Genomic DNA, 51,100 nt, shown 5'->3' on the forward strand with positions numbered 1-51,100 from the left:
CGGTCGTGGTGGCGGAGCCGCTGGTGCCGTAGGTGCCGGAGCCGTCGGGCCTCGGGGTGCCGGCCGCGTTGTCGAAGACGATGACGGTGTCGCGCGGGTCCTCGGAGGCGCCGAGCCAGGTCGCCTCGGTGCGGTCGGCGTCGACGGAGACCGTCTCGCGGTAGGTGCCGGGGGCGAGGACCAGTGTCCAGCCGCTGCCCTCGGCCGCGGTCACGGCGGCCTGGACGGAGGTGAAGTCGCCGCGGCCGTGCGGGTCCACGTACAGGGTCTTCGGGGTGCGGCGGGCGGCCGGTGAGCCGTACCGGCCGAAGGGGCGCGGGCGCGGGCGGGTACCGGCGGCGGCGGGGCCGGCCGCGAGGCCGAGGGCGGCGCCCGCGCCGGCGGTCGTCAGGAGGAACCCTCTGCGGGACGGGGCGGGTCGGTGCATGCCGGTGCTCCTTCGGGTGCGCGTACGTGGCGGGGTGCGGGAGGGCCGGGGCGGTGCGGGCGCCCCGGCCCTCGGTATGGGGGCGTCAGCGCAGGCGGCCGGCGCCCGCGCCGTGGTCGACGACGAGGGGGACCGCCCAGGCCGGGAGGACCTTGGTGCGCAGGGTGGGCGTCCAGCCCGCGCCGGACCGCAGCGGCGTGTCCGGGTTCTCCGCGTTGTGCGCGGCGATCAGGTCGGCGGAGCGGCCGTTGACGCGGTTGTGCGCGGCGGTGAGCGGCGAGTCGTTCCACCGCTTCAGCACCTTCGCGGGACTGACGCCGTCCGGCAGGGTGAAGGCGTTGTGCTCGGCGACGAGCTGGGACTCCTTGCCGACGCCGAAGCTGTAGCCGTAGTCGTCGCGTGCCACGAAGTGGTTGTTGTAGACGTCGACCTGTCCGAAGCGCACCCGGGGCGCGCGCTCGACGAGGTCCTTGAAGAGGTTGTGGTGGAAGGTCGTCCTCAGGTGCCCGCGGTCGCCGGCCGCGGTGGACTCGCCGTCGCTGTTGCCGATCAGGATCGTCTTGTCGTGCTCGGTGAAGACGTTCCAGGAGGCGGTGACGTAGTCGGCGCCGCGCACGATGTCGAGCTGGCCGTCGTGCTGCTGGTACAGCATGCCGAAGTAGGTGGGCGCCGCGCTGTCGGGGTGCTCGCCGTCGGTGAAGGTGTTGTGGTCCAGCCACACGTGCGTCGAGCCGTACACGACCGCGCTGTCGTACTCGGAGTTCCAGTTGCCCTTGTCGCCGTCGGTGGGGTCCCACTGCGGGAAGCAGTCCACGGGGCTCTCGAAGGTCAGGTTGCGGACGATGACGTTGTCGACGCCCTTGATCTGGAGACTGGCGCCCTTGATACCGGCGTTCCGCCCGACGCCGATGATCGTGGTGTCGGCGGGGACGTTCGCCTTGATCGCCTGGTCCTGCCGGGCGGCTGAGGCACGGCGCAGCCCTTCGGGACTGTCGTCGGGCTCGGTGCTCAGGTCGGTCTCCCGGCCCCAGTTCTCCGGGGAGTACTTCTCCAGGTAGGCGCCGAAGTCGTAGCCGGGCGCGGCGAAGGCGTCGCAGCCCTCGGAGACGGCGTCGATCGTGCCCTTCACCTTGATGATCCTGGGCGCGCTGCCGCCGGCGGTGAGGGCCGCCTTGAACTCGGCCCAGGTGGAGACGGTGTACACGTGCTCCGCGTCGGCGGCGGCACCGCCGGTGGTGCCGGTGCCGTGGGAGGCCCAGCCGTCGTTGGCCGGCAGGGTCTGCCGGGCGGTGTCGCGGGGGTGGTGGTGGCCGGGGCGGGCCTGCGCGGTGGTGGCGCCCAGGGTCAGTACGAGGGCGGTGCAGCCGACCAGCGCGGCTGCTCTTCCCATGGCATGCGCATGCCATCCGTGTGTGTTCATGGTGCGGCTCTCCCTTTTCCGTGGTTCGGGGGTGCTACGTGCTACGCGGTGGCCGACGCCGGCCAGTCGATCCAGGACTGCGGGATCTCCTCGTCCAGCCTGCGCACGTCCCGGCGCGCCAGGACCCGCGTGCGCGGCAGCTCCCGCGCGACGAGCCGGGCGACCTCGATCGCGCCGGGCGGGTTGAAGTGGGTGTTGTCCTGCTCGGTGGCGGTCCAGTTGAAGTACGCCTTGGTCCCCTCCACGCCGAGCCGCTGCCACAGCGCGAGCGACAGCGCCTGTACGTCGAGCAGCGCCACGCCCTCCTGCCGCGCGAGCGCCCGCATCGCCGCCGGGTACTCCCCGTGGCTGGGCCGCGCGTCGCCCGCCGCGTCGAACCGCCGCCGCTCGACGGGCGTGGCCAGCACCGGCCGCGCCCCGCGGGCCCGTGCGCCGTCGACGTACAGCCGCAGGTGGTCCTGGTACGTCGTCCAGGGCTCGGTGTAGCGGGTGGGGTCCTCCTTCTTCTCGTCGTTGTGGGCGAACTGGACGAGCAGGAGGTCGCCGGGCCGGACCGCGTCCAGGACGGCGTCCAGCCGCCCCTCGTCGACGAAGCTCTTGGAACTGCGGCCGTTCACGGCGTGGTTGGCGACGCCGAGCCCCTTGCGGAGGAAGAAGGGCAGCGCCATCCCCCACCCGGTCTCGGGCGCGGCGTCGGCGTACTTCTGCGCGGCGGTGGAGTCGCCTGCGATGTGGAGGGTGCGGGGGCGGTGTCCGCCGGCCCGGGCGGTGCCGGTGGCGGCGAACGCCAGGGGCAGAGCGGCGACGGCGGACGCGGTGACTTGTCTTCGGGTGAGTGACACGCCGGAGTGCCTTTCGAGAGGGGGAGGAGTGACAGTTCCCCGCCGGGGACGGCCCGCGGCCCGCGAACCACGGACCGCCCCACGGCGGGACCCGGGACCTACTGGCCCATCTGCTCGTTCCACTCGGCCTGCGCCTCGTTGAGCTGCTCGGCCATCGTGTCCAGGAACGCCTTCGCACTCATCTTCCCGAGCATCACCTTCTGGAGGTTCGGCTCGTTGTCCGCCTTGGAGATCGTGTTCCAGTCCGGCAGGTAGTACGGCAGCTGGACGATGGTCGTGGAGCCGTCGTTCAGCGCCTCGGCCGCCAGCTTCGTCGGCTCCGCCTTCTGGATCCACGCGTCCTTCGCGGCTTCGGTGTTGGACGGCACCTGACCCGCGGACTCGTTGAACTTCGAGTTCTGCGCGTGCGAGGTGGCGAACTCGACGAACTTCCAGGCGGCGTCCTTGTTCTTGGAGCTCTTGAACAGGCCGAGCCCGTCGACCGGGTTGGACACCTGGACCCGCTTGCCGGAGGCGCCGACCGGCTGCGGGATACCGCGGAACTTCTCGACGCCGAGCGCCTTCACATGGTCCTGGTAGGAGCCCAGATTATGGTTGAGCATGCCGATCGTGCCGGAGTCCCACTGGGCGACCATCTTGGCGAAGTCGTTGTTGACGTCGGCGGCCGGCGTGGCCTTCTTGTAGAGGGCCGCGTACTTCTCCAGCGCCTCGACGTTCTTCGGGTCGTTGACGGTGGCCTTCTCCTTGCCGGCGTCCCAGAACGAGGTGATGCCGGACTGCCCGTACATCGCGTCGAGCGCCTGGGCGATGGAGCCGGAACCGCCGCGGATGGTGTAGCCGAACTCGTTCTCACCCGTGTTCGTGAGCTTCTCGGCGGCCGTGTAGAAGGCGTCCCAGCTCGTGGGCGCCTCCAGGCCCGCCTTGTCGAACAGGTCGGTGCGGTAGTAGAGGACGCCGTTGTTGGCCGAGGTCGGCACCGAATACAGCCGGCCGTCGCCGCCGCCCGCGGCCCGCAGCGACTCGATCATGTCCTTGTTGACCCTGCCGTTCAGGGACGACCCGGTCAGCCGGTTGTCCAGCGGCTCCAGCGCGTCCTGGGCCGAGAAGCCCGCGAGCATCGCCGCGCCGACCCCGCCGACGTCCGGCAGGCCGCCGCCCTGGATGGCGGTGTCGACCTTGGACTGGTACTCGGTGGCGGCGATCCCGACGTACTCCACGTCGATGTCCGGGTTCGCCTTCTCGAAGTCGGCGATGATCTCCTTCCAGACGGCCGTACGGATACCGCCGTTGTTGTCCCAGAAGACGATCTTTCCCTTGCCGCTGCCATCGGCACCCTTGTCACCGCCCGCTCCGCTGCCGTCGTCACCGCAGGCGGTGGCGGTCAGCGCGAGCACGGCCCCCAGGGCTACGGCGGCGGAGGTCCGGCGCCCGCCTGTCCTTCTGCTGTTGCGATTGCTGGTCTTCATTGATCGGCTCTCTTCTTCTGGATCCGACGGAGCGGTGAACGTGCTGACACGTGGGGGGGGTCAGTGGGTGGTGCGGTAGGTGGTTCAGTGGGTGCCGAGCTGCTTCCGCGGCCCGGAGAAGCGCTCGACCAGGGCCGGGACGGCGGCCGCCGGGTCGAGCCGGTAGTCGTAGAGGTCGCGCGGCTCGAAGGCGTCGCCCCACGCGTCGTGCCGGCCGGTCGTGTCCTTCAGGACCGACCCGCGCTGCACCAGTTCCGCGGTGGCGTCCGCCTGGTAGGGGTGCTGGACCCCGTCGTAGTAGCTGTTCTCGATGACCATCCGCGTCGCGCCGCGCGCCCAGTTCCCGTACGTCCACAGCGGGTCGCCGTCGGACACCTGCGCGGAGAGGTAGTTGTTGTACAGGTGCGCGTAGGCGCAGTTGTCGGCGGACGGATTGCGCTGTTTCGTGCCGGCGAACCAGTTGTGATCGATGGTGATCTGAGTGCGGACGTTGTCCGTCCAGCCGATACCGAGCGCCTTGTTGTGGTTCTCGAACCGGTTGTAGGAGACGGTGATGTACTCGCTGTCCTTTCGGATGTCGAGCAGTCCGTCGCCCATGCGCGTGAGGCGGTTGTGGTCGATCCAGACGTGGTGGACGGAGTCCATCTGGATCGCGTCGAAGTCGCTGGTCTTGCCGTCCCAGTCGCCCTCGACGTAGCTGTCGCGGATGGTGAGATTGCGGATGATCACGTTGTGGGTTCCGGGGTTCAGGTGCAGCTCGCCGTGGACGATCTCGCCCGTGTCGCCGACGCCGACGATCGTCTTGTCGGAGCCGACCACGATGTCCGAGCCGAAGGGCGCGACGGCGATCGAGCCCGCCACCCGGATGACGTACGGCTCCTCGGCCGCCGCGTACTTCGCCAGCGCGGCCTGGTCGGTGACGGTGACGACCTCGCCGCCCGCACCGCCGGTCGTGCCGCCGGCGAGGGAGGCGAAGCCGTGCGCCCTGTCGGCGAGGCGGGGTGAGCCCGTCCCGTGGGCCGGGCCGGCCTGTGCCTCCCCGGCCGTCCCGAGGGCCAGGGCGGCGACCAGGCCGAGGACGGCGGCCAGGGTCCTGCCGGTTCCCGGCAAGCGCTTGCTACGGAGGTGCGTCATTGCGGCTCCCAACAGGCGTACGAGTGGGGTGGGTCAGCGGGCTTCGATCCGGAACTGCGTGAAGGTGGCCGCGCCGGCGTCCTCCTGGCCGGCGGGCGCGAGCGCGAACAGGCCGAGCAGGGCGCCGACCCAGCGCCACGGGGTGGCGGCGAAGACCTGGCCGGTGGGGCGCGGCCCGTCGCCGAGGTCGTAGGAGAAGCGGCAGCGTGCGCCGGGGCCGGCCTCGATCCGCAGCCGTGCCCGGCCCCCGGGCACGGGGCGGGGGTGGTCGGCGTCCCGGTCGGCCTCCGCCACCGACTCGGCGAACCGGTGCACCAGGTGCACGGTCCCGTCCACGCCCCGCTGGAGCCCGATCCAGCGGTAGGCGTCGCCGAGCACCGCGAGCCCGGCCCGCGCGCCCGGCTCCTCGCTGTCCAGGCGCAGCTCCACCTCGATCACGGCGGGGTGGCCGGGCAGCCGCTGCGTGAGCACGTTCGGCACTTTGCGCAGGTCGTGCGCGTCGGCCGAGCGGACGCACGCCAGCCGCAGCCCGTCCCCGGAGTGCTGGGTGGCCCAGCCGTCGCGGGGGTTGGCCGTCCACGACCACTGGCGGCCGAACCGTCCGCCGGGGAAGTCGTCGTCGGTCGCGGGCGCGGCGGGCGGCTGCGGTGGCAGCGCGGGGCGTGTGTGCTCGGCGACCGGGGCGCCGTCGTCGCCCAGGACCGGCCAGCCGTCCGTGCCCCACGTCATCGGCTGGAGGTGGACCACCCGGCCGTACGCGCCGCGCTGCTGGAAGTGCAGGAACCAGTCCTCGCCGGCCCCGGTGCGCACCCAGCCGCCCTGGTGGGGGCCGTTGACGTCGGTGTCCTTCTGCTCCAGGACGACCTTCTCCTCGTACGGCCCGAAGAAGCCGCGGGAGCGGAAGGCGCCCTGCCAGCCGGTCCCCACTCCCCCGGCGGGGGCCAGGATCCAGAACCAGCCGTCGTGCTTGTAGAGCTTGGGGCCCTCCAGGGTGAACCAGCCGGGGAGGCGGTCGCCGTCGACGATCACCTTGCCCTCGTCGAGGAGCCCGGTCCCGTCGGGACGCATACGGTGGCCGGTGAGGCGGTTCTTGATCCCGGAGCGGGATTTGGCCCAGGCGTGCACGAGGTAGGCCTCGCCGGTCTCGTCGTCCCACAGGGGGCAGGCGTCGATCAGGCCCTGGCCGGCCTTGACCAGGTGGGGCGCGGTCCACGGGCCCCGGATGTCGGGGGCGTTGACCTGGAAGATCCCGTGGTCGGGGTCGCCCCAGAAGATCCAGAAGCGGCCCGCGTGGTGGCGCAGGGACGGGGCCCAGACCCCGCAGTCGTGCCGGGGCGTCGCGAAGGCCTCCGCCGGCTTTAGGCGGGTCAGGGCGTGCCCGACCAGGGTCCAGCCGACCAGGTCGCGGGAGTGCAGGAGCGGCAGGCCGGGCACGCGGCCGAAGCTGGACGCGGTCAGGTAGAAGTCGTCGCCGACGCGGAGGACGTCGGGGTCGGACCAGTCGGCGTTCAGGACGGGGTTGGTGTACGTCACCGGGGTCGCGGGAGTGGTCTCGGGGATCACGGGGGCGGTCTCGGGGGTCACGGGGATGGTCTCGGGGGTCACGGGGATGGTCTCGGGGGTCACGGGCTCACCGCCTTCCGTACGAGGGTGGCGGCGCCGTCGGCGTCGAGCCGGCCGTCGGCGACGACGGTGACGATCCGGCGGACGACGGTGTCGCCGGGGGCGACCGTCAGCCGTTCGTCGTCCGCGAGGGAGGAGCCGACGCCCGGGTACTCCTCGGTGCGCACGAACCACGGGTCGCGCCGGGTCCGCTCCGTGGCCCCGGCGAACACCAGCGACCAGGTGTCGCCGGTCAGGGCGAGCCAGTCGGCGCGGGTCCCGTGGATCTCCCGCTCGCCCTCGCGGTCGGCGGTGAACACCCGGGGGGCCGCGCTCTCCTTGCGGGCGCGCCAGAAGAAGCCGCCGTAGGCGGCGCCGGGGCGCCCGTTGGTGGCGGGGCTGCCGATGGTGAGCGGGTCCGGGGTGACGTTGGTGAGGGAGAAGGTGAAGTCCAGCGCCCAGGCCGTGGCGGCGAGGCCGGTGGCGGTGAGGTCGGTGGCCGCGACGGTGCGGCGCTCGCGCAGCAGCTCGGTGCCGGCGGCGACCCAGCGCAGTTCCTCGACGAGGCCGTCGGGGTCGCGGAGCTGGAAGGCGATGTGCCGCTGGGTGCCGTGGTTGTCCAGCTCGGTCGGGCCCCGGTCGCGGACGTAGGTGCGCCCGCCCCAGAAGTTGTGCCCCTCGACGTCGGGAACGGCGACACCGACGCCGAGGTGATGGAGGTGGTCGGCAGGGCTGAACTCGGTGACAGCGGTGCCGGCCAGGGTGGTGACGGGGTGCAGGTAGGGGCGCGGGGAGAGCCGGGGCGGCAGTTCGGGCCGGGTGACGTACCGGGCGACGGGGCGGCCCGCCACCCGCAGCACCGGGGCGTCGTTGCCGGTCATCGGGTACTCACCTCGTATCGCGGGTGCTCCGTGCGCGGCGCCCAGGGCGCGCCCAGTTCGGAGTAGAGGGAGAGGGTGTCGGCGGCGGCGGCCACGAAGGAGTCGACGCCGGGGACCACGCGACGGCCCTCGCCGGGGACGCGGCGCCAGGCGGCGTCGGGCAGCGGCTCCGGGTCGGGGGCCAGGCGGATCGCCTCCACGACCCGCATGAAGGCGCCCGTCTCGTCGGGCGGGACCAGCAGTGCGGCGCCGGTGGTGAGGTGTTCGACCAGGTTCTCCAGCAGGTCGGTGCGGCCGTGGTGGTACTCCTCGGGGCCGTGGCCGCCGCGCTGCAGCAGGACGCGGTCCTGCTTGTACCAGAAGGTGATGCGCCCGCTGCTGCCGTGCACCAGGACGTACGGCTCGCCGGGCCGCTCCGCGCACAGGGTCGCGGCGACGGTGACGCGATGGCCTTGCGCGGTGGTGACGCGTACGCAGGAGGTGTCGTCGGCCTCGATGTCGTTGGCGTGCGCGAGCTCCGTCTCGATGCCGGTGACGTCCTCGGCGCGGGTGGAACCGCCGAGCGCCAGGGCGGTGGCGACGGCGTGTGCGAGGGGGTTGGTCAGCGCGCCGTCGATCACGTCGGCGCCGTCCAGCCGCCGCCGGCCCGACCAGGACGCCCGGCGGAAGTAGGCCTCGTCGCGCACCCACGCCCCGGCCCCGCCGACGCCCACCACCTCGCCGACAACCCCCTGGGCGATCAGCTCGCGGACGGCCGGCACGGCGTGCGAGCCCAGCGACTGGAACCCGACCTGGCAGGCGACGCCGGCCTCGGCGACCCCGTCGGCCATCCGGCGGAACTCGGCGTACGAGGGTGCCGGGGGCTTCTCGAGGAGCAGGTGCACGCCTTTGCGGGCGGCGGTCAGCGCGAGGTCGGTGTGGGTGGGGATCGGCGTGCAGATCACGGCGATCCGGGCGCCGGTGGAGTCGAGCAGGGCACCGAAGTCGGCGGACTGCTCGGGGAGTTCTCCGCCGGCCTCGTGTTCGGTCAGCGGGTTCAGTTCGCAGATGCCGGCCAGCCGGACCAGTCCGGCCCGCTCCAGGCGGCGGATGTTGGCGATGTGCCAGCGGCCGTGGCCGCGGGCGCCGGCGAGGACGACGGGAACCGGACTCATCCCTTCACCGCCCCCGCGCTGAAGCCGGTGATCAGCCACTTCTGGATGAAGGCGAACACCAGCACCACGGGCACGGCCGCGATGATGCCGCCGGCGGCGAGCGCGCCGAGGTCGACGCTGTCCGCGCTCATCAGGGTGTTGAGGCCGACCGGGATGGTCTGCTTGTCCTGGTTGTTGAGGAACATCAGGGCGAACAGGAAGTGGTTCCAGGAGTGCACGAAGGCGAAGGAGCCGACGGCGATCAGGCCCGGCCGCAGCAGCGGGAGGACGACGACCAGGAAGGCCCGCATCCGGCCGCAGCCGTCGACCCAGGCGGCCTCCTCCAGGGAGTACGGCACGTTCTTGATGAAGTTGCTGATCAGGATCATCGACAGCGGAAGCTGGAAGACCGTCTCGGCGAGGATGACGCTGCCGAGCGAGTTGATCAACTGGAGTTCGGCGAAGATCTCGAAGAGCGGGACCAGCAGCAGTGCGCCGGGCACGAACTGGGAGCAGAGCAGGGCGAGCATGAAGGCCCGCTTGACCTTGAAGTCGAACCGGGCGAGGGCGTAGCCGCCGGCCAGGGCGACGAGCGTGGTCATCACCAGGGTCGCGAGCCCGACGTACACGCTGTTCTCGAAGAAGGTGCCGAAGCTCCGGTCGGTCCACACCTTCTCGAAGTGGTCGAAGGTCATCGGCCAGGGCACGAGCGAGGTCGAGCCCGCCGGGCGCAGCGCGAAGAGCAGGATCCAGTAGAACGGGATCAGGGTGAAGACCAGGTAGACGCCGAGCGGGAGATAGATCTGCCAGCGGGGGACCTCGTCCCAGGCGGGGCGGCGCTTCTTCGCCTGCCGCGGCGGCTCGTGGTCGGCCCGCGCGGGGGCGGGGGCGGGCGCGGTGGCCTCCTTGGTGATCATTTGTTCTCGCCTCCGAACTTGCTCAGCCGCAGATAGACGATCGAGCAGAAGAGCAGGATCACGAACGCGACCGTGGTGAGGGCCGACGCGTAACCGAAGTCGTGGGCGTCGACGCTGGTGTTGGCGATGTACAGCGGCAGTGTCGTGGTCACTCCCGCGGGTCCGCCGCCGGTCAGGGTGTAGAGCAGGTCGACGTTGTTGAACTCCCACACCGCGCGCAGCAGCGTGGACAGGATGATGGCGTCCTTCAGGTGCGGCAGTGTGATGTGCCAGAACTGCTTGAACCGGCTCGCCCCGTCGACCTCGGCGGCCTCGTACAGGTCCTTCGAGACGGACTGGAGGTCGGCGAGGATGAGGATCGCGAAGAAGGGGACGCCGCGCCAGAGGTCGGCGACGACCGCCGCGGAGAACACCGTCGAGGTGTCCGACAGCCAGCTGGTGCCGTAGTCGCCGATGCCCATGTCGGCGAGGTAACGGGTGATGCCGGTCTGGGAGTTGTAGAGCAGCACCCAGATCGCGGAGGTCAGCACACCGGAGACGGCCCACGGGGAGAAGACCAGGGCGCGACCGATGCCCCGGCCCACGAAGGTCTGGTTGACGATGAGCGCCAGTGCCAGACCGAAGAGCAGTTGCAGTCCGACCTCGACGAAGACCCACTTGGCGCTGAAGACGAGGGTGTCCCAGAACATCGGGTCGTCGGTGAAGATCGTGACGAAGTTGTCGAAGCCCGCGAAGCCGTTCCGCCACGGCTTGGTGGGGTTGTACTCCTGCAGGCTGTAGTAGAAGACGCTGATGACCGGGTAGGCGATGAAGCCCAGCATCAGCAGGGCGGCCGGTGCGATCAACAGGTACGGGAGCCTGCGCGGTGTGGCGGAGGCACGGCGCCGCCGGGGTGGCGCGGGCGGTTTCGCCACGGCTGCGGCTTGGGCCATGACAGTTCTCCGTTCTGGTACGTCATGCTCGGGTCGTGCGGGAAGCGCTTTCTCCACGGGCAGGGGGGTGCGCGGTTCTGGCGTGCGGTTCAGCCGGCGTACGGGTCCTGCACCTTGCCCGGGCGGGCCAGGAACTCGAAGTCGCAGCCGGTGTCGGCCTGGGTGATCTGTTCGCTGTAGAGCGCGCCGTAGCCCCGCTCGTAGCGGGCGGGCGGTGGTGTCCACGCGGCCCTGCGGCGCTCCAGCTCCTCGTCCTCCACGTGGAGCCGCAGGGAGCGGGCCGCGACATCGAGGGTGATCGGGTCGCCGGTGCGCACCAGGGCGAGCGGACCGCCGACGTACGACTCGGGGGCCACGTGCAGGACGCACGCGCCGTAGCTGGTGCCGCTCATCCGGGCGTCGGAGATCCGGACCATGTCCCGCACGCCCTGTTTGAGCAGGTGGTCGGGGATGGGCAGCATCCCGTACTCGGGCATGCCCGGACCGCCCTTGGGGCCGGCGCCCCGCAGCACGAGCACGCTGTCGGCGGTGATGTTCAGCGACGGGTCGTTGATGGTGCGCTGCATGGTCCGGTAGTCGTCGAAGACGACCGCGGGGCCGGTGTGCTTGAGCAGGTGCGGCTCGGCGGAGATGTGCTTGATGACGGCGCCGTCGGGGCAGAGGTTGCCGCGCAGGACGGCGACCCCGCCCTCGGCCGCGACGGGGTTGTCGCGGGGGCGGATCACGTCTTCGTGGTGGACACGGGCGCCATCGAGCTGTTCGCGCATCGTGTCGTGCGCGACGGTGGGCCGGTCCAGGTGGAGCAGGTCCGGGATGCGGGAGAGGAAGCCGGGCAGGCCGCCGGCGAAGTGGAAGTCCTCCATCAGGTACGTCTGTCCGCCGGGGCGGACGTTGGCCAGCACCGGGACGGTGCGGGCGATGCGGTCGAAGTCGTCGAGGGTGAGGGTGACTCCCGCGCGGCCCGCCATGGCGATCAGGTGGATCACGGCGTTGGTGGAGCCGCCGAGGCCGAGGACCGTGGTGACGGCGTCCTCGAAGGCGTCGGCCGTGAGGATGTCGCTCAGCTTGCGGTCCCGGTGCACCAGTTCGACGACGCGCAGTCCGGCCGCCGCCGCCATCCGGTCGTGTCCGGAGTCGACGGCCGGGATGCTGGAGGCGCCCGGGACCGTGACGCCGAGGGCCTCGGCGGCGGCGGTCAGCGTGGACGCCGTACCCATCGTCATGCAGTGGCCGGGCGAGCGTGCCAGGCCGCTCTCCAGCTCCTGCATCTCGCAGTCGCCGATGAGGCCGGCCCGCTTGTCGTCCCAGTACTTCCACATGTCGGTGCCGGAGCCGAGGGTCTCGCCGCGCCAGTGTCCGGGGAGCATGGGCCCGGCGGGCACGAAGACGGCGGGCAGGTCGACGCTGGCGGCGCCCATGAGCAGCGCGGGCGTGGACTTGTCGCAGCCGCCCATCAGCACGGCGCCGTCGACCGGGTAGGAGCGCAGCAGTTCCTCGGTCTCCATCGCGAGCAGGTTGCGGTAGAGCATCGGGGTCGGCTTCTGGAAGGTCTCGCTGAGCGTGGAGACCGGGAATTCGAGGGGGAAGCCGCCCGCCTGCCAGACACCCCGCTTGACCGCCTGGGCACGGTCGCGCAGATGGACGTGGCAGGGGTTGATGTCGGACCAGGTGTTGAGGATCGCGATGACCGGCTTGCCGAGGTGCTCCTCGGGGAGGTAGCCGAGCTGGCGGGTGCGGGCGCGGTGGCTGAAGGAACGCAGGCCGTCCGTGCCGTACCACTGGTGGCTGCGGAGATCCTCGGGGCGCTTGCGGCCGGTCTCGCCCGGTGTGCCTGTCATATCGACCACCCAGCGGCGATGGCGGCGACCTCGGCGCGCTCGCTCTCGGGCAGCGGCTTGCTCGGCGGGCGGACCTCCCTGTGGCACAGGCCGAGGGAGGCGAGGGCCTCCTTGACCACGGTGACGTTGTTGGCGGAGCCGTTGGCGGCGCGCAGTTCCTCGAAGCGGCGGATCTGCTCCCAGACCTTCATCGCCGTCGCGTAGTCACCGGACCGAAGCGCTTCGATCATGTTCAGCGAGACGGCCGGGGCGACGTTCACCAGGCCCGAGGTGAAGCCGGTGGCGCCCGCGGAGAAGTACGAGGGCGCGTACGGCTCGGCCAGCCCCGCGACCCACACGAAGCGGTCGAGGCCGGCGTCGCGGGCGAAGGCGGCGAACCTGGCGGCGTCCGGGACCGCGTACTTCACGCCGATGACGTTGGGGCAGGCGTCGGCGAGTTCGGCGAGCCGGGCGCCGGTGAGCTGGGGGTTGCGGATGTAGGGGACGACGCCCAGCGCGGGCACGGCCTCGGCGATGGCGCGGTGGTAGTCGACCCAGCCGCCCTGGGAGACGTAGGGGTGGACGGGCTGGTGGACCATCACCATCGAGGCGCCCAGGTCGCGGGCGTGCCGCGCGGAGGCGACCGCGGTCGGCACGTCGTGGCCGACGCCGACCAGGATCTCCGCGCGGTCGCCGGCCTCCTCGACCGTCAGCTCGGTGACGAGGCGGCGCTCGGCCGGGGTGAGGGCGTAGAACTCGCCGGTGTTGCCGTTCGGGGTGAGGGTCGTGATGCCACCGTCGAGAAGACGACGCAGCAGGGACCGGTAGGTGGCGGGGTCGACGGTGCCGTCCTCGGCGAACGGGGTCACCGGGATCGCCACCACGTCGGCCAGGGCCGTCCGCTGGGTCTCGAACGTCGCTGTCATGCCTGACCGTCCTCTTCCTGGGCCGCCGTCCCCGCCTCGGGGAAGGCCCGCTCGACGAACGACGCGATGTGCGCGTGCAGGGCGCGGGCGGCGCCGTCCGCGTCACCGGCGAGGGCGAGGCGCAGGATCTCCTGGTGCTCGCCGGCCTCCCGCTCCCAGGAGGGGTCGGCGGCCCAGGCGACGGCGGAGACGAGGGCCGCCTGGTCGCGGACCTCGTCGAGCATCCGGCCGAGCAGCGGGTTGCCGCACGGCACGTACAGGGCGCGGTGGAACTCCCGGTTGGCGAGGGACCGTTCGGCCGTGTCCGTGGCCTGGTCGGCCTGGGTCAGCGCATCGCGGGCGGCGTCCAGGGAGGCCCCTCGGCGCACGGCGCGCTTGAGGGCCTCGGGCTCCAGGAGCAGCCGGACGTCGTAGACCTCGCGCGCCATGTCCGCGTCCACCATGCGAACGGTGACGCCCTTGTACTGGCTGTTCACGACCAGTCCGGTGCCGGCCAGCGTCTTGAGCGCCTCGCGCACCGGTGTCTTGGACACCCCGAACTGTGCGGCGAGGTCGGTCTCGACCAGGGCCTGGCCGGGCGTCAGCCGGCCGGTGAGGATGCGGCGTTTGATCTCCTCCAGCACGTACTGCGTGCGGGAGGGGATCGGCGTGGGCACAGAGGTCATGCGCGCCTCTCGGAATCTCGCGTCGGATGCGCGGGCCGGATGCCGCGTGCCGGATCCGGTGGGATCCCTCGCGTATCTGATCTCGCGTATCGCGTCTCATATATGACGTACGGAGTACGACGCGTTGACGGTAAGAGGGACGCGCGGCCACGTCAATGCTTCTGACAGAAGAAGTTGAGGTTGCGGTGCTGTCACTGGGCGGGCCGCGTCCAGCCCGGGTCGCGTCCGCTCAGTCCCACCGCCCGGTCCAGCAGCGGGGCGTCGTCGGGGACGGGGACGACGGGGCCGAACATGCCGGCGTCCCGGTCGGGCTCCTCGGCGGACGCGGCGAGCAGGCCGTACGCCACCTGGAGAGCCGCCGGGTCGGGCTCGTACTCCTGGCCGGTCGCGCGGGCCAGGTCCCAGCCGTGGATCACCAGCTCGTCGGCGACCACGGCACCGGCGACCTCGCCCGGCAGGTCAACGCCGCCGGCCCGGGTCATGCCGCTCCAGGCCTGCGGTGCGCGCCACGCCTCGGCCAGCTCACCGAGCACCTTCGGCAGCTCCTCCCGCCAGCCGGGCCCGATGTCCGGCACGGTCGCCTCGGGGCTGGTGTCGGTGGTGGCGCCCAGGTCCTTGCGCGCGGCGTCGCGGAAGGCGATGGACAGGCCGGTCAGATGGCCGAGCAGGTTGCGGACCGCCATGTCCGGGCAGGGTGTCGGGTCCGCGAGCCGGGCGTCGTCCACGCCTTCGGCGAGGCGTGCCAGGACCCTGGCCTGCGGGCCGAGGTCGAGGGTGGTGGTGTCGTGGGTCATCGGTTGCTCCTCGGGACGCGTGGCCTGCTTTGTCGGAAGGCAGACCGGTCACGCCCGCGAAACTCATCGGCCGCCGGGCCCGCTTCCGGGGCATCTGCCCGATGCCGGCCCGGCATGACTCGGCCGGGGACCCGGTCTGCGTCCGCCACCGGCCCTGAGTCGGCCACCGGCCCCGTCAGCGCATGAGATGCCCGGATCCCACCGCGCTCACCCCACCTCGCCTCGCCTCACCTGGGCGCACTGACCACCCCTCGGCACCCTCACCGCACCGCACTCACCGCTCCGCAAGCCCCGACCGCACCGCCTCCAGGTCACCGTCCGACGCCAGCCCGGCGTGGTAGAGCCGCAGTTCCGTCGCGCCGAGCTCACGGGCGCGTGCCGCGTCCTCGGCGAGCGCGTCCGGTCTGCCGCCCATGCCGGAGACCACGGTGAGGTTGGCGGCGAGCACGGCCCCGGCGCGGTCCTGCTCGGCGAACGGCGTCAGCAGGCCCGCGCCGCCCGTGCAGGGCACGACCACGCCGTCCGCGACGGACAGGATGTGCGCGGGGTCGACGCCGGCGTTGGCGCCGCAGTGGTACGAGACGGGATCGGCGTGCAGCAGGACCCGGAAGCCGCCGGGCGCGGCGTCGCGTACGGCCGCGACCGCCGCCTCCTGGAGCGTGCGGGCGGTCTCGTCCCGCCACGCGCGTGTGGCGTTCGCCGGCGCCTCGCCGAGCAGCTTCTCCACGCCGGCCCAGCCCCCGTCCGACGGCGCCGCTCCCCGCCACACCGGTTCGAGCGCGGCGCGTACGGCGGCGGCCAGTCCGTCGGGGTCGAGGCCCTGCCCGCCGTAGCCCGCCCGGCAGTCCGGGCAGAAGCACAGCGACATCAGGTACTGCCCGGCGTCCCCGAGGCCGACTCCGCCGGTCTTGTCGTGGGCGTGCAGGTGGGCGAGCCCGTACCAGCCGAGGGACTCCAGCTCCGTGCCGCGCGCCCCTGGCCGCACCGCCGCCTCGGCGGCCAGGCCGGTGAGGTACGCGCGCGTGGCGGGCTGCGCGATGCAGGGCGCCCATGGGTAGCGGTCGCCGTAGGCGTTGACGACGGACGTATGCGGACGCTCGGCGCCGAGACGGGAGTTGTGGGCGAGGACGACCCAGGTGTGCACGTCCAGGCCCGCGTCCGCGAGGGCGGCGGCGGCCTCGCCCCAGGCGTCGCCGGGCGCCCAGTCACCGGCCTCGTACGGGCGCAGGTCCCGTCCCTCCCAGCGGGCGTCCGGCGGGTAGAGGACTGCGGCGTACTCGGCGGTGACGACGCGGTGGCGCGGGTGGCGGGGGGTGAGGGCGCGGGTGGAGTGGTAGGCGGCGGCGAGCGTCACCTGCTCGACGCCGGTCCCGGCGATGAGATCCGGCGCCGCCGGGTCCCCGTTGACGTCCCAGGGGTAGACGAACGCCGACGCCCTCACTTGGGGCCCTCCCCGTCCAGCAGCGCGTGACCCCGCTCGATCACCTGGGCGAGTTGCTTCAGATGGTCCTCGGTCGGCTCCTGCAACGGCGGGCGCACCTCCCCCACGTCCAGCCCGCGCAGCCGTACGCCCGCCTTGACCAGGGCGACCGCGTACCCGCGGCCCTGTGCGCGCAGTTCGACGAACGGCCGGTAGAAGCCGTCCAGCAGACGGTGCGCAACGGCGTCGTCGCCCGAGCGGAGCGCCCGGTGGAAGGCGAGGGCGATCTCGGGGGCGAAGCAGAACACGGCGGACGAGTAGAGGGTGACGCCGAGCGCGCGGTAGGCGAGCTGCGTCTGTTCGGCGGTCGGCAGCCCGTTGAAGTAGAGGAAGCCGTCGTCTCCGGGCCCCTCCCCGCCGCCGGACGCCTCGGTGCGCACGGCGCTGACGACCCGCTGCATGAGGTCGAGGTCGCCGAGCCCGTCCTTGAGGCCCACGATTCCGTCCGTGCGGGCGAGTTCGACCACGCTCTCCGGTGTGAACACGGCGTTGTCGCGCTGGTAGACGATCACCGGCAGGGAGGTCGCGGCGGCCACCTCCCGGTAGTGCCGCAGCAGCCCCTCCTGCCCGGCGATCACCAGGTACGGCGGCATGGCGAGCAGCCCGTCGGCCCCGGCCTCCTCGGCGAGGCGGGCGTAGCGCACGGCGAGGGCGGTGCCGTAGCCCGCGCCGGCCAGGACGGGCACCCGGCCCTCGGTCTCCTCGACGGCCGCCCGGACGCAGGCCTGGAACTCCTCCGGGGTGAGCGCGTGGAACTCGCCGGTGCCGCAGCAGGCGAACACGGCGGCGGCTCCGGCCTCGATCCCGCGGCGCACGTGCGTGCGGTAGACGTCGAGGTCGACCTCGCCACCGGGGCCGTAGGCCGTGACGGGGAAGAACAGCGGACCGCTGGGGGTGGTGAGCCGGGCGGCGAGAGGGGCTGAGGTCACGGGCGCTCCCCATTCCATAGGTAAGGTCTGCGTCATACGCATGCGTCATACTCGTGATCTGCGTCCACATTTCTGAACGCGACCACGCTAAGCCGCCCCGCGAACACCGTCAAGCAGGCCGCCTCTTGACGGGTCACCACCGGTTCTTTAGCGTGTCCACGCATATGAACGCCAGGCGCCCATACGCACAGCTGCGCACGACTGGCGATTCAGGAGACCACAGGAGACCTAGGAGTCCCGAGGATGCCCGCTCCCCGCACCGTTCTGCTCACCGGCGCCGCCGGCGGCCTCGGCACCCTGATGCGAGACCTGCTCCCCGATCACGGCTACGAGCTGCGCCTGCTCGACCTGCGCCCGATCGAGGGCGAGCCGGACGCCGTGGTCGCCGACCTCGCCGACCGGGCGGCCGCGCGCGAGGCGGTTCGGGGCGTCGACGCGATCATCCACCTCGCGGGCATCTCCCTGGAAGCCCCGTTCGAGAAGATCCTGAAGGCCAACATCGAGGGGACGTACAACCTCTACGAGGCCGCCCGCGAGGAAGGCATCGGACGTATCGTCTTCGCCTCCTCCAACCACGCCGTCGGCTACACCCCGCGCCCCCAGGGCGACGACCCCCTCATCCCGGTCGACACCCCGCGCCGCCCGGACACCTTCTACGGCCTCTCCAAGTCCTTCGGTGAGGACCTCGCCCAGTTCTACTGGGACAAGCACGGCATGGAGACCGTCTCCGTCCGCATCGGCTCCTGCTTCCCCGAGCCGACCAGCGTGCGCATGCTCTCGGTGTGGATGAGCCCAGCCGACGGCGCCCGCCTCTTCCACGCCGCCCTGACCGCGGAGAACGTCGGGCACACCGTCGTCCACGGCTCCTCCGCCAACACCCGCCTGTGGTGGGACCTGACCTCCGCGCGGGCGCTCGGTTACGAACCGCGGGACGACTCCGAGCCGTACGCCGAGAAGCTCGTCGCCGAGCAGGGCGACCTCGACCCGGACAACCCGGCGCACGCCCGCCTCGGCGGCCACTTCGTGACCGACCCCCCGATCTGGCCGTACTGACCGGAACCGATCGATCACGAGGCGGGCGGGCACCGAACGGGCCCGCCCGCCTCCGCATACGGGCATCCGCACTGCCCGTTCTCACGCCCCGTCCCGCCGCGTGCCAGGTCCGCGACGGGCACCCGGCGACCGGAACGGGCACAAGCGGGCAGTATCGGGTCCGCAACAGGCATGGTCAGTGCCGCACGGCCGCTGTAGAAACTTCCCCATGGCCCCCACGGGCCCGAACGGGCAAGGACACGGCGACGAGGCGGTGAGGCAGGTGTTCGGCATGGACACGAGGACGGCGGAGGAACGCCGGCACGAGATCGTGCGGCTCGCCCGCACCACCGGCTCGGTCGACGTCACCGCGCTCGCGGCCGACCTGGGCGTGGCCAAGGAGACCGTACGACGGGACCTGCGCGCCCTGGAGGACCACGGCCTGGTCCGCCGCACCCACGGAGGCGCCTGTCCCGTGGAGAGCGCCGGGTTCGAGACCACGCTCGCCTTCCGCGCCACCAGCCACGTGCCCGAGAAGCGCCGGGTCGCCGCCGCGGCGGCCGAACTGCTCGGCGACGCGGAGACCGTCTTCGTCGACGAGGGCTTCACCCCCCGGCTCATCGCCGAGGCCCTGCGCAGGGACCGGCCGCTGACCGTGGTCACCGCGTCCCTGCCGGTGGCCGGCGCGCTCGCCGAGGCCGGTGACACCTCCGTCCTGCTGCTCGGCGGCCGGGTCCGCTCGGGCACGCTCGCCACCGTCGACCACTGGACGACGAAGATGCTGGCCGGCTTCGTCATCGACCTGGCGTACATCGGCGCCAACGGCATCTCCCGCGAGCACGGCCTCACCACCCCCGACCCGGCGGTCAGCGAGGTCAAGACCCAGGCGATCCGCGCCGCCCGCCGCACCGTCTTCGCGGGCACGCACACCAAGTTCGGGGCGGTCAGCTTCTGCCGGTTCGCGGAGGTCGGCGCCCTGGAGGCCATCGTCACCAGCACACTGCTCCCCACGGCCGAGGCCCACCGCTACTCGCTGCTCGGGCCGCAGGTCATCCGCGTCTGAGAAGCCGACTCCCTCCCCGCAAGCCCCGACTCCCACCCCTGGAGGGCAGGCACACGCCCTCCTATGCCCCATACCTCCCCATATGTTCAGGAGCGATCCATGCGAACCCAGAGCCGACGGAGGCCGCGAGCCACGCTCGCCATGGCCGCCGCAGGGACGCTGCTCGCCCCGCTGCTCTCCGGCTGCTGGGTCGGGGCGGGCGGCGCCGGATCCGGCGGCAGCGCCATCAACGTCCTGATGGTCAACAACCCGCAGATGGCCGAGCTGCAGAAACTCACCGCCGACCACTTCACCGAAGAGACCGGCATCAAGGTGAACTTCACCGTCCTGCCGGAGAACGACGTCCGCGACAAGATCAGTCAGGACTTCGCCAACCAGGCCGGCCAGTACGACGTCGCCACCCTCTCCAACTACGAGATACCGATCTACGCCCGCAACGAGTGGCTGCGACCGATGGACTCCTACGTGGCCGAGGACCCGGCGTACGACGAGAAGGACATCCTGGGGCCGATGCGCGAGTCCCTCAGCGGCGACGACGGCAAGCTCTACGGCCAGCCCTTCTACGGCGAGTCGTCCTTCCTGATGTACCGCAAGGACGTGTTCGAAAAAGAGGGCCTGACGATGCCCGAGCACCCCACCTGGACCCAGGTGGCCGAGCTGGCCGCCGAACTCGACGGGGCCGAGCCGGACATGAAGGGCATCTGCCTGCGCGGCCTGCCCGGCTGGGGCGAGCTGATGGCACCCCTGACGACGGTCGTGAACACCTCCGGCGGCACCTGGTTCGACCAGGACTGGCAGGCGCGGCTGGACTCCCCCGAGTGGGAGAAGGCGACCGAGTTCTACGTCGGCCTCGTCCGCGAGCACGGCCAGTCCGGCGCCGCCCAGTCCGGTTTCGCCGAGTGCCTGAACAACATGACCCAGGGCAACGTCGCCATGTGGTACGACGCCACCTCCGCCGCCGGATCGCTGGAGTCGGCGAACTCCCCCGTCAAGGGCAAGATGGGCTACGCGCCCGCCCCCGTGGAGAAGACCGAGTCCTCCGGCTGGCTCTACACCTGGGCCTGGGGCATCCAGGATGCCTCCCGCAACGCCGACAAGGCGTGGAAGTTCGTCTCCTGGGCGTCCAGCAAGGAGTACGAGCAGCTGGTCGGCGACGAGATCGGCTGGTCGAACGTCCCGGCCGGCAAGCGCGCCTCGACGTACGAGAACCCGGACTACGCCAAGGAGGCCGCCGCCTTCCAGGAGATGACCCGGGAGGCCATCGAGGGCGCCAAGCCGAACGACCCCGGAGTGCAGCCGCGCCCCGCACCCGGGATCCAGTTCGTCGGCATCCCCGAGTTCACCGACCTCGGCACCAAGGTCTCCCAGGAGATCAGCGCGGCCATCGCCGGACGCCAGTCCGTCGAGCAGGCCCTGAAGAAGTCCCAGCAGCTCGCCGAGAAGATCTCCGAGGAGTACGAGGGACGATGACCGCCACGACAACGGCCCCCTCGGCCGCACCCGACCACGCACGACCCACCGTCCGCCCGCCGTCCTCCCGACTGCGGGCCTGGGCCACCCGGGCCCCCCTCCTCCCCGCCCTGATCTTCATGATCGTGGTCACCCAGCTGCCCTTCGTGGCAACCCTGGTGATCTCCTTCTTCGACTGGAACTCCCTCTACCCGGACGCCCGCACCTTCACCGGCTTCGGCAACTACGGCGACGTCCTCGGCGACCCGGACCTGCGCCGGTCGGTGTGGACGACGATCCTGCTGACGGTGGCGGTGGTCCTGGCCAGCCTGGTCCTCGGCCTGGCACTCGCCCTGCTGCTGGACCGCCGGTTCAAGGGCCGGGGCGTGGTCCGCACCCTCTTGATCGCCCCGTTCCTGGTGGTCCCGGTGGCGGCCGCCCTGCTCTGGAAGCACGTCCTCTACAACCCCGAATACGGCCTGCTCAACGGCCTGTTGCACTACGTCGGCGGCCCGCAGCCGGACTGGATCTCGAACACCCCGCTGCTCGCGGTCGAGGCCTCACTGGTGTGGCAGTGGACGCCCTTCATGATGCTCATCCTGCTGGCCGGGCTGCAGAGCCGGGACCAGCAGCAGATCGAGGCCGCCCGGGTGGACGGCGCGAGCGACTGGCAGATCTTCGTCCACCTCACCCTCCCGCACCTGCGCCGCTACCTGGAACTCGGCGCCCTGCTCGGCTCGATCTACATCGTCCAGAACTTCGACGCCGTCTTCACGATCACATCCGGCGGCCTGGGCACGGCCAACCTGCCCTACACCGTCTACCAGAGCTTCTACCAGGCCCACGAGAACGGCCTCGCCTCGGCCGCGGGCGTCCTGGTCGTCATCGGCTCGATCATCATCGCCACCTTCGCGCTGCGTGTGGTGTCGTCCCTGTTCCGCGAGGAGGTCGGCCGCGCATGAGCGCCACCGCCGTACGACCCGCCGCCACCGGCACCACCGGCACCAAGCCCGTACGAGCCCGCCGAAAGGCGGGTGCGGGTCTGGGCCTGGTGGCCTGGCTGGCCGGGATCGTCTTCTTCCTGCCGATCGCCTGGATGGCGCTCACCTCCTTCCACTCGGAGGAGGACGCGGCCACCAACCCACCGTCCTTCGCGGCGTCCCTCACCCTGGACGGCTACCGGGAGTTCTTCGGCGCGGGCGGCGGCGCCAGCCCCTGGCCCGCGCTGATCAACTCGGCCGTGGCATCGGTCGCCTCCACCCTCCTCGTCCTGCTCCTGGCCCTGCCCGCCGCGTACGCCCTCTCCATCCGTCCGGTGAAGAAGTGGACGGACGTCCTGTTCTTCTTCCTCTCCACCAAGATGCTGCCGGTGGTGGCCGGCCTGCTGCCGATCTACCTGTTCGCCAAGAACACGGACATGCTGGACAACATCTGGCTGCTGGTCATCCTCTACACCTCCATGAACCTGCCGATCGCGGTCTGGATGATGCAGTCCTTCCTGGCCGAGGTCCCGGTCGCGATCATCGAGGCGGCCCGGGTGGACGGCGCGAATCTGCCGACGATCCTGGCGAGGATCGTCGCCCCGATCGCCCTCCCCGGGATCGCCGCGACCTCGCTCATCTGCTTCATCTTCAGCTGGAACGAACTGCTCTTCGCCCGGGTGCTGACGGGCGTGGTCGCCGAGACCGCACCCGTCTTCCTGACCGGCTTCATCACCAGCCAGGGCCTCTTCCTGGCCAAGGTGTGCGCCGCGTCGCTCGTCATCTCCCTGCCGGTGCTCGCCGCGGGGTTCGCCGCCCAGGACAAACTGGTCCAGGGCCTGTCGTTGGGAGCCGTGAAATGAAGGCCGCCGTCATCGAGTCCGTGGGCCGTGCCGTCGTCACCGAGGTCCCCGACCCGACGCCAGGGCCGCGCGAGGTCGTCGTGGAGGTCGCCGCCTGCGGCCTGTGCGGCACCGACCTGCACATCCTCCAGGGCGAGTTCGCGCCCAAGCTCCCCATCGTGCCGGGCCACGAGTTCGCCGGCGAGGTGGTCGGCGTCGGCGCCCAGGTCACGGAGGTGTCCGTCGGCGACCGGGTCGCGGTGGACCCGTCCCTCTACTGCTACGAGTGCCGCTACTGCCGCACCGGCCACAACAACCTGTGCGAACGCTGGGCGGCCATCGGCGTGACGACGGCGGGCGGCGCGGCGAAGTACGCGGTGGCCCCCGTGGCCAACTGCGTGAAGCTCCCCGAGCACGTCCGCACCCAGGACGCGGCCCTGATCGAACCGCTCTCCTGCGCGGTCCGCGGCTACGACGTCCTCCAGTCCCGCCTCGGCGCCCACGTCCTGATCTACGGTTCCGGCACGATGGGCCTGATGATGCTGGAGCTGGCCAAGCGCACCGGCGCGGCCAGCGTCGACATGGTCGACCTCAACCCGGCCCGCCTGGAGACGGCCCGCGGCCTCGGCGTCTCGGCCTCGGCCGCGACCCCGGACGAACTGGACCGCCCCCAGGGCTGGGACCTCGTCATCGACGCCACGGGCAACGCGGCGGCCATCCAGGACGGTCTGGACCGGGTCGCCAAGGCGGGCACCTTCCTCCAGTTCGGCGTGGCCGACTACGCGACGCGGGTGCAGATCGACCCGTACCGCGTCTACAACCAGGAGATCACCATCACCGGCTCGATGGCGGTCCTGCACAGCTACGAACGCGCGGCGGAACTGTTCGCGAACGGCGTCCTCGACCCGGACGTCTTCATCAGCGACCGCATCCCGCTGGACCGCTACCCGGAGGCACTGGAGCAGTTCGCGGCGGGGGCGGGCAGGAAGATCGTGGTCGTGCCGTGAAGGTATAGCCCGTCCGGCGTTCGGGGACGAGACCGTCCGGGCCGAGCGCGGGGGTCTGGGGGCGCAGCCCCCAGGGACGGGAACGGGAGGGGGCGGCGGGGCCGAAAACCCCTGGGCGCGCCGCCCCCACCCCACCTGCGATCCCCGCATGCCCAGACCCCACGGCTTCGCCTACACCGCCACCGGCAACGGCACCGGCAACGGCACCGTCCGCATCACCCACCACCACAACCACGCAACCGCCCTGAACGGCTCCCGCGCCGCCCGCTTCCTCGAAGAGATCACGGCAGGCGACCCCCGACTGGTGATGGCCCGCTGGACCGGCAACTACAAACACGGCAACGAACGCACCGCCCGCAACCACCCCCGAAACCGCCGCTGAGCGCCCCCCCACCAGCTCCTGACCCGATTGGCCCCCGGGTAAGGGAACGGTAAAACGCCCTCGCTCGTTCACCCGGCATGACAGCTATGACCCCCGGCTCGAACATCCCCCTCTCCGCCGCCCGCGTGACGGTGGACGTCGCCGCGCCCGTGCGGCTCGACGTATCGGGCCTGCTGCTCACCGCCGACGGCAAGGTGCGCTCCGACGACGACTTCATCTTCTACAACCAGCCCACCGGCCAGGGCGTGGCCTACCGCTCCGGCGGCGGCGCCGCCCCGGACGCGATCGTGGTCGACACCTCCGCCGTCCCGCCGGGCATCGAGAAGATCGTCGTCACCGCCAGCCCGGACGCCGCCGGGCAGTCCTTCCAGGGCATCGAACCGACCGCCACCATCCGCAACGCGGACGACAACTCCGTCCTCGCCACCTTCACGCCCCCGCAGCTCGGCACCGAGACCGCGCTGGTGATCGTGGAGGTCTACCTGCGCAACGGCGCCTGGAAGGCTCGCGCGGTCGGCCAGGGCTACTCCAACGGCCTCGCCGGCATCGCGACGGACTTCGGCGTCTCGGTGGAGGAACCCGCCCCGGCCGCCCAGCCGGCCACCCCGCCGGCCCCGCAGCGGTCCCAGGCAGCCACCCAGCCGCCCCCGCCCGCCGCCGCGCCGACGATGCCCTCCGCTCCCCCCGCGGCACCGGCCGCACCGCCGGCCCCCGCCCCGGGCGCCGGCAAGATCAACCTCGACAAGGGCCGGGTCAGCCTCCAGAAGAACCAGACCGTCTCCCTCGTCAAGGGCGGCCGGCCGATGCTCTCCCAGGTCAAGATGGGCCTCGGCTGGGAGCCGGCATACCGCGGCAAGGACATCGACCTGGACGCGTCGGTCATCGCGTACGGCCCGCAGCGCAACCACATCGACAGCTGCTACTTCGGCAAACTGTCCATCGTCGGCGGCGCCATCAAGCACTCCGGGGACAACCTCACCGGCGAGGGCGGCGGCGACGACGAGGTCATCACCGTCGACCTCGGCCGGCTCCCGCAGGAGGTCAGCGGCCTGGTCTTCACGGTCAACTCCTTCTCCGGCCAGAAGTTCACGGAGGTCGCCAAGGCCTACTGCCGCCTCCTCGACGCCGCGACCGGCGAGGAACTGGTCCGCTTCGACCTCACCAGCGCCGAGCCGCAGACCGGTGTGATGATGGCGAAGCTGATCCGGCAGTACTCCGGCGAGTGGGAGATGACCGCCATGGGCGACTTCGTCAAGTCCCGCACGGTCCGGGGCATGGTGAAGCCCTCGGCCCAGGCCCTGTAGGCAACCGGCAGGTGGGGCGCCCCCGGCACCGCCGGCGCCCCACCACCGCCGCCTACGTCCGCAACCCACCCCACACCAGGGACAGATACCGCCGGACGGACTCCCCGGCGTCCCCGCCTCCCCCGTCGGTCGACTCGGACGCGGTCACCACCCCGTGCACCAGCCGCAGCACCTCGATCGGCTCGACGTCCCCCCGCAGCGTCCCCTCGTCCCGCGCCGCGCGCACCAGCCGCCCGGCCGCGCCCCGCACACAGTCGCCGCACGCCGTGTCCACGGCCGAGCCACCGGCCGTGACGGCGGTGCCCAGCAACGCCTTCATCCCGCGGACCTGAAGCATCCCCACAGCGAGCTCGTTCAGCCACTCCAGCAACGCCTCGCCCGGCGCCCGCTCGGCCGCGATCAGGTCGGCGCGCGCCGCGATCGCCTCGATCCGGTCGAGATAGGCGGCCTCCAGCAGCGCCCGTCGCGTCGGGAAATGCCGGTACAGCGTACCGGTCCCGACCCCCGCGCGCTTGGCGATGTCGTCCAGGGAGGCGCCTTCGCCATGCTCGGCGAAAGCCGCCGCCGCGACCTCCAGCAGCCGCTCACGGTTGCGGCGGGCATCCGCGCGCATGGCTTTGACCTGCGCCATCTCACTACTCCCTGCACCCGGGGCTTCTCGCCGAACCCTACCGCGCGTCGGTCCGCGGTCTCACTGGAACAGCGCGCTGTACGCGTTCAGCGCCGGCTGCCCGCCCAGGTGGGCGTAGAGCACCGTGGCGTCGCGGCCGATCTCGCCACGGGCGACCAGGTCGACCAGCCCCGCCATCGACTTCCCCTCGTACACCGGGTCGGTGACCATGCCCTCCGTCCGGGCGGCGAGCCGCATCGCGGCGAGCGTGGTGTCGTCGGGGATGCCGTACGTGCCCGCGTGGTACCGCTCGTCCAGTTCGACGTCCGCCTCCGTCAGCTCCTGCGTCACGCCGATGAGCTGCCCCGTGCGGTGGCTGCGCGATCCGGCGATCTGCTCCCGGGTGCGGGCGGGTGCCGCGGATGCGTCGACGCCGATCACCCGCCGGGGCCCGACCCCCGCCTCCGGCGAAGACAGGACGTGTGCCATTGTCAATCCAACGCTCGGGGCGGACGGTAACCAGGTTCCCGACCGTATGGTCCCGCGGTGGGTAGGGGCGCCCGAGCCTGGCCTCTCGAAGGTCCCACTCCTTGTCGAACGCGAGTACCGCGAGTTCTTCGGTAATGACGCGCTCCAGAGGTGCGACCGTGCCATTCGGAAGCCAGACCAGGGTTCCCTCAGCGAGACCCTCGAAGCTGGACATGCCCAGACGGTATGTCCAGCGACGTCGACCGTCCGAGGAATCGGACAAGGCCTTCCGTCCGTGTGACCCTCAATGCGAACGTCGCTGCCGCTTCCACGGCCCGGTGATCGCCAGCATGATGCCGGGGTCCTGGATGTTGGCGTAGAGGGTCTTCCCGTCGGGCGAGAAGGTGACTCCGGTGAACTCGCTGTACTCCGGCTCCTCTTCGGACCCGACGTTCAGGTCGTTGCGGGCGATGGGGTACGTGCGCCCGCTGTCGGTGGCGCCGAACAGGTGCTGGACGCCGTCGCCGTCCTCTGCGATGACGAGGCCGCCGTACGGGGAGACGGTGATGTTGTCGGGGCCGTCGAAGGCGCCGTCCGCCGACGGGTCGGGGTTGACGCCGAGGAGGACCTTGAGGGTGAGGGTGCGGCGCTTGGGGTCGTAGAACCAGACCTGGCCGTCGTGCGGCCGGCCGGGGCTCTCGTCGCGGGCGAAGGAGGAGACGATGTACGCGCCGCCGTCGGCCCACCACATGCCCTCCAGCTTGCGGGCGCGGGTGACCTGGCCGGCGCTGAACTGCTTGCGCACCGAGGTGCTCTTCGCGTCGCGGTCGGGGACGTCGATCCAGTCGACGCCGTAGACGGTGCCGGTCTTCGTCGCGCGGGAGAGGTCGTCGACGAACTTGCCGCCGGAGTCGAAGCACTTGAACGCCTGGAGGTCCCCGGCGTCGTCGGCGAGGGTGCGCAGCCTGTTGCGGCCGTGCCGGAAGCCCTCCGGCGGGGTCCAGCGGTAGAAGAGGCCGTTGGGGCCGGAGGCGTCCTCGGTGAGGTAGAGGTGGCCGCGCCTGGGGTCGACGACGACGGCCTCGTGGGCGTAGCGGCCGAGCGCCTTGATCGGCTTGGGGTCGCGGTTGGCGCGGCGGTCCTCGGGGTCGACCTCGAAGACGTAGCCGTGGTCCTTGGTCATCCCCTCCTCGCCCGCCTTGTCCTCGGTCTCCTCGCAGGTCAGCCAGGTGCCCCACGGGGTGCTGCCGCCCGCGCAGTTGGTGGCGGTGCCGGCGATGCCGACCCACTCGGCGACGTGGCCGCCGCGGCGGACCTCGACGACCGTGCAGCCGCCGGCCGCGGCGGGGTCGTAGACGAGGCCCTCGGTGAGCGGGACGGGGTGGGGCCAGTCGTCGCGGTGGCCGCCGAGTTCGTGGTTGTTGACGAGGAGGGTGGTGCCGCGCGGACCGTCGAAGGTGGCGGTGCCGTCGTGGTCGGACGGGGTGTACTCACCCGACTCCAGCTTGGTCCGGCCGCAGTAGGTGATGATCTCGTACCGGAACCCGGCGGGCAGGGCGAGGATGCCGTCGGGGTCGGGGATCAGCGGCCCGTAGCCGACCCCGCCGTGGTCGTGTCCGTGTCCGTGGCCTCTGCCGTGCTCCTCCCCCGCGCTCTCGGTGTCCGTGGAAGCGAGGGCGTTCGGGGCGGTGGCGAGGGCGCCGACGCTGCCCGCCAGCACGACTCCGGCGCCGGTGAGCGCGGAGCGACTGGCGAAGTCCCTGCGGGTGAGCGACATGGTGACTCCTGTGACGGTGAACGTGCCGGACGTGCCGTGGAGGGTGGCGGACCTCGGTCCGGCGACACGGTTCCGTCCGCGTCTGAACGGCGGTTGAACTACGCACGGCGCCCGCGCGGCAGCCCGCACAACCACGAACACGCCCCCGCAACCGCGGGCAGGCCCCGCGCAACCGCGGGCGCCCTCCCGCCCGACCGCGGGCATTCGTGCCTCCCCCAGAGCCTGAACGGCCTGGGCGGTACCCCCAGGGGCGGCACGGGTGGGCGGTGGGGGCACCTCCCGCTCATGGGGGTCCCCCCGCGCGAGCGAAGCCGAGCGTGGAGGAGGAGCCGAGCATGGAGGAGGCGTCCCGCAACGCCGGGCCGCGACACCCACCCCACCCAGCCGACCGACCGGAGCCAGGCCCCGCCCGGCTCCGCACCCCGGCGTCAGCCCCCCTGCTGCGACCGCGCCTTGAACGCGGCCTTACGCGCTTCCTTCGCGACCTTCTTGTCGGGATGCAGCCGCCCCATCGCCTCCAGGACGTCCGGCGTGGCCGGGTGCTCCACCCGCCACACCGTGTCGAAGAACCCGCTGTGCTGCCGGGCCAGCCCCTCCACCAGCGCACGCAGTTCCTCGGAGTTCCCCTCGGCCGCGAGCTGCGCCGCCACGGTGTCGATGGTCAGCCAGAAGACCATCTCCTGCGGCGGGGCCGGAACGTCCTGCGCGCCGTGCTCGGTCAGCCAGACCCGGGCCAGGCCGCCCAGCTCGGCGTCGTCGAGGACCTCCCGCAACGCGGGCTCCGCCTCGGTGCCGACCAGGGACAGCGCCTGCTGGCAGCGCAGCCGGCGCAGGGGCGCGCCGGTGTCCGAGCCGCGGGCCGCCGCCAGCAGTTCCCGGGCCGAGACGAGGGGGCTCCGGCCGGCCAGCCACAGCTCGGTCTCGGCGTGGGCCGCGGCCGGCGGGAAGGGGGCGGTGCCGTCGAGCAGCGCGTCGGCGCCCTTGTCGGAGAGGTCGCCGACGGCGGGCGCCTCGAAGCCGGCCTCCAGGAACCGGGCGCGCAGTCCGTACAGGCCGAGCGGGGTGAGCCGCACCATGCCGTAGCGGGCGACGTCGGTCTCGTCGACGGGCGCCGCGGGCTCCTCTTCCGCGTCGGCCATCAGGGCCTCGTCGACCGGCTGGTACTCGACGAGGCCGATCGGCTCCAGCAGCCGGAACTGGTCGTCCAGCCGCATCATCGCGTCGGACACCTGCTCCAGCACGTCGTTGGTGGGTTCGCTCATGTCGCTGGGCACGATCACGGACGCCGCCAGCGCGGGCAGCGGCACCGACGCGTCGCCGGGGCGGTCCTCGCCGACGGTGAGCAGGTAGAGGTTGCCGAGCACGCCGTCGAGGAACTCCGCCTCGGCCTCCGGGTCCCAGTCGAGGGACGACAGGTCTACCTCGCCGCCCTCGGCCATCGCGTCGACCAGGTCGTCGAGGTCGGGCACGCTCGCGTCGGCGAGCACCGCCTCCAGGGCGGTGAGCCACAGTCCGAGCACGTCCCGTGGGGAGCCGCCGGTGAGCAGCGCGACGTCCTCGCCCGCCGCGACGGTGCCCGCCTCCTCGTCGGTGATCTCGACGAGCCCGGTGTCCACGGCGATCCGCCATGCCTCGCTCGCGTGGGCCGCGGCGTCGTCCCCGCTCAGCCCGAGTTCCTCGGCCGCCGTCGGCAGCTGCTCCTCGACGAGCCCGCCCCCGGCGTCGACACGGGTGTCCGGACCGGCCCAGCGGGCCAGCCGGGCGGCCCGGGAGAGCACCGGCGCGGACAGCGCGTCGCGGGCCAGTTCCGCTTCGGGGCGCAGCCGTGCGGGCGGCAGGGTGGAGCTGTCTGACATCGGCTGTTTCTCCTCGCGCGCCTTGGCCGCCGTACGGCCATCCGGACGCCGTACGGCTCAACAGCTCAGCCTAGACGGGTTTCCACCCATGCCGCCCGGTTCATCTCCCCGACGGGTGGAGTACATGGCCGAAACCTTGACAACTGGTGTGGGCAAGCAGGAGATTGACGCGCGTAGAAAGCGGGGGACAAGTGTTCACTCAGCTCCACGTGTGCCCTGCCGCCCCTCGCCTGCCACCCTCGTCCCGTCGCGCCGCACCCATCGCCCCACCCTCGTCCCGGCGCTCTCACGTCCCCGGAGGGATCACGTTGGCCAGCAAGTCCTCCGCGCGCCTCGCCGCGCTCACCGTCGCCGCAGTCTGCTCGGCGGCGTCCACGATCGTCCTCACCTCGCCCGCGCACGCCGACTCCGTGCGCGTCCACGACATCCAGGGCAGCACCCGGCTGTCGCCGTACGCCGGCGAGCAGGTCACGGACGTGGCCGGAATCGTCACCGGCGTCCGCGGCTACGGCTCCTCCAGAGGTTTCTGGATCCAGGATCCGCGGCCGGACGCCGACCCGGCCACCAGCGAGGGCGTCTTCGTCTACACCGGCTCCACGCCGAAGGGCGTCGCCGTCGGTGACGCGGTCACCGTCTCCGGCACGGTCTCGGAGTACGTCCCCGGCGGCACCTCCTCCGGGAACCAGTCGCTGACCGAGATCACCCGCCCGGTGTTCACGGTCGTCTCCAGCGGCAACGAGGTCCCGGCCGCGACGACCGTCTCCGCCCGCACCGTGCCGCGCGCGTACGCCCCCGAGGGCGACGAGGCCGCGAACGGCTCGGTCAACGGCCTGCCGCTGCGGCCGGCGAAGTACGCCCTGGACCACTACGAGTCCCTGGAAGGCATGAACGTCCGGGTCGCCGACGCCCGCGTGGTCGGCGCCTCCGACCCGTACACGGAGCTGTGGGTCACGGTGAAGCCCTGGGAGAACGCCAACCGCCGAGGCGGCACGGTGTACGGCTCCTACGACTCCCAGAACACCGGCCGGCTGCAGATCCAGTCCCTGGGCAAGCCGGCCGACTTCCCCGACGCCAACGTGGGCGACACCCTCGCCGGCACCACCGCGGGCCCGCTGGACTACAACCAGTACGGCGGCTACACGCTGGTCGCGAGCGAGATCGGCGCGCTGGAGAGCGGGGGCACGGAGCGCGAGTCGACGCGCCGGCAGAGCAGTCGCGAGCTGGCGGTGGCGACGTACAACGTCGAAAACCTCGACCCGTCCGACGAGACCTTCGCCGCGCACGCCGACGCCATCGTGCACAACCTCGCGTCGCCCGACATCGTGTCCCTGGAGGAGATCCAGGACAACAGCGGCGCCACGGACGACGGCACGGTGGCCGCCGACGCGACGGTCGGCAAGCTGACCGACGCGATCGTCGCGGCCGGCGGCCCGCGCTACGACTGGCGCGGCATCGACCCGGTCGACGGCGAGGACGGCGGCCAGCCCGGCGGCAACATCCGCCAGGCGTTCCTGTTCAACCCGGAGCGGGTCTCCTTCACCGACCGCGGGGCCGGCGACGCGACCACCGCGACCGGGGTGACGAAGGTGCGCGGCAGGGCGGCGCTCACCCACTCCCCCGGCCGCGTGGACCCGGCGAACCCCGCCTGGGACGACAGCCGCAAGCCGCTGGCCGGCGAGTTCGTCTTCCGCGGCCGCACCGTCCTGGTCATCGCCAACCACTTCAACTCCAAGGGCGGCGACCAGAGCCTGTCCGCCCAGTACCAGCCTCCCGCGCGCGGCTCGGAGACGCAGCGCCACCTCCAGGCGAAGGCCGTGAACACCTTCGTCAAGGACGTCCTCTCCACTCAGAAGAACGCGGACGTCATAGCCCTCGGCGACATCAACGACTTCGAGTTCTCCAGGACCACGCGCATCCTGGAGGACGACGGCGCCCTGTGGTCGGCGGTCAAGTCGCTGCCGCGGAGCGAGCGTTACTCGTACGTCTACCAGGGCAACAGCCAGGTCCTCGACCAGATCCTGGTCAGCCCGTCGATCCGGTGGGGCGGGCGCCTGTCGTACGACAGCGTGCACGTCAACGCCGAGTTCCACGACCAGATCAGCGACCACGACCCGCAGGTGCTGCGGTTCCGTCCGTAACCGGCGGCCGGCGGGAGCGGGCTCAGCGGGGTACGAGGCCGAGGGCGTGGTCGTAGCGGTTGACCGTACTGCGCTTCAGGCCCGGCCAGTTGCGCACCCGCTCCCACTGGGCCGGCGCCGAGCCGACGCCGTCGCCCGGTGCGGCGAGGGCGTCGATGTGGGCCTGGGCGCTCTCCCACTCGGCGTAGTTGAGGACGCGGGTGCCGTCGGTGCTGAGGTGGAAGTGGGCGGAGATGCCGCCGGGGTGCGGCTCCGGCTCGCTCGCCAGTGCCTCGAGGACGGCGTCCACCCAGGCGCGCTGCCGCTCGGGGCCGGGGCCCTCGAACTCGACGTCGACGATCACGATGCAGCCCGGGTCGGGCGCCGGCCCGTCCTCGCGGGTGTCGCTGCGGTAGCGCCGGTACCTGCCGATCTCCAGCCGCTCGATGCCGGGCACGGCGGTGTCGACCTCGTCGACGCGCTCCTGCCGGTGCGTCTTCACGAAAGCCTCGTACGCCTGCTCGCTCGCCCACTGCGAGTGGTGCAGCAGGGTGCTGCCGTCGTGGCCGGTGTAGAGGTGGTAGCCCAGCAGGTCGTCGGTGGGCCAGGGTCGGCGCTCCCAGGTACGGGCGGTGGCCTCGACCGTCTGCCGCTGCCGCTCGGGCGTGCCCACCCGCCAGGTACTGAAGAAGGGGGCCCGGACGTCGGGACGGGCGATGTCGGGGTGTACGTCGGTACGGCGGGGCATGCCGGCCTCCAGTGGTCGGTTCGGCGGGTGCACGCTCCACTCTCCGACCTCGACCAAGGTTCAGGTCAAGCGCCCGCCGAGGGCCACGGGGCCGCCCCGACGTGCGGGACGAGGGGCCCCGCCCCCGGAGCCCCTCGTCCCGCCCGCACCCTCAGCAGCGCCCGTGACGGTGCCGGCGCCACAGCACGCCCGCCGCGCCCACCGCACCCGCCGCCGCTCCGGCGATCAGCACCGCGCGAGGATGCCCGAGCCCGGCCCGAACCGCACCGCGCGCCCGTCCCGGCACCCGCTGCTCCACGGTGTGCCCGGCCCTGCCCGCCTTGTCCTGCGCCGTATGGCCGGCCCGGCTCGCCTTGTCCTGCGCGGTGTGCCCGGCCTGCGCGGCGGAACTGCGCAGCTGCACGGTCATGGCACCGGCCTTGTCCCTCAGGTCGGCGGCCCGGGCCTTGGCGCGGCCCTTCACATCCGCCTTCCCCGCCAGCTCCTCCACGGTGTCGCCGAGCTGGCCGCGGGTCTGTTCGATCTGCCGCCGCAGCTCGTCGGGCCCCTTGGCCCCGCCGATCGGCTGTGCGGTGGAGCCGCTCCTCGCGCCGTCACCGCTTGTCGCGTCGGTCATCGATGCGCCCTTTCCCTGATCTGGTCCACGTCGGCCCTGACGCTGCCGAGGGTCTCCTCGGGTTTCGGGGGCACGGCGCGGCGGAGCTGTGCGCGGCCCATCATGGCCAGTACGCCCGCGATCACGAAGAGCACCGCCGTCACGATGAGCGCCGCGGCCCAGACGGGCAGCGCCAGCGAGAGCGCGGCGGTGGCCGTTCCGGCCAGGGCGAACAGCCCGACGTACGCGATGGCGCCCGCGGCGCCCAGCATCCCGCCGCCACGCCCGGCCCGCTTGCCCTTCTCGGCCAGCTCCATCTTGGCGAGGGCCACTTCCTGGCGCACGAGCCGGGAGAGCTGTTCGGTGGCCTGACCGACGAGTTCGCCCACGGAGTGCTGCTGCTCGTCGCGCACAGGCCTGGTGTGCATGGTCCCGGTCACGGTTCCGCCTCCTCTCGGTTCGGAGCACCCCGGGTACCCATGGCCGACCGGCACTACCCCTGCCCTCTCCCAGCGCCGACCCCGCAGCACTCCTTGCAGATACCTTGTAGCAAATTTAAGTGGAGCTACACGATCTGCCCATCGACACTACGTACATGACGACAGACGCCCGACCCCCCGCGCCCTTCGGCCGCGCCCTGTGCGCCATGGTCACGCCCTTCACCGAGGACGGCGCGCTCGATCTCGCCGGCGCCCAGCGGCTCGCCGACCGGCTGGTGTCACGGGGCTGTGACGGCCTGGTGCTGTCCGGCACCACGGGTGAGTCGCCGACCACCACGGACGCCGAGAAGGCGGCGCTGGTCACGGCGGTGCGGGAGGCCGTGGGGGAACGGGCGTCGGTCGTCTCCGGAGTGGGCACCGCCGACACCCGGCACACGGTGGAACTGGCGCTGGCCGCGGAGAGGGCCGGCGCGGACGGGCTGCTGGTGGTCACGCCGTACTACAGCAGGCCCCCGCAGGACGCCCTCGAGGCACACTTCCGGGAGATCGCCGACGCTTCCGGCGTGCCCCTCGTCCTCTACGACATCCCCGGGCGCACCGGCACCCGCATCGAACCCGACACCCTCGTCCGCCTCGCCGGCCACCCGCGGATCGTCGCCGTGAAGGACTGCTCCTACGATCTCCTCGGCACCCAGAAGGTGCTGTCCCGCACGGACCTGGCGTACTACGCGGGCTGCGACGAGCAGGTCCTCGCCCTGTACGCGGTCGGCGCGGCGGGGTACGTCAGCACGGTCGCGAACATCGTGCCGGACCTGTTCCGCGCCGTCCTCGACGCCTTCGACGCGGGCGACACCGGGCGGGCCGCCCTGCTCCAGCGGCAGGCGATCCCACTCGTCGAGGCGATGATGGCCGCGGGCCTGCCCGGCACGGTCACCGCGAAGGCCCTGCTCGGGGCACTGGACCTGCCCGCGGGCCCGGTCCGCGCACCGCTGCGGCCCGCGGACCGCGAGACGACCGACAGGCTGCTGGCGGCCTACACGGAACTGGTCGCCGATTCCGATCAGCTCCAGGTGTAGCCGTCCCCGAGCAGCAGCGTGTGCTCCAGTACGTCCTCCGCCGGGTCGTCGATCTGCCCCACGTCGACGTTGAGGAGACCGATCCGGGGACCGTTGTGCGAACCGGAGGTGGTCTCGTCCGCCTGCGCGGCCCCCGCCGAGCCCCAGCACACCAGCACCGCGGCGCCCGCCCCGGCCAGCCAACGCGCCACGGTCCTCGCCCGCTCGTTCGTCATACCAGGCCCCTCGTTTCGTCGGATCGGCGTCTGATCGGACACTTCGTCCACCCGTTCATCCGCCAAGACCACCGGAAGGTCACGGGAGGTCATCCGTACGTGCGGGGGGCGCACGCAGCACGCGCCGTCATCACGTGGGCGGAACACACCCCTGGAGCCCCCGCCCGGAAACGGCGACCGCCCTCCCGGCAGCCCGGCAGGGGCACGTCGGAAGGGCGGCTCGGCCGTCGGCGACCGTTCTACGGCGTCAGTTGTGGCTGTGCAGGACGTCGTTCAGGCCGCCCCACACCGCGTTGTTCGGGCGGGCCTCGACCGTGCCCGTGACCGAGTTGCGGCGGAAGAGGATGTTCGAGGCGCCGGAGAGTTCGCGGGCCTTGACGACCTGGCCGTCGGGCATCGTCACGCGGGTGCCGGCGGTGACGTAGAGGCCGGCCTCGACGACGCACTCGTCGCCGAGGGCGATGCCGACGCCTGCCTCGGCACCGACCAGGCAGCGCTCGCCGATGGTGATGCGCACGTTGCCGCCGCCGGAGAGGGTGCCCATGGTGGAGGCGCCGCCGCCGATGTCGGAGCCGTCGCCGACGACGACGCCCGCGGAGATGCGGCCCTCGACCATGGAGGTGCCGAGCGTGCCCGCGTTGAAGTTGACGAAGCCCTCGTGCATGACGGTGGTGCCCTCGGAGAGGTGCGCGCCGAGGCGGACGCGGTCGGCGTCGGCGATACGGACGCCCTTGGGAGCGACGTAGTCCGTCATCCGCGGGAACTTGTCGATCGAGGTGACCTGGAGGTGCAGGCCCTCGGCGCGGGCGTTGAGGCGGACCTTCTCGACGTCGTCGACGGCGACCGGGCCGAGCGAGGTCCAGGCGACGTTGGCGAGGTGGGCGAAGACGCCGTCCAGACTCTGGCCGTGCGGCTTGACCAGGCGGTGGGAGAGCAGGTGCAGGCGCAGGTAGACGTCGTGCGTGTCGACCGGCTTCTCGTCCAGCGAGGAGATGACCGTGCGGACCGCGACCACTTCGACGCCACGCCGGGCGTCCGGACCGACCGCCGCGGTCGCGCCGCCGCCGAGGAGTTCGGCGGCCTGTTCGGCGGAGAGTCGCTCGGTGCCGGACGGGCCGGGCTCGGCGGTCAGTTCGGGGGCCGGGAACCAGGTGTCGAGAACGGTGCCGTCGGCGGCGATCGTGGCAAGCCCGGCGGCCACGGCGCCGGTGGTGCGGGGAGCAGTCGTGTCGGTCATGAGGGCAACCTAACCGGCCGTCGCCCGCGGAAGCGAGCCGACCCCTCGGGCGTCTCGCCCCGCGGTCACCGGCCCGGTGGGATCACCCGCGCCAGCACCTCCCGCGTGTACTCCTCGTCGTACGGCCTGTCCGTCAGCAGCACCTGAAGGCAGACACCGTCCATCAGCGCGACCAGGGCCCGCGCCGTGAGCGGGTCCGTACGGAGAGCGAGCAGGTCGGCTACGCCCTCGCACCACTCCGCCGCCACCGGGCGCAGGGCGGGGCGGCGCAGCGCGGCCAGGTACAGCTCGTACTCCAGCTCCACGCCCGTGCGGTCGCCGCCCAGCCACTCGCCGAGGACGCGGGCCAGTTCGCCGGGCAGGTCGGCGTCTGGGTCGGACAGGCCCGGGTGCGCGGCGACCACCTTGGCGAAGCCCTCGTTGGCCTGGCGCAGGGCGGCGATCAGGAGTTCGTCCAGGGTCGCGAAGTGGTAGGTCGTCGAGCCCAGCGGTACGTCGGCCTCGGCGGCGGCCGTGCGGTGGCTGAGGCCGGCGATGCCCTTGCGGCCGACGACCCGGATCGCCGCGTCGATGAGGCGCTGACGTCGCTCGGGGTCGTAGCGGCGGCCGGACATCAGTGCGCGCCGCCCAGGTTGAGGACGACGACGCCGATGATGATCAGCGCGATGCCGGCGGCCTTGGTGAGCGTCATCCCCTCCCCCATGAACGCCACCCCGATCGCGGCGATGGCGGCCGTGCCCACCCCGGCCCAGATGGCGTACGCGGTGCCGACGGACAGCACCTTCAGGGTCTGGGCGAGCAGCCCGAAGGAGACCACGTACCCGATCGCCGTCAGCAGCGAGGGGACCAGCCTGCTGAAGCCCTCGCTGTACTTCATGGCGGTGGTCCCGGCGACCTCGGCGGCGATGGCTCCGGCCAGGAGCAGATATCCCATGTGTACTAGCGTACATAACGGTGCGGGCGCGTACACGAGAACGGCGACACCCGAAGGTGTCGCCGTTCTCGTGGATGGGGCGGGCGGGGTCTCAGACGTTGAACCCGAGCGCGCGCAGCTGCTCGCGGCCGTCGTCCGTGATCTTGTCCGGGCCCCACGGCGGCATCCAGACCCAGTTGATCCGCAGCTCGTTGACGATGCCGTCCGTGGCGGACTTGGCCTGGTCCTCGATCACGTCCGTCAGCGGACAGGCCGCCGACGTCAGGGTCATGTCGATGGTCGCGATGTTCGCGTCGTCGATGTGGACGCCGTAGATCAGGCCCAGGTTGACGACGTCGATGCCCAGCTCGGGGTCCACGACATCCAGCAGGGCCTCGCGGACCTCCTCCTCGGAGGCCGGCTTCATTTCCACGGTCTCACTCATGCCGTCGTCTCCTTCTCGGCGTCGGCGCCGTCCAGTGCCTGGGCCGTCGCGTCCTTCCAGGCCATCCAGCTCAGCAGGGCGCACTTGACCCGGGCCGGGTACTTCGAGACCCCGGCGAACGCGACCGCGTCCTCCAGGACCTCCTCCATCGCGTCGTCCGGTTCGATCCTGCCCTTGGACTGCATCAGCTCCAGGAAGGTCTCCTGGATCCGCTGGGCCCGGGCAAGGTCCTTGCCGACCAGCAGGTCGTTCAGCACGGAGGCGCTCGCCTGGCTGATCGAGCAGCCCTGGCCCTCGTAGCTGACGTCACTGATCGTCGTGCCGTCGTACTTCACGCGCAGCGTGATCTCGTCGCCGCACGTCGGGTTGACGTGGTGCACCTCGGCGTCGCCGTCCCTCAGACCACGCCCGTGCGGGTTCTTGTAGTGGTCCAGGATGACTTCCTGGTACATGGAGTCCAGCTTCATGCTCTTCGCTCGTCCCGTCAGCCGAAGAAGTTCCGTACGTGCTCCAGGCCGTCGACCAGTGCGTCGATCTCGGCCGGCGTGGAGTACAGATAGAACGACGCTCGCGTGGTCGCAGGAATTCCGTAGCGGAGGCAGACGGGGCGGGCGCAGTGGTGGCCGACCCGGACCGCGATGCCCTGCTCGTCGAGGACCTGGCCCACGTCGTGGGGGTGGATGTCGCCGAGCGCGAAGCTGATCGCCGCGCCGCGCTCCTCGGCCGTCGTCGGGCCGATGATGCGCAGGTCCGGGACCTCCAACAGGCGCTTGACCGCGTACTCGGTCAGCGCGTGCTCATGGGCGAGGATCTTGTCCATGCCGATCGAGTCGAGGTAGTCGATCGCCGCGCCCAGACCGACCGCCTGCGCGATCGGGGGCGTGCCCGCCTCGAACTTGTGGGGAGCCGGAGCGTACGTGGAGGAGTGCATCGAGACCGTCTCGATCATCTCGCCGCCGCCGAGGAAGGGCGGGAGGTCCTCCAGCAGCTCCTGGCGGCCCCACAGGACGCCGATGCCCGTCGGCCCGCACATCTTGTGGCCGGTGAAGGCCACGAAGTCGGCCTGGAGGGCCTGTACGTCCATCGGCATGTGCGGCGCGGCCTGGGAGGCGTCGATGCAGACGAGCGCGCCGACCTCCTGGGCGCGGCGCACGATCGCCTCGACCGGGTTCTGGGTGCCCAGGATGTTGGAGACCAGCACGAAGGAGACGATCTTCGTCTTCTCGGTGATGACCTCCTCGATGTTCGAGAGGTCCAGGCGGCCGTCGTCCGTGAGGCCGAACCAGCGGAGCTTCGCGCCGGTGCGCTGCGCCAGCAGCTGCCACGGCACGATGTTGGAGTGGTGCTCCATCTCCGTGATGACGATCTCGGTGTCGGAGTCCACGCGGTAGGGGTCGTCGGCCCAGCCCAGCATGTTCGCGACCAGGTTGAGCGACTCCGAGGCGTTCTTGGTGAAGATCACCTCGTCGCGGGAGGGCGCGTTGATGAACTCCGCGACCTTGTCCCGCGCACCCTCGTACAGTGCCGTGGCCTCCTCGGCGAGGACGTGCACACCACGGTGGACGTTGGCGTTGTAGCGCTCGTAGTACTCGCTGAGCGCATCCAGCACCTGACGCGGCTTCTGGCTGGTCGCCGCGTTGTCCAGGTACACGAGCTTCCGCCCGTCGTGGACCTGGCGGTCCAGGATCGGAAAGTCCTTGCGGATCGCCTCGGTGTCGAGGAGGCCCGGCAGCTGTGTCACTCGGATGCGCCGCCCTTCGTGTATGCCTCGTAGCCCTCGGCCTCCAGCTTGTCGGCCAGCTCGGCGCCGCCCGACTCGGCGATGCGGCCGTTGGCGAAGACGTGGACGTGGTCGGGCTTGATGTAGCGCAGGATGCGCGTGTAGTGGGTGATCAGCAGGGTGCCGACCTCGCCCGACTCGTGGACGCGGTTGACGCCCTCGGAGACGACGCGCAGGGCGTCGACGTCGAGGCCGGAGTCGGTCTCGTCGAGGATCGCGATCTTCGGCTTGAGCAGCTCCAGCTGGAGGATCTCGTGGCGCTTCTTCTCACCGCCGGAGAAGCCCTCGTTGACGTTGCGCTCGGCGAAGGCGGGGTCCATGTTGAGGCGCTCCATGGTCTCCTTGACCTCCTTCACCCAGTGGCGCAGCTTGGGGGCCTCGCCGCGGACGGCGGTGGCGGAGGTGCGCAGGAAGTTGGAGACCGAGACGCCGGGGACCTCGACCGGGTACTGCATCGCGAGGAACAGGCCGGCGCGGGCGCGCTCGTCGACGGACATCTCCAGGACGTCCTCGCCGTCGAGGGTGACGGTGCCGCCGGTGATCGTGTACTTGGGGTGACCCGCGAGGGAGTAGGCGAGGGTCGACTTGCCGGAGCCGTTCGGGCCCATGATGGCGTGCGTCTCGCCCTGCTTCACGGTGAGGTCGACGCCCTTGAGGATCTCCTTCGTGGCGTTGTCGGCCTCGACGGTGACGTGCAGGTCTCGGATTTCAAGCGTTGCCATGGGTGCCTCAGGACTCCTGGGTGAGGGAGACGAGCACGTCGTCCCCTTCGATCTTTACGGGGTATACGGGGACGGGGCGCGTCGCCGGAAGACTGTCGGGCTTGCCGGAACGGAGATCGAAGCGCGAGCCGTGCAGCCAGCACTCGATGTGGCAGTCGTCGACCTCGCCCTCGGCGAGGGAGACGTTCGCGTGCGAGCAGATGTCATGGATCGCGAACAGCTCGCCCTCGGTGCGCACGACGGAGATCGGCGTGCCGTCGAGTTCCACCCGCTTCGGGGTGTCCTCCTCCAGCTCGTCCGCTCCACAGACGCGTACGAAGGTCATGCGACCGACGCCTCCAGCTCCTCTTCGATCTTGACGAGCAGGCGCTCCTCGATGTCCGCGACACCGATCTGCTGAACCAGCTCGGCGAAGAAGCCGCGGACCACCAGGCGGCGGGCGTCGATCTCGGGGATGCCGCGCGCCATCAGGTAGAAGAGCTGCTCGTCGTCGAAGCGGCCGGTGGCGGAGGCGTGGCCGGCGCCGACGATCTCGCCGGTCTCGATCTCCAGGTTCGGCACCGAGTCGACCCGCGCGCCGTCCGTGAGGACCAGGTTGCGGTTCATCTCGTACGTGTCGGTGCCCTCGGCCGCGGCCTCGATGAGCACGTCGCCGATCCAGACCGCGTGCGCGTCGTCGCCCTGCAGCGCGCCCTTGTAGACGACGTTGGACTTGCAGTGCGGGACGTTGTGGTCGACCAGGAGGCGGTGCTCCTGGTGCTGGCCCTGGTCGGTGAAGTACAGGCCGAACAGCTCGGCCTCGCCGCCGGGGCCTGCGTAGGCGACGCGCGGGTGCAGCCGGACCAGGTCGCCGCCGAAGGTGACCACGAAGGACTTGAAGGTGGCGTCCCGGCCGATCAGCGCGTTGTGCTGGCCGACGTGCACGGCCTTGTCGTCCCAGTCCTGGACGGAGACGACGGTCAGCTTGGCGCCGTCGCCCAGGACGTACTCGACGTTGGCGGCGAGCACCGCGTCACCGGTGTGGTCGATGACGACCACGGCCTCGGCGAAGGCACCCAGCTCGACGACCTGGTGGGCGTAGGCGGTGCCACCCTCGCCGTGCACGGCGATGCGGATCGGCTCGGTGAGGACCGTCTCCTTGGGGACGGTGAGCACGCCGGCCTTCTCGAACGCCGAGTAGGCCTGGGCGGCGACCCGGTCCACCGGGGTGCCGGCCCTGCCGATGCGCGCGTCGTCACGGCCGACGGTCTCGACGACGACGCCCTCGGGCGCGTCGATGTCGACCTTCACGCCGTCGCCGGTGGCGACCGCGGTGCCGTCGTGCAGCCCGCGCAGCCGCTCCAGCGGCGTGAACCGCCACTCCTCCTCGCGGCCGTGCGGGACCGGGAAGTCCGCCACGTCGAAGGACGCGGGCGCGCTCATGCGCGTGGCGACGGTCGACTCGGCGGCCACCGCGATCTGGCCCGCGGTGGTGGACCCCACGGGGATGTTCTGAGCCTCAGCCATGGCTGTCGGTCTGCTCTCTTCCTACGTCAGAAATCTGGCGACTGCTTCGGGGGCGGGTCTTAACCGACCGCGCCTTCCATCTGCAGCTCGATCAGCCGGTTGAGCTCGAGGGCGTACTCCATCGGCAGCTCCTTGGCGATCGGCTCGACGAAGCCGCGCACGATCATCGCCATCGCCTCGAACTCGCTCAGACCGCGGCTCATCAGGTAGAAGAGCTGGTCCTCGGAGACCTTGGAGACGGTCGCCTCGTGACCCATGGACACGTCGTCCTCACGGACGTCCACGTAGGGGTACGTGTCGGAGCGGGAGATGGTGTCGACGAGCAGCGCGTCGCACAGCACGTTCGACTTGGAGCCGTGGGCGCCCTCGCCGATCTCGACGAGACCGCGGTAGGACGTACGCCCGCCGCCGCGCGCCACGGACTTGGAGACGATGTTGGAGGACGTGTTGGGCGCCATGTGGACCATCTTGGAGCCGGCGTCCTGGTGCTGGCCCTCGCCCGCGAAGGCGATGGACAGGGTCTCGCCCTTGGCGTGCTCGCCCATCAGGTAGACGGCCGGGTACTTCATCGTCACCTTGGAGCCGATGTTGCCGTCGATCCACTCCATGGTCGCGCCCTCGTACGCCACGGCGCGCTTGGTGACCAGGTTGTAGACGTTGTTCGACCAGTTCTGGATGGTCGTGTAGCGGCAGCGGGCGTTCTTCTTGACGATGATCTCGACCACGGCGGAGTGCAGCGAGTCCGACTTGTAGATCGGAGCCGTGCAGCCCTCGACGTAGTGCACGTAGGCACCCTCGTCGACGATGATCAGGGTCCGCTCGAACTGGCCCATGTTCTCCGTGTTGATACGGAAGTAGGCCTGGAGCGGGATCTCGACGTGCACGCCCTTCGGCACGTAGATGAAGGAGCCGCCGGACCACACCGCGCTGTTCAGCGAGGCGAACTTGTTGTCGCCGACGGGGATGACGGTCCCGAAGTACTCCTTGAAGAGCTCCGGGTGCTCCTTCAGGGCCGTGTCGGTGTCCAGGAAGATGACGCCCTGCTCCTCCAGGTCCTCGCGGATCTGGTGGTAGACGACCTCGGACTCGTACTGGGCCGCGACACCGGCGACGAGGCGCTGCTTCTCCGCCTCGGGGATGCCGAGCTTGTCGTACGTGTTCTTGATGTCCTCGGGCAGGTCCTCCCAGGACTCCGCCTGCTTCTCCGTGGAGCGCACGAAGTACTTGATGTTGTCGAAGTCGATGCCCGACAGGTCCGAGCCCCAGTTCGGCATGGGCTTCTTCTCGAAGAGGCGCAGGCCCTTGAGGCGGAGCTTGGTCATCCACTCCGGCTCGTTCTTCTTCGACGAGATGTCGCGGACGACGTCCTCGTTGATGCCGCGCTTGGCAGAGGCGCCGGCCGTGTCGGAGTCGGCCCAGCCGTATTCGTACTTGCCCAGGCCCTCGAGCTCAGGGTGAGCAGTCTCCGTGGGGAGAGTCATGCGGGGTTCCTCCCGGCCGTGCTTGCGGATGCGTTAGCGGTGTTCGTGGGCGCTTGCGCCGCGGGCGGCGGCGCATGCGAAGTCTTCGGAATGAACGTGGTGCAGACCCCGTCGCCGTGCGCGATGGTCGCGAGCCGCTGTACATGAGTACCGAGCAGCTCGGCGAAAAATTCCGTCTCCGCCTCGCACAGCTGCGGAAACTGCTCTGCGACGTGGGCGACCGGGCAGTGGTGCTGGCACAGCTGCTCGCCCTGCTGGGGGTGGGGTGCGCTCCGCGCGGTAGCAGCGTACCCGTCCGCGCTCAGAGCCTTGGCCAGCGCTTCCGTGCGCTTCTCGGGCGGGACGGACTCGACCGCCTTGCGGTACGCGCTTCCCTGGGCGGCGATCCGGGCGCGGGCGAAGGCGGCGATCGCCTGCTCCCCGCCCTCCTGGCGGCCGATCCAGCGCAGGGCGTCCGCGGCCAGCTTGTCGTACGACTGGTCGAAGGCGTCCCGGCCGCAGTCGGTGAGCGCGAAGACCTTGGCGGGTCGCCCGCGCGTGCGCGTGCCGTAGACCCGCTGCTCACGGGCTTCGACCACATCGTCGGCGACCAGCGCGTCGAGGTGGCGCCGGACGGCGGCCTGGGTGAGGCCCAGACGCCCGGCCAGCTCGGCGACGGTCGACGGCCCGTGGTCCAGGACGGAGCGCGCGACACGGTTGCGGGTGGACCGCTCACCGGTCGCGAGTTCCTCCTGCGGAGCCTCGCCAACGTTTTTCACAACGCCATTGTTGCGTAATTCCTCCGGGGTCGGCAAGCCGCGTCCGGATCTCGTGCGGTGCCCTGCGTCACTTAGGCAGCCCTAACCTGACCTGCGGAAACGATCTTTGATCGATCAGTCCGGTGGCGCCCGGGTCCGGCCTGCGGGACACTCCCCGGCATGCCCACACCCCCTCCCACCGGCCCACTCGTCACCCGCGGCACGATCGCCGCCGGGCTGCGCGAGCTGGGTGTGCGGACCGACGACACTCTCCTCGTGCACTCCTCCCTCAGCTCCCTCGGCTGGGTCTGCGGAGGTCCGGTCGCGGTCGTTGAGGGACTGCTCGACGCGCTCGGCCCGGACGGCACGCTGGTGGTCCCCACCCAGACCGGCGACCTCTCGGATCCGGCCCTGTGGCAGAGCCCGCCGGTGCCCGAGGAGTGGTGGGACACGGTCCGGACCGCGATGCCCGCCTACGACCCGCTGATCACGCCCTCGCGCGGGGTCGGGGTGCTCCCCGAGACGGTGCGCACCTGGCCGGGCGCCCTGCGCAGCGCGCACCCGCAGACGTCCTTCGCGGCCCTCGGCCCCCGCGCCGCCGAGGTGGTCGCGGGGCACGCGACCGACTGCCGGCTGGGTGAGCGCAGTCCGTTGGCGACCCTGGAGCGGCTGGCCGCCCGGGTGCTGCTGCTGGGCGCGGGTTTCGAGGCGTGCACGGCCTTCCACCTGGCCGAATACCGCATTCCGTCCCCGCTGGTGGAGGTGGGACGGCCGGGACCGGTGGGCTGGGAACGGGTCACCGAGGTGTCGATCACCTCGGACCGGTTCGACGAGCTGGGCCACGACTTCGAACGGGACCGGCCCGTCGTACGGGGACGGGTCGGCGCGGCCGTCACGCGACTGTTCCCGCTGGCGGACGCGGTCGCCTACGCGGAGCGCTGGCTGCCGCTGCACCGTCCCCGTGAGTGACGGCCCGGACGCCCGGCCTCGAACGACGTGCCGGTCCGCGTGCCGGCCCGCGCCGGCACCGGTGAGCGGCCCGGGCGGGGCCTCGCGAGCCCCGCGCACCCCGCGAGCGACGGCTCAAGGGCCCTGAGCGCCGCACGCCGATGAGCGCCGTTCCCCGTGCCCGCCTGCGCACCACAAGCACAGCCCAGCAACCCCGCGACCACCGGCGTACGGGCCACCTCAGCGCCGAAAGCCCACCCCCGTGCCCACCGCATAGGGGCCACCTCAGCGCTGTAGGCCACCCCCGCCCCCGCCGCGTACGGCTACCGCAGCGCTGTAAGCCCACCCCCCGTGCCCGCCGCGAACGGCTACCGCAGCGCTGTAAGCCCACCCCCGCGGCCGTCCACACACAGCCGCCTCAGTGCCGAGAGCCCACCCCCGCGACCGCCCGCACACGGTTCTGAGCGGGCGTACGCCGTCCCGGTGTGCAAGCGTTCACCGGCCCCACGAGCGCCCCGCACGCCCACCCCTCGGAGGAGATCCCGCACCCCCGCGCCTGAACCCCCGGCCGCTTACCTAGACTCGTGACCCATGCGAAGCGAGCCCGTGGTCCAGGTCCAGGCCCTGGTGAAGCGGTACGGCACGAAGACCGCGGTGGACGGCCTCGACCTGGTGGCCCGGGCGGGTGTGACCGCCGTACTCGGCCCCAACGGGGCGGGCAAGACGACCACCGTCGAGGCCTGCGAGGGTTACCGCAGGCCCGACTCCGGCACAGTGCGCGTTCTGGGCCTCGACCCGGTGGGACAGGGCTCCGAGCTGCGGCCCCGGATCGGCGTGATGCTCCAGTCCGGCGGCGTCTACTCCGGCGCCCGCGCGGACGAGATGCTGCGCCACGTCGCGAAGCTGCACGCCCACCCGCTGGACGTCGACGCGCTGATCGAGCGGCTCGGTCTCGGCTCGTGCGGCCGGACGACGTACCGCAGGCTCTCCGGCGGCCAGCAGCAGCGGCTCGCCCTGGCGATGGCCGTGGTCGGCCGCCCCGAGCTGGTGTTCCTGGACGAGCCGACCGCCGGCCTGGACCCGCAGGCCCGCCGTGCCACCTGGGACCTCGTGCGGGACCTGCGCGGCGACGGCGTCTCGGTGATCCTCACCACGCACCACATGGACGAGGCCGAGCAGCTGGCCGACGACGTCGCCGTCATCGACGCCGGCCGGGTCATCGCGCAGGGCTCGCCCGAGGAACTGTGCCGCGGCGGCGCCGAGAACACCCTGCGGTTCTCCGGCCGGCCCGGGCTGGACGTCGCGTCCCTGCTCAAGGCGCTGCCCGCGGACTCCGCGGCCGCCGAGCTGACCCCGGGCTCCTACCGCGTCAACGGCAAGGTCGACCCCCAGCTGCTCGCCACGGTGACCTCCTGGTGCGCCCAGCACGGGGTGATGCCGGACCGCATCTCGGTGGAGCGGCACACCCTGGAGGACGTGTTCCTGGAGCTGACGGGCAAGGAGTTGCGCTCATGACGCAGGCCCGCACAGGGATCGGCCGGGGGTCCGGGGGTCGTCCCCCGGGAAGACACAGCCTGGAGCTGACGGGCAAGGAGTTGCGCTCATGACGCAGGCCCGCACAGGGATCGGCCGGGGGCCCGGGGGTCGTCCCCCGGGAAGACACAGCCTGGAGCTGACGGGCAAGGAGTTGCGCTCATGACACAGGCCCGCACAGGGATCGGCCGGGGGTCCGGGGGGCGTCCCCCGGGAAGACACAGCCTGGAGCTGACGGGCAAGGAGTTGCGCTCATGACGACGACCACCGGTACGTACTCGCCGAAGCCCGGTGCCGCGCCACTCGGCCGCATGATCGCGACCCAGGCCCTGCTCGAGACGAAGATGCTGCTGCGCAACGGCGAGCAGCTGCTGCTGACGGTGATCATCCCGACGCTGCTGCTCGTCCTGTTCAGCTCCGTGGACATCATCGACACCGGCGCCGGCGAGGCCGTGGACTTCCTCGCGCCCGGCATCCTGGCGCTCGCCGTGATGTCGACGGCGTTCACCGGGCAGGCCATCGGCACCGGCTTCGAGCGCCGGTACGGCGTGCTCAAGCGGCTGGCCGCCTCGCCGCTGCCGCGCTGGGCCCTGATGACCGCGAAGACGGTGTCCGTGCTGGTCACCGAGGTGCTCCAGATCGTGCTGCTGACGGTGATCGCCTTCGCGCTGGGCTGGTCGCCGCACGGCAACCCGTTCGCCGTGCTGCTGCTCCTGGTCCTCGGCACGGCCGCCTTCTCCGGGCTCGGGCTGCTGATGGCGGGCACGCTGAAGGCGGAGGCCACGCTGGCCGCCGCCAACCTGGTCTTCCTGCTGCTGCTCGTGGGCGGCGGGGTGATCGTGCCGCTGGACGAGTTCCCGGACGCGGCGCAGAGCGTGCTGGGGCTGCTGCCGATCTCCGCCCTGTCGGACGGACTGCGGGACGTCCTCCAGCACGGGGCCGGGATGCCCTGGGGCGACCTGGGGATCCTCGCCGTGTGGGCGGTCGTGGGGCTCGCGGCGGCCGGGAGGTTCTTCCGCTGGGAGTAGGCGCCCGGGCCGGAGACGGGACCCTAGTGAAAGCGTGCACAAGCGGACGCCTACGATGGACGGCGTGCCAAACGTGACCCGCGCCGACGCCGCAGCCGCCGTGCGCAACCCGCTCGCCTTCATCGCCGCACGCTGGACCCCGGAGCCCCGGACGGTCCGCCGGGCGGCCCTCGCCGCGCTCACCATGGCGGTGCTCATCGTCGTCACCGGCGGCGCCGTGCGGCTGACCGGCTCGGGCCTCGGCTGCCCGACCTGGCCCAAGTGCACCGACGACTCGCTGACCACCACCAGCGAGATGGGCTTCCACGGCGTCATCGAGTTCGGCAACCGCCTGCTGACCTACGTGCTGTGCGCCGCGGTCGGCTGGGCGATCATCGCCGCGCGGTCGCAGAAGCCCTACCGGCGTGGCTTGACGCGGCTGGGCTGGCTGCAGTTCTGGATCGTGATGGGCAACGCCATCCTCGGCGGCATCGTGGTCCTGGTCGGCCTCAACCCGTACACCGTCGCGGCCCACTTCCTGCTGTCGACCGCGCTGATCGCCGTCGCCACCGTGATGTGGCAGCGCACCCGGGAGGACGACGCGGCACCGCGCCCCCTGGTCGGCAAGGCCGTCCAGCAGCTGGTGTGGGCACTGATCGCCGTCTCCGTGCTGCTGATCGCGGTCGGCACGGTGGTCACCGGGGCCGGTCCGCACGCGGGCGACTCCAGCGACGTCCCCCGGATGCCGCTCGACTGGGAGACGGTGAGCAAGGTGCACGCCGTCCTGGCGTGGGTCGTGGTGACGCTGACGTTCGCCCTGTGGTTCGTCCTGAAGGCGGTCGACGCGCCCGAGGGCCCGCTGGCCCGCACCCGCGACCTGTTCCTGGTGCTGCTCGCGCAGGGGGCCATCGGCTACGTCCAGTACTTCACCGACCTGCCCGAGGTCCTGGTCGCCCTGCACATGTTCGGCTCGTGCGTGATGTGGATCGCGGCGCTGAGGGTGCTGCTGGCGCTGCGCGTGCGGGCGGCGGAGCCGGTGCCCGCGCCGCCGGCTCAGGAATACGAGGCGACCAGCGTGTCGATGGCCGGGCCCAGGTAACTCCGGGTCAGCTCGCACCTGCGGGCGGTCCAGCCGGTGGTCGGCGGTGCCGGGTTCCCGTAACGCCGTCCCTCGATGTCCGCGACGACCTCGTCGGGTGCGTCGAGGCCGCGGAGTTCCGCGAGGGCCTGCCGTTTGGAGATCAGGCCGCCGTCCCGCAGCGTGACGGTGGCGCGGGCGAAGGTGAGCAGGCCCAGGTCGACCCAGACGTCCTGCCGCCACAGCCCGTCCCGGCGCACGGCCGGCCGCCAGAAGTCCCGCTGGTCCCGCACGACGAACTCGGTGAGTTCGTCCTGTGGCACCGACGGCAGCAGCTCCTTCGGTGCTTCTCCGTGCAGGACCCGCCCGAACCGGTGGAGTTCGCTCCGGGTGACCGGGGTGACCGGCCGCTTGCAGAGCTCTTCGTGGGCCCAGGTCAGGTGCGGCCGCCCGGAGTCCGCGACAGTGCCGGGCGACAGATAGGTGCAGTGGAGCTTCGGGGCGAGCGGCTCGGCGCGGAGCCGGGCGTGCAGCAGCCCCAGGCGCCAGGCCGTGCGGAGCGTCACCGGGCGGTCCAGCACCGCGATCAGGTCGAGGTCGCTGCGGCCCTCCTGATAGTCACCGCCGGCCAGCGAGCCATGGGCCCACACGGCGAGGGGGGTGAGAGGCCGAAGGCTCGTGAGGAAGCGGTCGAGCAGGGCGTCGGTCGGCATCGGCCCAGTCTCCCCGCCTCACTCCAGCCCGTACACCCGCCCCGCGTTCCCCGAAGCGATCATCCCCGCCACCCGCTGCGCGTCCCCCAGGGACCACGCCCCCTCGGCCACCCAGGTGCCCAGCACCCGTCCCAGGGCCTCGCGGAACAGCCGGGCGGCGACCACGTGCAGCTCGGGCAGGCCCTGGGCGCCGCTGGAGAAAAGGATCTTGCCGAAGGGGGCCAGCTCCAGGATCTCCGCGAGGACCGTCGCCGCCCGGGCGCCGGTGCGCACCAGGGCGGCGCCCGAGTCGGCGTAGACGTGCGGGAAGACGCCGGCGAGGTGGGCGGCGTGGCGGTGGTACGGGTAGCCGTGCAGCAGGACCAGGTCGGTGCCGAGACCGGCGGTGGCCCGTACGAAGTCCGTCAGCAGGACCGGGTCGGTGCGGTCGATGCGCAGGCCGGGCTCGCCGAGGCCCGCGTGCAGCTGGAGCGGCAGACCCGAGGCGACGGCGATCCACAGCAGGTGGCGCAGCAGTACCGGGTCGCTCAGCTCACCGCCGACCTCGCGCCCGGTCAGCCAGCGGGCGGCGGCGCCGCGCACCTCGCCCGGGCCCGGCGGTTCCGGCGCGAGCGCCAGGCCGTGCCGCACGCCCGCGACCGAGGTGAAGGCGACCGCGTTCGCGGCGGCGCCGTGCACGGCCTCGGCGAGGTTGGCGAGGAAGGACTCGACGGTGCCGGAGGTGTCGGCGACCTGCTCGGCGAGCAGTTCGAGGCGCACGATCTCGTGAGCGTCCGCGTCCGCGGCGGACGCCATCTCGGCGGGGCCGGTGAGGTCGCCGGGCAGGCCCGCGTCGACCAGGTACGTCGTGATGCCGCTGCCGCGCAGCAGCCGGCGGTCGGCCTCCATGACGCCCAGCTCGCGGCGCCGGGCCAGATACCGGGCGGGCGGGCAGTGCGGTTCCAGGCCCAGCAGGGGCGGGCACCAGCGGCGTACCGCGAAGCCGGTCTGGGTGTCGAAGAGGGTGGTGCCCGGCGCGGGCGGTCCCTCGGTGCGGGCCAGCCGGGCCTCGAAGGTGCCGAGGCCCAGCTCCGTTCTCAGGACGCCGTGGCAGTACTGGTCCACCAGGGACGGCGTTTCGATCATCCGGACTCCCCGTGATGGGACCGTGCGCCGTGCGGCTCGTGCGCCTTGCGGCTCGTGAACCTGACGGCTCCTACGGTCCTAACGGGTGAACCCGGTCTCAGGTGTTGCTCGGGCCGCCCACCTGGATGCCCGCCATGCGCGACCACTCGTAGGGGCCGGTCTCCACCCTGGCCGCGAACTCGCCGTCGAAGTCCTCGTGGACGGTGATCCCGGACTTCGCCACGGCCTTCTGCGCCGTCTCGTAGGAGCGCGCGACCAGGTCGCCCCAGGCGCCGTCCGCGCCGACGAGCACGATCCGGGCGCCGCGCTCACCGAGGTAGGCCACCTGGCCCTCGGCGCCGCCGTGCGCCTTGGAGAAGGAGTCGATCCGCCCGGCCAGCCGGGTCACCCGGCGCTCGGCCCACCGGTCGGCCTTCGTGTCAACCTGCTGCGTGTCTGCCATGACCAGGATGCTACCGACGGGTAGATCGAACGGCGACGGGCGGGGTGGGGGGGGCGGGGCCCCCCCCCCCCCCCCCAGCGCCGGATTATGTAAAATAATGAAACGAA

At 71.7% G+C, this 51,100-nt stretch carries 50 protein-coding genes and 2 pseudogenes (1 of these 52 only partly in view); 14 read left to right on the forward strand and 38 right to left on the reverse strand.

What is annotated here, in order from left to right; all coding sequences use genetic code 11:
• The 16 genes and pseudogenes from ACIQ1J_RS00575 to ACIQ1J_RS00650 form a co-directional block, all read right to left on the reverse strand.
• Positions 1–427: the beginning of a pectinesterase family protein gene (locus tag ACIQ1J_RS00575; protein WP_403552864.1), read on the reverse strand. Its footprint begins 701 nt before the window's first position; 427 of the gene's 1,128 nt are visible here — the first part of the coding sequence; its start codon is at positions 425–427; its stop codon lies off the left edge, out of view.
• Positions 428–512: 85 nt separating this feature from the next.
• Complete coding sequence (locus tag ACIQ1J_RS00580; protein ID WP_403552866.1) at positions 513–1,847, reverse strand: polysaccharide lyase family 1 protein; 1,335 nt, start codon at positions 1,845–1,847, stop codon at positions 513–515.
• Positions 1,848–1,888: 41 nt separating this feature from the next.
• Positions 1,889–2,689 carry a rhamnogalacturonan acetylesterase gene (locus ACIQ1J_RS00585; RefSeq protein ID WP_403552868.1) on the reverse strand — a complete coding sequence of 267 codons (801 nt, stop codon included), beginning with the start codon at positions 2,687–2,689 and terminating at the stop codon, positions 1,889–1,891.
• A 98-nt stretch (positions 2,690–2,787) separates the two neighbouring features.
• Entirely contained in the window at positions 2,788–4,155 is a 1,368-nt protein-coding gene (locus tag ACIQ1J_RS00590; protein WP_403552870.1) for an ABC transporter substrate-binding protein, read from the reverse strand.
• A gap of 90 nt (positions 4,156–4,245) precedes the next feature.
• Positions 4,246–5,289 (reverse strand): annotated as a pseudogene (locus ACIQ1J_RS00595) (polysaccharide lyase family 1 protein); the annotation flags it as partial.
• A gap of 33 nt (positions 5,290–5,322) precedes the next feature.
• Complete coding sequence (locus ACIQ1J_RS00600; protein WP_403553772.1) at positions 5,323–6,873, reverse strand: family 43 glycosylhydrolase; 1,551 nt, start codon at positions 6,871–6,873, stop codon at positions 5,323–5,325.
• Between the two features lie 38 nt (positions 6,874–6,911).
• Positions 6,912–7,772, reverse strand: a complete 861-nt coding sequence (locus ACIQ1J_RS00605; RefSeq protein WP_403552872.1) for a PmoA family protein — start codon at positions 7,770–7,772, stop codon at positions 6,912–6,914.
• Positions 7,769–8,926: a Gfo/Idh/MocA family protein gene (locus ACIQ1J_RS00610; RefSeq protein WP_403552873.1), complete on the reverse strand. Its 1,158-nt coding sequence runs from the start codon at positions 8,924–8,926 to the stop codon at positions 7,769–7,771. Before ACIQ1J_RS00610 ends, ACIQ1J_RS00605 begins: the two co-directional genes overlap by 4 nt.
• Complete coding sequence (locus ACIQ1J_RS00615; RefSeq protein ID WP_210963284.1) at positions 8,923–9,822, reverse strand: carbohydrate ABC transporter permease; 900 nt, start codon at positions 9,820–9,822, stop codon at positions 8,923–8,925. Before ACIQ1J_RS00615 ends, ACIQ1J_RS00610 begins: the two co-directional genes overlap by 4 nt.
• Positions 9,819–10,754, reverse strand: a complete 936-nt coding sequence (locus ACIQ1J_RS00620; RefSeq protein WP_210963283.1) for a carbohydrate ABC transporter permease — start codon at positions 10,752–10,754, stop codon at positions 9,819–9,821. The genes ACIQ1J_RS00615 and ACIQ1J_RS00620 overlap by 4 nt, the downstream gene beginning before the upstream one ends.
• An 89-nt stretch (positions 10,755–10,843) precedes the next feature.
• On the reverse strand, positions 10,844–12,592 hold the full coding sequence (gene araD, locus ACIQ1J_RS00625; protein WP_403552875.1) for an L-arabinonate dehydratase: 1,749 nt from the start codon (positions 12,590–12,592) through the stop codon (positions 10,844–10,846).
• Positions 12,589–13,497, reverse strand: coding sequence for a dihydrodipicolinate synthase family protein (locus ACIQ1J_RS00630; protein ID WP_403552877.1), 909 nt, complete (start codon positions 13,495–13,497; stop codon positions 12,589–12,591). The genes araD and ACIQ1J_RS00630 overlap by 4 nt, the downstream gene beginning before the upstream one ends.
• Positions 13,494–14,162, reverse strand: coding sequence for a GntR family transcriptional regulator (locus ACIQ1J_RS00635; RefSeq protein ID WP_210963280.1), 669 nt, complete (start codon positions 14,160–14,162; stop codon positions 13,494–13,496). The genes ACIQ1J_RS00630 and ACIQ1J_RS00635 overlap by 4 nt, the downstream gene beginning before the upstream one ends.
• A 191-nt stretch (positions 14,163–14,353) precedes the next feature.
• Positions 14,354–14,956: a TIGR03086 family metal-binding protein gene (locus ACIQ1J_RS00640; protein ID WP_403552879.1), complete on the reverse strand. Its 603-nt coding sequence runs from the start codon at positions 14,954–14,956 to the stop codon at positions 14,354–14,356.
• A 274-nt stretch (positions 14,957–15,230) separates the two neighbouring features.
• The gene (locus ACIQ1J_RS00645) at positions 15,231–16,397 is read right to left on the reverse strand and encodes a hypothetical protein (protein WP_403552881.1); all 1,167 of its coding nucleotides are present in this window, start codon (positions 16,395–16,397) and stop codon (positions 15,231–15,233) included.
• On the reverse strand, positions 16,394–17,365 hold the full coding sequence (locus tag ACIQ1J_RS00650; RefSeq protein ID WP_403552883.1) for a 5-dehydro-4-deoxyglucarate dehydratase: 972 nt from the start codon (positions 17,363–17,365) through the stop codon (positions 16,394–16,396). Before ACIQ1J_RS00650 ends, ACIQ1J_RS00645 begins: the two co-directional genes overlap by 4 nt.
• A 243-nt stretch (positions 17,366–17,608) precedes the next feature.
• Between ACIQ1J_RS00650 and ACIQ1J_RS00655 the strand changes: the two genes are divergently transcribed.
• The 8 genes from ACIQ1J_RS00655 to ACIQ1J_RS00690 all read left to right on the forward strand — a co-directional run bounded on the left by ACIQ1J_RS00655 (position 17,609) and on the right by ACIQ1J_RS00690 (position 25,424).
• Positions 17,609–18,418: an NAD-dependent epimerase/dehydratase family protein gene (locus ACIQ1J_RS00655; protein WP_403552885.1), complete on the forward strand. Its 810-nt coding sequence runs from the start codon at positions 17,609–17,611 to the stop codon at positions 18,416–18,418.
• Positions 18,419–18,689: 271 nt separating this feature from the next.
• The gene (locus tag ACIQ1J_RS00660; protein ID WP_403553774.1) at positions 18,690–19,460 is read left to right on the forward strand and encodes a DeoR/GlpR family DNA-binding transcription regulator; all 771 of its coding nucleotides are present in this window, start codon (positions 18,690–18,692) and stop codon (positions 19,458–19,460) included.
• 99 nt (positions 19,461–19,559) lie between these two features.
• Positions 19,560–20,930, forward strand: coding sequence for an ABC transporter substrate-binding protein (locus ACIQ1J_RS00665; RefSeq protein ID WP_403552887.1), 1,371 nt, complete (start codon positions 19,560–19,562; stop codon positions 20,928–20,930).
• Entirely contained in the window at positions 20,927–21,871 is a 945-nt protein-coding gene (locus tag ACIQ1J_RS00670) for a carbohydrate ABC transporter permease (RefSeq protein ID WP_210963274.1), read from the forward strand. Before ACIQ1J_RS00665 ends, ACIQ1J_RS00670 begins: the two co-directional genes overlap by 4 nt.
• A complete protein-coding gene (locus tag ACIQ1J_RS00675; protein WP_403552890.1) occupies positions 21,868–22,752 on the forward strand; it encodes a carbohydrate ABC transporter permease in 885 nt (294 codons plus the stop codon). Before ACIQ1J_RS00670 ends, ACIQ1J_RS00675 begins: the two co-directional genes overlap by 4 nt.
• On the forward strand, positions 22,749–23,738 hold the full coding sequence (locus ACIQ1J_RS00680) for a zinc-dependent alcohol dehydrogenase family protein (protein ID WP_403552892.1): 990 nt from the start codon (positions 22,749–22,751) through the stop codon (positions 23,736–23,738). The genes ACIQ1J_RS00675 and ACIQ1J_RS00680 overlap by 4 nt, the downstream gene beginning before the upstream one ends.
• Positions 23,739–23,886: 148 nt before the next feature.
• Complete coding sequence (locus tag ACIQ1J_RS00685) at positions 23,887–24,120, forward strand: hypothetical protein (protein ID WP_403552894.1); 234 nt, start codon at positions 23,887–23,889, stop codon at positions 24,118–24,120.
• A gap of 86 nt (positions 24,121–24,206) precedes the next feature.
• On the forward strand, positions 24,207–25,424 hold the full coding sequence (locus ACIQ1J_RS00690; RefSeq protein WP_403553776.1) for a TerD family protein: 1,218 nt from the start codon (positions 24,207–24,209) through the stop codon (positions 25,422–25,424).
• Between the two features lie 52 nt (positions 25,425–25,476).
• Here ACIQ1J_RS00690 and ACIQ1J_RS00695 read toward each other — a convergent pair whose 3' ends face one another.
• The 4 genes and pseudogenes from ACIQ1J_RS00695 to ACIQ1J_RS00710 all read right to left on the reverse strand — a co-directional run bounded on the left by ACIQ1J_RS00695 (position 25,477) and on the right by ACIQ1J_RS00710 (position 30,135).
• Positions 25,477–26,055 (reverse strand): TetR/AcrR family transcriptional regulator, encoded by a 579-nt coding sequence (locus ACIQ1J_RS00695; RefSeq protein WP_403552896.1) that lies wholly within the window; start codon positions 26,053–26,055, stop codon positions 25,477–25,479.
• A 60-nt stretch (positions 26,056–26,115) separates the two neighbouring features.
• Positions 26,116–26,499, reverse strand: a pseudogene (locus tag ACIQ1J_RS00700) (pyridoxal-phosphate dependent enzyme); the annotation flags it as partial.
• Between the two features lie 307 nt (positions 26,500–26,806).
• Entirely contained in the window at positions 26,807–28,279 is a 1,473-nt protein-coding gene (locus ACIQ1J_RS00705; protein ID WP_403552898.1) for an alkaline phosphatase PhoX, read from the reverse strand.
• Between the two features lie 428 nt (positions 28,280–28,707).
• Positions 28,708–30,135 carry a hypothetical protein gene (locus ACIQ1J_RS00710; RefSeq protein WP_403552900.1) on the reverse strand — a complete coding sequence of 476 codons (1,428 nt, stop codon included), beginning with the start codon at positions 30,133–30,135 and terminating at the stop codon, positions 28,708–28,710.
• A gap of 308 nt (positions 30,136–30,443) precedes the next feature.
• Here ACIQ1J_RS00710 and ACIQ1J_RS00715 point away from each other — a divergent pair, with 308 nt between their 5' ends.
• A complete protein-coding gene (locus ACIQ1J_RS00715; protein WP_403552902.1) occupies positions 30,444–32,273 on the forward strand; it encodes an endonuclease/exonuclease/phosphatase family protein in 1,830 nt (609 codons plus the stop codon).
• Positions 32,274–32,295: 22 nt separating this feature from the next.
• On the opposite strand, the gene ACIQ1J_RS00720 is transcribed toward ACIQ1J_RS00715, so the two are convergent.
• From ACIQ1J_RS00720 to ACIQ1J_RS00730, 3 genes are all read right to left on the reverse strand, one after another.
• Positions 32,296–33,000, reverse strand: coding sequence for an antibiotic biosynthesis monooxygenase (locus ACIQ1J_RS00720; RefSeq protein ID WP_403552904.1), 705 nt, complete (start codon positions 32,998–33,000; stop codon positions 32,296–32,298).
• Between the two features lie 151 nt (positions 33,001–33,151).
• Positions 33,152–33,616 carry a DUF3618 domain-containing protein gene (locus ACIQ1J_RS00725; protein WP_403552906.1) on the reverse strand — a complete coding sequence of 155 codons (465 nt, stop codon included), beginning with the start codon at positions 33,614–33,616 and terminating at the stop codon, positions 33,152–33,154.
• Entirely contained in the window at positions 33,613–34,035 is a 423-nt protein-coding gene (locus ACIQ1J_RS00730; RefSeq protein ID WP_210963266.1) for a phage holin family protein, read from the reverse strand. The genes ACIQ1J_RS00725 and ACIQ1J_RS00730 overlap by 4 nt, the downstream gene beginning before the upstream one ends.
• Before the next feature lie 155 nt (positions 34,036–34,190).
• On the opposite strand from ACIQ1J_RS00730, the gene dapA reads away from it, so the two are divergent.
• Positions 34,191–35,111 (forward strand): 4-hydroxy-tetrahydrodipicolinate synthase, encoded by a 921-nt coding sequence (gene dapA, locus ACIQ1J_RS00735; RefSeq protein WP_403552908.1) that lies wholly within the window; start codon positions 34,191–34,193, stop codon positions 35,109–35,111.
• On the opposite strand, the gene ACIQ1J_RS00740 is transcribed toward dapA, so the two are convergent.
• The 12 genes from ACIQ1J_RS00740 to ACIQ1J_RS00795 form a co-directional block, all read right to left on the reverse strand.
• Positions 35,096–35,326 (reverse strand): hypothetical protein, encoded by a 231-nt coding sequence (locus ACIQ1J_RS00740; protein ID WP_210963264.1) that lies wholly within the window; start codon positions 35,324–35,326, stop codon positions 35,096–35,098. The genes dapA and ACIQ1J_RS00740 overlap by 16 nt on opposite strands.
• A gap of 247 nt (positions 35,327–35,573) precedes the next feature.
• Positions 35,574–36,563: a 2,3,4,5-tetrahydropyridine-2,6-dicarboxylate N-succinyltransferase gene (gene dapD, locus ACIQ1J_RS00745; protein WP_210963251.1), complete on the reverse strand. Its 990-nt coding sequence runs from the start codon at positions 36,561–36,563 to the stop codon at positions 35,574–35,576.
• A 65-nt stretch (positions 36,564–36,628) separates the two neighbouring features.
• On the reverse strand, positions 36,629–37,177 hold the full coding sequence (locus ACIQ1J_RS00750) for a TetR/AcrR family transcriptional regulator (RefSeq protein WP_403552911.1): 549 nt from the start codon (positions 37,175–37,177) through the stop codon (positions 36,629–36,631).
• Complete coding sequence (locus ACIQ1J_RS00755) at positions 37,177–37,497, reverse strand: DMT family transporter (protein ID WP_403552913.1); 321 nt, start codon at positions 37,495–37,497, stop codon at positions 37,177–37,179. The genes ACIQ1J_RS00750 and ACIQ1J_RS00755 overlap by 1 nt, the downstream gene beginning before the upstream one ends.
• Before the next feature lie 91 nt (positions 37,498–37,588).
• Positions 37,589–37,921, reverse strand: coding sequence for a metal-sulfur cluster assembly factor (locus ACIQ1J_RS00760; RefSeq protein ID WP_055416328.1), 333 nt, complete (start codon positions 37,919–37,921; stop codon positions 37,589–37,591).
• Positions 37,918–38,388 (reverse strand): Fe-S cluster assembly sulfur transfer protein SufU, encoded by a 471-nt coding sequence (sufU, locus tag ACIQ1J_RS00765; protein ID WP_403552915.1) that lies wholly within the window; start codon positions 38,386–38,388, stop codon positions 37,918–37,920. The genes ACIQ1J_RS00760 and sufU overlap by 4 nt, the downstream gene beginning before the upstream one ends.
• Before the next feature lie 17 nt (positions 38,389–38,405).
• Positions 38,406–39,662: a cysteine desulfurase gene (locus tag ACIQ1J_RS00770; RefSeq protein ID WP_121746394.1), complete on the reverse strand. Its 1,257-nt coding sequence runs from the start codon at positions 39,660–39,662 to the stop codon at positions 38,406–38,408.
• Positions 39,659–40,423: a Fe-S cluster assembly ATPase SufC gene (sufC, locus tag ACIQ1J_RS00775; RefSeq protein ID WP_403552917.1), complete on the reverse strand. Its 765-nt coding sequence runs from the start codon at positions 40,421–40,423 to the stop codon at positions 39,659–39,661. The genes ACIQ1J_RS00770 and sufC overlap by 4 nt, the downstream gene beginning before the upstream one ends.
• A 7-nt stretch (positions 40,424–40,430) precedes the next feature.
• Positions 40,431–40,748, reverse strand: coding sequence for a non-heme iron oxygenase ferredoxin subunit (locus ACIQ1J_RS00780; RefSeq protein WP_003976896.1), 318 nt, complete (start codon positions 40,746–40,748; stop codon positions 40,431–40,433).
• On the reverse strand, positions 40,745–41,929 hold the full coding sequence (sufD, locus tag ACIQ1J_RS00785) for a Fe-S cluster assembly protein SufD (RefSeq protein ID WP_403552919.1): 1,185 nt from the start codon (positions 41,927–41,929) through the stop codon (positions 40,745–40,747). Before sufD ends, ACIQ1J_RS00780 begins: the two co-directional genes overlap by 4 nt.
• 59 nt (positions 41,930–41,988) lie before the next feature.
• Entirely contained in the window at positions 41,989–43,410 is a 1,422-nt protein-coding gene (gene sufB / locus ACIQ1J_RS00790) for a Fe-S cluster assembly protein SufB (RefSeq protein ID WP_121746398.1), read from the reverse strand.
• Entirely contained in the window at positions 43,407–44,168 is a 762-nt protein-coding gene (locus ACIQ1J_RS00795; protein ID WP_210963244.1) for a metalloregulator ArsR/SmtB family transcription factor, read from the reverse strand. Before ACIQ1J_RS00795 ends, sufB begins: the two co-directional genes overlap by 4 nt.
• A gap of 159 nt (positions 44,169–44,327) precedes the next feature.
• Between ACIQ1J_RS00795 and ACIQ1J_RS00800 the strand changes: the two genes are divergently transcribed.
• From ACIQ1J_RS00800 to ACIQ1J_RS00815, 4 genes are all read left to right on the forward strand, one after another.
• Positions 44,328–45,116: an aminoglycoside N(3)-acetyltransferase gene (locus tag ACIQ1J_RS00800; protein ID WP_403552922.1), complete on the forward strand. Its 789-nt coding sequence runs from the start codon at positions 44,328–44,330 to the stop codon at positions 45,114–45,116.
• Between the two features lie 570 nt (positions 45,117–45,686).
• Complete coding sequence (locus ACIQ1J_RS00805) at positions 45,687–46,610, forward strand: ABC transporter ATP-binding protein (protein ID WP_210963242.1); 924 nt, start codon at positions 45,687–45,689, stop codon at positions 46,608–46,610.
• 272 nt (positions 46,611–46,882) lie between these two features.
• Complete coding sequence (locus ACIQ1J_RS00810; RefSeq protein WP_210963241.1) at positions 46,883–47,656, forward strand: ABC transporter permease; 774 nt, start codon at positions 46,883–46,885, stop codon at positions 47,654–47,656.
• A 55-nt stretch (positions 47,657–47,711) separates the two neighbouring features.
• Positions 47,712–48,734 (forward strand): heme A synthase, encoded by a 1,023-nt coding sequence (locus tag ACIQ1J_RS00815; RefSeq protein WP_403552925.1) that lies wholly within the window; start codon positions 47,712–47,714, stop codon positions 48,732–48,734.
• Here the strand turns inward: ACIQ1J_RS00815 and ACIQ1J_RS00820 are convergent.
• The 3 genes from ACIQ1J_RS00820 to ACIQ1J_RS00830 all read right to left on the reverse strand — a co-directional run bounded on the left by ACIQ1J_RS00820 (position 48,689) and on the right by ACIQ1J_RS00830 (position 50,993).
• Positions 48,689–49,426, reverse strand: coding sequence for a nucleotidyltransferase domain-containing protein (locus ACIQ1J_RS00820; protein WP_403552927.1), 738 nt, complete (start codon positions 49,424–49,426; stop codon positions 48,689–48,691). The two genes, ACIQ1J_RS00815 and ACIQ1J_RS00820, sit on opposite strands and share 46 nt — an antisense overlap.
• 18 nt (positions 49,427–49,444) lie before the next feature.
• Entirely contained in the window at positions 49,445–50,551 is a 1,107-nt protein-coding gene (locus tag ACIQ1J_RS00825; protein ID WP_121746405.1) for an amidohydrolase family protein, read from the reverse strand.
• A 97-nt stretch (positions 50,552–50,648) separates the two neighbouring features.
• Positions 50,649–50,993, reverse strand: a complete 345-nt coding sequence (locus tag ACIQ1J_RS00830) for a hypothetical protein (protein WP_403552929.1) — start codon at positions 50,991–50,993, stop codon at positions 50,649–50,651.
• Positions 50,994–51,100: the final 107 nt, after the last annotated feature.

This window comes from Streptomyces sp. NPDC097107 (assembly GCF_044762405.1).
GTDB lineage: Bacteria > Actinomycetota > Actinomycetes > Streptomycetales > Streptomycetaceae > Streptomyces > Streptomyces thinghirensis.

Bases quoted from the DNA above. Each gene is read 5' to 3' on its own strand.
- ACIQ1J_RS00580 (WP_403552866.1), bottom strand. From the start codon at position 1,847: ATGAACACACACGGATGGCATGCGCATGCCATGGGAAGAGCAGCCGCG.
- ACIQ1J_RS00590 (WP_403552870.1), bottom strand. From the start codon at position 4,155: ATGAAGACCAGCAATCGCAACAGCAGAAGGACAGGCGGGCGCCGGACC.
- ACIQ1J_RS00605 (WP_403552872.1), bottom strand. From the start codon at position 7,772: ATGACCGGCAACGACGCCCCGGTGCTGCGGGTGGCGGGCCGCCCCGTC.
- ACIQ1J_RS00610 (WP_403552873.1), bottom strand. From the start codon at position 8,926: ATGAGTCCGGTTCCCGTCGTCCTCGCCGGCGCCCGCGGCCACGGCCGC.
- ACIQ1J_RS00615 (WP_210963284.1), bottom strand. From the start codon at position 9,822: ATGATCACCAAGGAGGCCACCGCGCCCGCCCCCGCCCCCGCGCGGGCC.
- ACIQ1J_RS00620 (WP_210963283.1), bottom strand. From the start codon at position 10,754: ATGGCCCAAGCCGCAGCCGTGGCGAAACCGCCCGCGCCACCCCGGCGG.
- araD (WP_403552875.1), bottom strand. From the start codon at position 12,592: ATGACAGGCACACCGGGCGAGACCGGCCGCAAGCGCCCCGAGGATCTC.
- ACIQ1J_RS00630 (WP_403552877.1), bottom strand. From the start codon at position 13,497: ATGACAGCGACGTTCGAGACCCAGCGGACGGCCCTGGCCGACGTGGTG.
- ACIQ1J_RS00635 (WP_210963280.1), bottom strand. From the start codon at position 14,162: ATGACCTCTGTGCCCACGCCGATCCCCTCCCGCACGCAGTACGTGCTG.
- ACIQ1J_RS00640 (WP_403552879.1), bottom strand. From the start codon at position 14,956: ATGACCCACGACACCACCACCCTCGACCTCGGCCCGCAGGCCAGGGTC.
- ACIQ1J_RS00655 (WP_403552885.1), top strand. From the start codon at position 17,609: ATGCCCGCTCCCCGCACCGTTCTGCTCACCGGCGCCGCCGGCGGCCTC.
- ACIQ1J_RS00660 (WP_403553774.1), top strand. From the start codon at position 18,690: ATGGACACGAGGACGGCGGAGGAACGCCGGCACGAGATCGTGCGGCTC.
- ACIQ1J_RS00665 (WP_403552887.1), top strand. From the start codon at position 19,560: ATGCGAACCCAGAGCCGACGGAGGCCGCGAGCCACGCTCGCCATGGCC.
- ACIQ1J_RS00670 (WP_210963274.1), top strand. From the start codon at position 20,927: ATGACCGCCACGACAACGGCCCCCTCGGCCGCACCCGACCACGCACGA.
- ACIQ1J_RS00675 (WP_403552890.1), top strand. From the start codon at position 21,868: ATGAGCGCCACCGCCGTACGACCCGCCGCCACCGGCACCACCGGCACC.
- ACIQ1J_RS00680 (WP_403552892.1), top strand. From the start codon at position 22,749: ATGAAGGCCGCCGTCATCGAGTCCGTGGGCCGTGCCGTCGTCACCGAG.
- ACIQ1J_RS00685 (WP_403552894.1), top strand. From the start codon at position 23,887: ATGCCCAGACCCCACGGCTTCGCCTACACCGCCACCGGCAACGGCACC.
- ACIQ1J_RS00690 (WP_403553776.1), top strand. From the start codon at position 24,207: ATGACCCCCGGCTCGAACATCCCCCTCTCCGCCGCCCGCGTGACGGTG.
- ACIQ1J_RS00695 (WP_403552896.1), bottom strand. From the start codon at position 26,055: ATGGCGCAGGTCAAAGCCATGCGCGCGGATGCCCGCCGCAACCGTGAG.
- ACIQ1J_RS00705 (WP_403552898.1), bottom strand. From the start codon at position 28,279: ATGTCGCTCACCCGCAGGGACTTCGCCAGTCGCTCCGCGCTCACCGGC.
- ACIQ1J_RS00710 (WP_403552900.1), bottom strand. From the start codon at position 30,135: ATGTCAGACAGCTCCACCCTGCCGCCCGCACGGCTGCGCCCCGAAGCG.
- ACIQ1J_RS00720 (WP_403552904.1), bottom strand. From the start codon at position 33,000: ATGCCCCGCCGTACCGACGTACACCCCGACATCGCCCGTCCCGACGTC.
- ACIQ1J_RS00725 (WP_403552906.1), bottom strand. From the start codon at position 33,616: ATGACCGACGCGACAAGCGGTGACGGCGCGAGGAGCGGCTCCACCGCA.
- dapA (WP_403552908.1), top strand. From the start codon at position 34,191: ATGACGACAGACGCCCGACCCCCCGCGCCCTTCGGCCGCGCCCTGTGC.
- ACIQ1J_RS00740 (WP_210963264.1), bottom strand. From the start codon at position 35,326: ATGACGAACGAGCGGGCGAGGACCGTGGCGCGTTGGCTGGCCGGGGCG.
- dapD (WP_210963251.1), bottom strand. From the start codon at position 36,563: ATGACCGACACGACTGCTCCCCGCACCACCGGCGCCGTGGCCGCCGGG.
- ACIQ1J_RS00750 (WP_403552911.1), bottom strand. From the start codon at position 37,177: ATGTCCGGCCGCCGCTACGACCCCGAGCGACGTCAGCGCCTCATCGAC.
- ACIQ1J_RS00755 (WP_403552913.1), bottom strand. From the start codon at position 37,497: ATGGGATATCTGCTCCTGGCCGGAGCCATCGCCGCCGAGGTCGCCGGG.
- ACIQ1J_RS00760 (WP_055416328.1), bottom strand. From the start codon at position 37,921: ATGAGTGAGACCGTGGAAATGAAGCCGGCCTCCGAGGAGGAGGTCCGC.
- sufU (WP_403552915.1), bottom strand. From the start codon at position 38,388: ATGAAGCTGGACTCCATGTACCAGGAAGTCATCCTGGACCACTACAAG.
- sufC (WP_403552917.1), bottom strand. From the start codon at position 40,423: ATGGCAACGCTTGAAATCCGAGACCTGCACGTCACCGTCGAGGCCGAC.
- ACIQ1J_RS00780 (WP_003976896.1), bottom strand. From the start codon at position 40,748: ATGACCTTCGTACGCGTCTGTGGAGCGGACGAGCTGGAGGAGGACACC.
- sufD (WP_403552919.1), bottom strand. From the start codon at position 41,929: ATGGCTGAGGCTCAGAACATCCCCGTGGGGTCCACCACCGCGGGCCAG.
- sufB (WP_121746398.1), bottom strand. From the start codon at position 43,410: ATGACTCTCCCCACGGAGACTGCTCACCCTGAGCTCGAGGGCCTGGGC.
- ACIQ1J_RS00800 (WP_403552922.1), top strand. From the start codon at position 44,328: ATGCCCACACCCCCTCCCACCGGCCCACTCGTCACCCGCGGCACGATC.
- ACIQ1J_RS00805 (WP_210963242.1), top strand. From the start codon at position 45,687: ATGCGAAGCGAGCCCGTGGTCCAGGTCCAGGCCCTGGTGAAGCGGTAC.
- ACIQ1J_RS00810 (WP_210963241.1), top strand. From the start codon at position 46,883: ATGACGACGACCACCGGTACGTACTCGCCGAAGCCCGGTGCCGCGCCA.
- ACIQ1J_RS00815 (WP_403552925.1), top strand. From the start codon at position 47,712: ATGGACGGCGTGCCAAACGTGACCCGCGCCGACGCCGCAGCCGCCGTG.
- ACIQ1J_RS00820 (WP_403552927.1), bottom strand. From the start codon at position 49,426: ATGCCGACCGACGCCCTGCTCGACCGCTTCCTCACGAGCCTTCGGCCT.
- ACIQ1J_RS00825 (WP_121746405.1), bottom strand. From the start codon at position 50,551: ATGATCGAAACGCCGTCCCTGGTGGACCAGTACTGCCACGGCGTCCTG.
- ACIQ1J_RS00830 (WP_403552929.1), bottom strand. From the start codon at position 50,993: ATGGCAGACACGCAGCAGGTTGACACGAAGGCCGACCGGTGGGCCGAG.